Here is a 57,671-nt window from a genome sequence, read left to right as displayed (position 1 = left end):
AAGAATGATGTCGCGTAACGCGTCGAACTGTTCCTTATGACGGAAAAAGTAGGTTTCGCCGATGGTCAGTTCCGCCACCAGCGCATCCATTTCATGCTGCCCGTCCCGCAGCCGCTCCAGATAGGCGGCACAGCTGGTGCTGGCGGTTTCCATCATCCGGGCCGCCAGGATCTGGGCCAGATCCTGATTCTTGTCGCGATAGAACGCCATGCCGGTGGTGTCGATCACCAGGGTCTTCAGGGCCTGAAAGGCGGGATCGGCCAGAACCGTCTGCGCGGTCGCCCCACCGGCCGCCACCGAAGTCACGACGCAGCCTCGTCCAGCAGGGCCAAGCGGTCCTGGGCCTGGGCCTGGAACTCGGTCAGCCGACGCCGTTCCTCCTCCAGCAGCAGCCTGTCCCACGACAGCAGCCGCACCGCTTGGCCCTGCAGGTCCAGATGCTCGGAGACGCAGCCGTTGAAGCTATCCTGACCGGCGTCCCCCATGGGGGAAAACAACTCGGCGGAGCGCACGCCGTCCACATGCTCTACCAGCAGGCCGAGCCCGCGCCCGGCCCCGTCATCGCGCATGATCAGAATGGAGGCATCCAGGTCGTAACGACCGTCACCAAGGCCCAGCAGCCGGTCCAGACGCAGAACCGCGACCGCCCGCCCCCCCAGGTTGAGGACGCCATGGACCAGAGAGGGAAGCTGCGGCGGACGATCAAGCCAGGCAAGGGGCACCACTTCGCGGACACTGTGCACCGGCACCCCGAACACCTGCTCGCATAGGCGAAAGGTAATGATTCCGCTCAGGCTTGCGACATTCTGTCCGCTCACCGACGTCCCCCCAATAAGACGAGGTCAAATGATTCCGACCATTCCTGCCAGTCGGCGCATTCCTTCAAACCCCGCCCCGAGCAGGGCCACCACGCCAATCAGCATGACCAGCAGGAACGCCACCAGCGACAGGCGATTATCAATGAAGAAATGGATCAATGCCAGATGAACCCGCTCTCCCCAGGTGCGATCCCCGTAGAGCATGCGGTCCAACTGATCTTTCTTCGCCCGCAGGTGTTCATTGCTGTCAGGCTTGATCGCCTCTGCGTTTCGCGCCTGCCATTGGAACAGGCGTTCGGTCGCCTTGTCGCGGGCCAGCCGGGGCGGCACCACCTCGCCCGCCTTGGCGGCGATGGAGACGTGGCGATCGATGAATTCCTCGGTGAAATCCAGATGGGCCTGGGCCGCCGCCGACTTGGGCGCGTAGACGCAGACCGGCAGGCGGGCGGTGGCCGCCTCGATCACCATGTTGTCGCGGGGAATCTCGGTGCGGTAGACGGTGCCGCCCAGCCGCGAGCGAATCAGCTCGTTGATCTTGCGGGTGGTCTTGGTCTTGTCGTTGATGGTGAACAGCACGCCCTGCAGCAGCAGGTTCTTGTTCAACCCCTCCTGCACGTATTTGATCGAGGGCAGGGTACGGAGCAAACCGTCATTGGCATAGGGCGTGGCGGTCACCGGAATGATCACCGCATGGGCCGAAGCCAGGGCGTTGATGGGAAGGATGCCCAACGCGGGCGGGCAGTCGATCACCACATAGTCGCAGTCCAACTCGTTCTGCGCCAGGATGGTGGACAGGGTGCGCTGGGAGTTCTGCAACTCCGACAGCTTGATTTCGATTCCGGCCAGACTGTAGGTGGAGGGCAGGACGCGCACGCCCTCGAACACGGTGGGAACCATGACATCGGCCACGGCGGCGCCGCCGATGAACAGATCATAGATGCCCTGTTTTATCTTGGGATCAATTCCGAGACTCTTGGTGGAGTCACCCTGCGAGTCGAGATCGATCACCACCACCGACTTGCCAAAAGCCGCCAAGCACACAGCCAAGTTGGTGCTGGTGGTGGTCTTTGAAATACCACCCTTCTGATTGAATATGGCGACGATATACGGCTTCATATCCGAGTTTCGTCCATGCCGCCATCACGAGCGATATTCAAAATCATCCTGCCCATCTTTAAAGCACCCCCCGGAAGGGCGTAATTCCCGCGTCTTGCTCAGTCCTTCCGACACCCGTAGGGCGGAGTCTTGGTGGATCGTAGCGAACAGGTTAAGCATAGACCGACTCCCGTTGCAACAAAAGACGGGATCAAAGTCTTTCAAATCCAACTTCGGGCGGGCTCGGATTTCGGTTTCATTGACTCGGTTCCGGCGCCCTCAAAAACATGAATAACAACGGACTGTATCGCCACCGCCTCGTTTTGTCACAAACACGAACGGCTTTCCTCGGATTCGATCATGGCGATCCCGATCCAATCCTGGGCGGCAACATGGTCGCTGAGCAACTCCGCCTCGGTCCGCGGCCGGGTGACGTGCCCCAATAGCGCCGCCCAGAACTGGCGGCCACCATAATGGCGCCGCATCCAGGCATGTCCCTCGGCGGCAATCCGCGCGGCCAGGTCGGGACGGCGGTTGATGAAGTGAGCCATGTGAACCGCGTCCTCGGGATTGCTCCAGGGCAGGTAATGGCGCCAAGGCGTCAGAAAGGCGGCGGTGGCGGGATTATCCTGTTCAAGCAGCACCGCGCCGGCGGCGATGGCCTCCCACACCCGGCCGGTGACCAGATGCTCCTCGCGGGTATGGCGCGAGACATTGAGCACCGCCCGTGAACGGGTCAGCACCTCGGCATAGGCGGCGGTGTCCGGGGTTTCCAGGCGGCGGCGGTGACCGTAGAGGGCGGAGAATCCCACATCCTCGGTCATCAGCACCGCCAGCACCATATGGCGCATTTCCCAGGAGCAGCCGCCGACGAAGGTCAGCCCCAGGTCGCGTTCCCGCCGGTCCAAAAAGTGGCCGTGTAGGCTGGGAACCGGCAAGGGCAGCACCTTCTCGCATTGGCGCCCCGGCGCGGGCCGCAACAGAGGCGACAGCGGATCGAAGGTAATCATGGTATCGCAGGCGGGCAGCCAGGCATCCAGCAGCGGCAGCGTCGACAGATGGGCGTCACGGGCGACACAGGCAAGGCGAAAGCCCAGGCGCCGCTTGAGGTCGGCCAGGGTGGCGGGATTGAGCCCGCGCAGGATCAGCGGCGCGGCGCAGTCCACCACCACCACATCGGGGCGTTCCCGCTCCAGCCGGGCGATGAAGGCCTCCACTCGCCGCCGCACCTCGTCGTCACCGCCACGAAACAAGGTGGGGCGCAGCAAGGCGGTATCGAAATGGATATCCAGATGAACCCCCGCCACCGCCGCCGATCCGGCGAACTGCTCCGCCACGTCGTTGGGCAGGGAGGCATGGCCGATGGTGACCAGCAGCACCCGCAGGTCGGGCAAGACCTCGGGGCCAGGATGCGTGAGGCAGGCCAGCTCGTCCTCGTCCAGGGCGAAAGCCTGCTCGATGCGGCTGACCAGCGCGGCCTCGATGGCTGCGTCATAGGGGCGGACCGCGCCGTCGAAACGCCCCAGCACCGGGTCGTCGCCTTCCGACAGATCGTGCCACAGCGGCGCGAACCAGACGCGGGCGGCCTGGGGCCGCCCCACGGTCATGGCCATGACCCCCATCTCGAACAGCAGATCGGCGGGAACCTCGCGGCCTTCCAGCCAGCGATCGAGGAAGGCGCCCCCCCGCTCGTCGCCCCCCACCCGCACCAGATGGGAGACCAGATCGCGGTGCCTCGGCCCCCAGGCGCCGTCGGCGGCCAGCATCTCCTCCAATCCGCTCAGCAGCGCGGCTTCAACCTCGGGCGCTTCGCCCCCCAGCTCCAGGCGCAGGAACCAGGCCTCGCGCCGGATAGGGGGGGGGCCGTCCAGGGCCAGCAGAATGTCGCGGGCCTCGGGATCATGGCCGGTGAGAACCAGAACCTCGGCCAGACGCAACCGGAACGGCGCCAGCCCCGGCTCCAGCGACAGCACCAGGCGGCAAGCCTCGATCTCGGCATCGAAGCAGCCGCAATACCGCAACCGCTCGACAATGGGACGCCACAGCAGGCCCAGCGGCAGGGTGCCCCGCTCGCGCCACTGGTCGACCATGTCGAAGAGGTCGAGACAGAGCTGGGCGGGGATATTGTCCTCGATCCACCCCTGGGCGATGGCCGCCAGGGTGGCGGAATCGGGACGGGTTTGGCCGCTCGTCACCCGCTTGCTCCCTTCCTCCGCCTTGACCGGTTGCTTTGTATCGCAAGCATGCTCATGAAAAAAGGCCCGCATCCGTGGATGCGGGCCTCGCTTCGCGAAAACTCACCGAACTCAGGCCCTGAGCGCGCTCAGCACCTCGTCCAGCATCTTCTTGGCATCGCCGAACAGCATCCGGTTGTTCTCCTTGTAGAACAGCGGATTGTCGACACCGGCATAGCCCGAGGCCATGGAACGCTTCATGACGATGGAGGTCTTGGCCTTCCAGACTTCCAGCACCGGCATGCCGGCGATGGGGCTGGTGGGGTCCTCCTGGGCCGCCGGATTGACGATGTCATTGGCGCCGATGACCATGGTGACGTCGGTCTCGGGGAAATCGTCGTTGATCTCGTCCATCTCCATGACGATGTCATAGGGAACCTTGGCCTCGGCCAGCAGCACATTCATGTGGCCGGGCATGCGCCCCGCCACCGGATGGATGCCGAAGCGGACATTGACGCCCTTCTCGCGCAGATGCTTGGTGATCTCGTAGACGGTGTGCTGGGCCTGGGCCACCGCCATGCCATAGCCCGGCACGATGATGACGCATTTGGAGTCCTTCAGCAGTTCGGCGGTCTCCAGGGCGCTGATGGAGATCACCTCCCCCGCCGGTTGGCCGTCGCCCGCCGCCACCACCGTGCCGCCGCCGGTGCCGAAGCCGCCCGCGATGACGCTGATGAAGTTGCGGTTCATGGCCCGGCACATGATGTAGGACAGGATGGCGCCGCTCGATCCCACCAGCGCGCCGGTGACGATCAGCAGGTCGTTGGACAGCATGAAGCCGGTGGCCGCCGCCGCCCAGCCGGAATAGCTGTTCAGCATGGACACCACAACCGGCATGTCGGCGCCGCCGATGGCCATCACCATATGGACACCGAAGGCCAGGGCGATGGCGGTCATGACGATCAGGGCGAAGCCGCCGCCCCAGGCGCTTTCGGCGTTTAGGAAGCCGTTGCCGACCCAGATCACGATGATCAGGCCCGCCAGATTGAGCCAATGACGGCCGGGCAGCAGCAGCGGCTTGCCGCCGATCTTGCCCGACAGCTTGCCGAAGGCGATCAGCGAGCCCGAGAAAGTGACGGCGCCGATCAGGATGCCGATATAGATTTCCATCTCGTGGATGGACTTTTCCGGGCCGGTGAAGACCACGGAAGTGTCGGCATAGCTGGCGAAGCCCACCAGGCAGGCGGCAAGGCCCACCAGCGAGTGCATCAACGCCACCAGTTCCGGCATCTGGGTCATCTGCACGGTGCGGGCGGCATAGAGTCCAACACCGCCGCCGATGGTCATGGCGATGATGATCCACGGCACCCCGCCCCAGGTGACCTGGGGGCCGAACACGGTGGCGATGACGGCCAGCGCCATGCCGATCATGCCGAAATAGTTGCCGCGCCGCGAGGTCTCGGGGTTGGACAGGCCGCCGAGGCTGAGGATGAAGAGGATGGTGGCACCGATATAGGAAACGGTGGAAAGACTTGCGGACATGGTGCCTCTCCTTACTTGCGGAACATCGCCAGCATGCGGCGGGTGACGGCGAACCCGCCGAACATGTTGATGGAGGTGAGGATGATGCCGATCACCGCCAGCAGGCCGATCCAGATGTTCGGACGCGACACCCCTTCAGCCAGCGGCGGCGATATCTGCACCAGCGCACCGATGACGATGATGCTGGAGATGGCGTTGGTCACGCTCATCAGCGGCGTGTGCAGCGCCGGAGTGACGTTCCACACCACCATGTAGCCGATGAAGCAGGCCAGGACGAAAACGGTGAAATGGCCGAGGAAGGCCGCCGGGGCATGGGCGCCGACGAACCAGAAGGCCAGGGCGCCCAGGCCGAACACGATGCCCAGGGTCTTGAGCGACATGGGAGCCCCGGCGCCGTGGCCGTGGCCCGAGGACTTCTTCTCGGGCATGGCGGCAGCGGGCTTGGCGGCGGGCGGCGCGGGCAGCTTGAGCGGCGGCGGCGGCCAGGTGATCTCGCCATCCTTGACGACGGTGAGGCCACGGATGGCGTCGTCTTCCATGTTGACGTCGATGACCCCGTCCTTGGTCTTGCACAGTTCCTCGGTCAGGCGCAGCAGATTGGTGCCATAGAGCGTCGAGGACTGCCTGGCCAGACGCGACACCAGATCGGTATAGCCGACGATGGAGACGCCGTGGCGCACCACCACCTCGCCCGGCACGGTCAGCTCGCAATTGCCGCCCTGCTCGGCCGCCAGATCGACGATGACGCTGCCCGGCTTCATGCTCTGGACCATCTCGGCGGTGATCAGCTTGGGGGCGGGCTTGCCGGGAATCAGGGCGGTGGTGATGATGATGTCCACCTCGCGGGCCTGCTGGGCATACATCTCGCGCTGGGCCTGCTGGAAGCCCTCGCTCATGACCTTGGCGTAGCCGCCGCCACCCGAACCCTCTTCCTCGTACTCCACCTTGACGAAGTCGGCTCCCATGGACTTGACCTGATCGGCCACCTCGGCGCGGGTGTCGTTGGCGCGCACGATGGCGCCCAGGCTGACGGCGGTCCCCAGCGCGGCCAGACCGGCCACACCGGCACCGGCCACGAAGACCTTGGCGGGCGGAACCTTGCCGGCGGCGGTAATCTGACCGGCGAAGTAACGGCCGAACTGATGGGCCGCCTCGATCACGGCGCGATAACCGGCGATGCCCGCCATGGAGCTCAGCGCATCCATCTTCTGGGCGCGCGACAGCTGGCGCGGCAGGCAATCCATGGCCAGCGCCGTGACCTTGCGGGCTTTCAGTGCTTCCATCAGCTCGGGATTCTGGGCGGGCCAGATGAAGCTGATCAGGGTGGTGCCTTCCTTCATCAGCGCCACTTCGTCCAGGGTCGGCGCCCGGACCTTGAAGACGATGTCGGCGCCGTTCCACAGATCGGCGGCGGAAGCGGCGATGGAGGCACCCGCGGCCGTGTAGGACTCGTCGTCGAAGTTAGCCAGGGCGCCAGCGCCGCTTTCCACCACCACCGAGAAGCCGAGCTTCACCAGCTTCTCGACCACGTCGGGAACGGAGGCGACACGCTTTTCGTTAGCGAAGATTTCCTTTGGGATTCCAATGATCGACGACATGGTCTCTCCTGTGCTTCATCTCGACCCGGGCGGTTAAGCGAACGCAATTGCCTTGGCACGGCTTCAGGTCCGGGACAGACCCAACCGAGGATTCATCAATACGAATCGGGCAAGCCCCCAAGACGTTCCCTGTAAAAAGGTTTTCCCTTATTTTACTGGCAACAATGCCTTTCCGCCGCAGCTTTGCCAAGCGGGATATGGCCCATCACCGGGGCCTGGAACCGATTGAATCGTGCTGCGCCGCAACGTAAACCACGGATCGGGGCGGCCGACCAGGGGCTGTCGCCCCCTTATGCCGTCCGAGTGGGAGCGCCGGGCTGACTGCTCCCACCCCTCCGGGTGGTTGCGACAGAGCAGGCCCGGGATGCTAGTGTGATGTCATGACGATTTACCGCCTGACCGGCATCCTGGCCGCCGCCCTGCTCGCCCTCGCTGCTCCGGCAGACGCCGAGCCGGTGGGATTTCGCTACGAGATCATGTGGGGCGGCTTCCATGCCGGGGACCTGGCCATCACCCGCGACGACGGAACCGGGCTGGTGCGCACCGGCATGACCATCCGCACCGTCGGCCTGTTCGATCGCTTCCTACGCCTGCGCTTCACCGCCGAGGGCGGCAGCACGTCTGCCGCCGGGGCCTCGGCCCTGGTGTCGGAGCATTACCAGACCCGCTTCCGCAACCGTTACCGCGAGACCCTGCTGCGGGTGGCCTATGCCCCCGAGGCGCGGGTGGTCACCGACGAGGTGCTGGAGGAATTCGCGCCGCCACCCGAGGATGACAGCCCCAATCCGCCGGTGCCCGACCAATTGCGCCGGGGCGTCATGGACCCGCTGACCAACATGGCATTGGCCGGACAGCGGGCCAGGGAGGCCCTGAGCGGCGGCCCCGCCAGCTTTCGCACCACCAGCTATGACGGCCGCCGGGCCTATGACTTCGAGACCAAGGTGATCGGGCCGCGCCGCATCAATATGCATGGCCGCGACTACGACACCATCCATCTGACCATGACCCTGAAGCCGCTGGCCGGGTTCAAGCCCAAATTCGTCAAGCTGTGGGACGGAGCCGAATACGAGGTCGATATCGACCCCGCGACCCTGCTGCCGCTGCGCATCCGCACCGACAGCTTCACTGCCGCCACCGTTATCAACGCCCTGGAGCCCTGCACCGTCGCCGCCGCCCAGTGCGGGCCGGTGGCGACGGCGGCCAGTGACTGACTCCTACATCGCCTCCAACTCGTCGATGAAGCCGATCACCACGTTGAGGCCCTGGCGCCAGAAATCGGGATTGGCGGCGTCCAGGCCGAACGGGGCCAACAGTTCCTTGTGCCGCAAGGTGCCGCCCGCCTTCAGCATCTCCATGTACTTGGCCGGGAAGTCGGGCACCGTCCCCTTGGCGTAGACGGAATAGAGCGAGTTCACCAGGCAGTCGCCGAAGGCATAGGCGTAGACGTAGAACGGCGAATGGACGAAATGGGGGATATAGGTCCAGTAGTGCCGGTATTCGTCGGAAAAGCGCAAGGCAGGCCCGAGGCTTTCCGACTGCACCCGCATCCACAGCTCGCCGATATGCTCGGGGCTCAGTTCGCCCCGGCGGCGTTCGTCGTGCAGCCGGGATTCGAACTCGAAGAACGCCACCTGGCGCACCACGGTGTTCAGCATGTCCTCGACCTTGGAGGCCAGCATAATGCGGCGGTTGGCGGCCGAAGTCTCGCCCGCCAGCATGGCGCGGAAGGTCAGCATCTCGCCGAATACCGAGGCGGTCTCGGCCAGGGTCAGCGGCGTGTCGGCCATCAGCGGGCCCTGCACCCCGGCCAGCACCTGATGCACGCCATGGCCCAGTTCATGGGCGAGCGTCATGACGTCGCGGGTGCGGCCCTGGTAATTGACCAGCAGATAGGGATGGACCGAGGGCACGGTGGGATGGGCGAAGGCGCCGGGCGACTTGCCCGGGCGTACCGGCGCGTCGATCCAGTTGTTGTCGAAGAAGCGCTTGCCGATGGCCGCCAGATCGGGCGAGAAGGCACCATAGGCCCCCAGCACGGTGTCGCGGGCCTGGTCCCAGGTGAAGCGGCGATCCACATCGCCGGGCAGCGGCGCGTTGCGGTCCCAGTAGTCCAGTTGCTCAACCCCGAACCATTTGGCCTTCAGGGCGTAGTAGCGGTGCGACAGCGGCTCGAAGGCGCCTTTCACCGCCGCCACCAGGGCGTCGACCACATGGTCCTCCACCTGATTGGACAGGTTGCGGTAGGACTGCGGCCGCGGATATTTGCGCCACTTGTCGTCAATCTCCTTTTCCTTGGCCAGGGTATTGGTGATCAGGGCGAACAGGGGCGCGTTGTCGCCCAACACCTTGCCCAGCGACTTGGCCGCCGCCTGGCGCTTGGCCGGGTCGATGTCCGACAGCAGATTCAGCGCCTGGGCCGAGGTCAACTCCTCGCCGTCCAGCGGAAAGCGCAGCCGGGCCATGGTCTCGTCGAACAGGCGGTTCCACGCCGCCGTGCCGACCACATGCAGCTCGTGCAGCATCTTTTCCAGTTCGTCGGACAGCTGGTGCGGCCGGAAGACCCGCAGATCGCGCAGCCACGAGGCATAGCGCCCGGCCTCGGGCGTGGCCAGCAGCTCGGCCAGCCTTGCGTCGTCCAGGCGGTTGATCTCCAGGGTGAAGAACAGGGTATGGGTGGAAATCTCGGTCACCCGCTCCTGCATGCCCTGATAGAAGCGGCCGTGGTCGGGATTGGAGACATCGGCGGAATAGAGCAGTTGCGCGAAGGACATGGCGCGGTAGATCACCTCGCTGATCCGCTCGTATTCGGCGATGGCACCACCGAATTCCGCGCCCGACAGCCCCGCGAGCCTGCCCGCGAAGGCGCTCTCGAAGGCCTTGGCGGAATCGGCGACGGCGGCCAGATCAGCCTCCAGTTTCGGGCAATCGGGCGAGGCATAGAGATCGGACAGGTCCCATTCGGGCACGGCGCCGAGATCGGGGGCGACTACATGGTTCATTCGCTCTCTCCTTGTGCGATGAGCGAATATAGGTATGACTGGGCATGACGAACAGGGAGTTTCACGCATGCTCGATATTCGTGCCTGCGCCAGCCTGCCGGGCCTGTTCCTGGCCCAGGCGGCGCGCTTGGGCCCCAAGCCCGTCCTGTGGGCCAAGCGCGGCGGGGAATGGCACGCCCGGTCCTGGGCCGAGACCGAGGAACAGGTCTTGAGCCTGGCCGCCGGTCTGGCCGCCCTGGGGCTTGAACCGGGCGACCGGGTGGCGCTGATCTCCGAGAACCGGCCGGAATGGGCCATGGCCGACCTTGCCATCATGGCGGCGGGCGGCATCACCGTTCCCGCCTATACCACCAATACCGTGGCCGACCACCTGCACATCCTGGACAATTCCCAGGCGCGCTTCGTGATCGTCTCCACCCCCCAGCTGGCCGAACGCGCCCTGGCCGCCGCCGCCCGCGCCGATCGTCAGCCCGGCGTCATCGCCATGGAGCCGCCGCCCTTGGCCCAGTCCTCCGGCATCGACCTGCATTCCTGGGGCTCGATCCAGACCATGGGGCGGGAGTCCGGCCAGGTCGCGGCGATGCGCGCCACCGTGGCCGAATTGCGCCGCGACGCCACCGCCTGCCTGATCTATACCTCGGGCACCGGCGGCGTGCCCAAGGGGGTGATGCTGTCCCACGGCGCCATCTTGCACAACTGCCAGGGCGCCACCCGCGTATTGGAGGATCTGGGACTGGAGGAGAACGAGGTCTTCCTGTCCTTCCTGCCGCTGTCCCATGCCTATGAGCACACCGCCGGGCTGCATTTCCCCATCGCCATCGGCGCCGAGATCTACTACGCCGAGGGGCTGGAACATCTGGCCGCCAACATGGCCGAGGTCCACCCCACCATCATGACCGCGGTGCCCCGCCTCTACGAGAGCATGCGAACCCGCATCCTGAAGGGTCTGGCCAAGGCCCCCGCCCTGCGCCGCCGCCTGTTCGAGGCGACCCTGGCGCTGGGGGAACGCCGGATCGAGCGTGGGAGACTGGGACCGCTGGACACCCTGGCCGATGCGGTACTGGACCGGCTGGTCCGCGCCAAGATCCGCCAGCGCTTCGGCGGACGGCTCAAGGCCTTCGTCTCGGGCGGCGCGCCTCTACCCTACGAGGTGGGATTGTTCTTCACCGCCTTGGGCGTCCGCATCCTTCAGGGCTACGGCCAGACCGAGGCCGCCCCGGTGATCAGTTGCAACCATGCGTCCCGCATGCGGCTGGAAACCGTCGGCCACGCCCTGGAGGGCGTCGAGCTCCGTATCGCCGACGATGGCGAAATCCTGGTGCGCGGCGAATTGGTGATGCAAGGCTACTGGCGCGACCCCACCACCACCGCCCAGGTCATCGATGCCCAAGGTTGGCTGCATACCGGCGATATCGGCGAGATCGACCCCGATGGCGCCATCCGCATCACCGACCGGAAGAAGGATATCATCGTCAATTCCGGCGGTGACAATGTGGCGCCCCAGCGCATCGAGGGCTTCCTGACCCTGCAGCCGGAAATCGCCCAGGCCATGGTTCATGGCGACCGGCGCCCCCATCTGGTGGCGCTGATCGTCCCGGACCGTGATTGGATGGAAAGCTGGGCCCGCGAAAACAAGCGCGATGACCCCATCGCCCTGATGAACGACCCCGACTTCCGCCACGCAGTCTCCATGGCGGTGGACCGGGTCAACACCCAAGTATCTGCCATAGAAAAAATCAGGCGATTTATCCTGGTCGCCGACCCATTCAGCGTTGAAAATGAGATGCTGACACCAACAATGAAGATTCGCCGCCACCGCATCAAGGAAAAATTCGGATCTACACTTGAAAGTCTATATGACGAAAGGAAGTAGGCACATCTCTCTGATACACGACATTATGTAAATGCCTTATAAATGAACCTTCCGTCACCAGGATGTCATATTTTTCATAGGGGCATGTTCGTCATCGCATTGCAATTTGGCAGCGGAATGCTCTAAATTCCCCCGGCATATACGTACGGGCCTTTGCCGCCCGGCATCGGTACGCGTCGTTTTGGTCCTGTAGGGTGTTGCGGACGGTCATGGCTGAACTTGCCCCCAGATTTCCCACTACTCCTGCCCAGGCCATCGATCTGTCACGCGTCAAGGCGCTGGTATGCGAGCCCAGCGGGTTGCTGCGACAGGGCATCCGCCTGGCGCTCAACAATATCGGCATCCGCACCATCTCCGAGGCCAACACCTTCCTGGCCGCGCACAAGGCCTGCGAGGAAGGCGACCACGACTTCCTGATCGTCAACCAGGAGATCGAGGCCAACGACGCCAGCTATCTCCTGCGCCAAATGCGGGCGGGCAATCTGGGCCGCGACCCCTTCATCGTCACGGTGATGCTGCTGGCATCGCGCGATGAACCGAAAGTGCGGGCGGCCATGGACAGTGGTCCCGACGACCTGCTGCTGATTCCCTTCGCCCCCGACCAGCTGATGAACCGCCTGAAAGTGCTGGTGGAGCGCCGCAAGCCCTTCGTGGTTACCCATGATTATATCGGGCCCGACCGCCGCGCCGCGCCGCGCCCCGGCGCCACCTCGGCCACCCAGTTCCACGTCCCCAATCCCATGCGGGCCAGGGGCCAGGGCGTGACGCCGGAACGCTACCTCAAGGCCAAGCAGGATTCCCTTGCCGCCATTGCCGTGGAGCGGATCAAACGGCTGGCGGCGACCATCGAGTGGGAATGCAACGCCCTGACCATCTGCCATCGGGAAAGCCGGGCCACGCCTGAAACCAATTTTCGCAGCCTGGTCAAACTTGACTCCGTCGCCGACGAAATGTCGACGCGGGTCCAGAAGACCCTTGGACATACCACCGACACCATCGACGGTTTCCTTCTCGATGTCCGCAAGCTGAAGAACAACCCGAGTATTATGACTTATTCAGACGTGGAATCCCTTTCGATGATCGGCCGAAAAATAGCGAGCACATATACTTCGCGATAGCCATGTATAGCATCAGTATTGGGTATTTTTTTATGGGCGTTGTGGTTCCCCGGAACCACTTCTGATAGAATGCCTCCAAAGTACATGACGGATGGGGGCCACGACCATGCTCATTGATCCCTCCGATCTCCTGGCATTCCAGGACCCTGAAGAAGTCTGCTCCAAATCGCCGTTTCGCGTCCTGGTGGTCGAGGATGACCTTGTCCACTTCACCTATTGCGAACATGTCCTGCGCAATATTTACGGCGACAAGCTGATCTTGCAGCGGGTGACCGATTGCCTTGGCGCCATCGAGGCCCTCAACGCCAACGAATACGAGATTTGCCTGCTGGATTATCTGGTCAAGGACGGCAGCGCCAAGGATGTTCTGGGCCGGGTCGATTTCACCCAGGTCATCACCCCGGTGATCGTGGTCAGCGCCTTTGACGACCGGGAATTCGTGCTGGAAGCCCTGCGCCACGGCGCCGACGACTATGTGATCAAGGGCCGCTTCAGCGAGGGCGACCTGCATCAGGCCATCCAGTACGCCATCTATCGCAAGTACAAGGAGCTGAAGCTGCGGCGCCGGGCGCTGTACGACCCGCTCACCGGATTGGCCAACCGCTCGCTGCTGTACGACCGTCTGGACGAGGCCCACCGCTACGCCAGTCGCCACAAGGAAAAATTCGCCGTCCTGGTGGTGGACCTGGACAAGCTGAAGCTGGTCAATGACAGCATGGGCCACGAGGCGGGCGACCGCCTGATCCAGATTTCCGCCAATGCCCTGGTCAGTTCACTGCGGGCCAGCGATACCATCGCCCGGGTTGGCGGCGATGAATTCGTCGCCATCTTGAAGAATGTCCGCGACAAGCAGGGACTCGCCCGTCTGTGCGCCAATCTGCTGAAGGCGGTGGAAACCCGCACCTCCGCCGAGGGCGGCTTCACCGCCCAGATCAGTTGCAGCATCGGGGTTGCCGTCTATCCCGACGACACCGTTTCGCTGGCCGAGATGCTGCGTCTCGCCGATACCGCCATGTACGCCGTCAAGGCCAATGGGGGCGGTTCGTTCAAATTCGTGTGACGGCGGACTATTCCGCCGCTTCCACCCGATCGCGGCCCTGGGCCTTGGCGCGATAGAGGGCCGCATCGGCACGGCCCAGGCAGGCTTCCAACCCCTCGCCTTCCTTGACCTTGCATTCGGCGACGCCGATGCTGGTGGTCAGGTGCAACGGATCGCCGCCACTGAGCGGAATCTCCATTTCCGCCAGATGGGCCCGCACCCGGCCCGCCACCACCTCGGCCGATGCCAGACCGGTCTCGGGCAGGGCGATGGCGAATTCCTCGCCACCCAACCGCCCGATGATGTCCTGGTCGCGCAAGACGTCGCGACACAGGATGACAAAGGCCTTCAGCGCCTCGTCGCCCGCGGCATGGCCGCGATCATCGTTGATCCGCTTGAAATGGTCGATATCGAGCATCAGCACCGACAGCGGGCGGCCATAGCGGGTGGCGCGCTGGATTTCCGAGCCGACCATCTGCATGAAGTGGCGGCGGTTCAGGGCCTCGGTCAGGAAGTCGATGGTGGCCAGTTGCACCAGTTCCTTCTGGACGCAGGCCCGTTCCAGCGCCTGGCCCACCCGACGGGCCAGCTCGCGCACCAGTTCCCGCTCGGAAACGGCGAAGGCCTGGCTGCCTTCGGCCGGTCGGCTTTCGGGCCAGCAGATCTCCATGCGTCCAGCGGGCCGCGACCCGGCGAAGACCTGGGCCTCTAGCCGCCAGGGAGTCTCGACGAAATCCGGGGTCTCGACGAAACCGCCGGGCAGAAGTCCATTATGGCAGGTCAGGCGCACCCCGATGGTTTCCGGTCGCAGCCAGGCGCTGGGAATGATCCCCACCACTTCCTCCATGGCCACTTTCAGCGGCAGTTCATGGGATTCCAGGGCGCGCGATACGCCGTACAGGCAGTTGATCTGGCGCATGCGCCGCTCGAGCTGGCGATTGGCCTCCAAGGCCTCGTCACGGGCCTCGCGCACCAGGATTTCGGCGCGCTTGCGCTGGATGGAATAGCGCAGCGACCGCGACAGCGAGGGCGCGTCGATGCGGGCCTTCAGCATGTAGTCCTGGGCGCCCTGTTCCAGCGACTGCAAGGCCTGGGCGTCGTCATCGTGATTGGTCAGCACCACCACCGCCAACTCGGGCGCGGCGCCACAGAACCGCTTCACGGTTTCATCGCCAACGGAATCGGGCAGGGTCAGGTCCAGGAACACCACATCGAAGCGGGTCTTGGCGATGGCCTCCAGCGCCGCGGCCAGACTGGCCGCGTGCTCCACCTTGACGTCGGGCAATTTCTCGAGCTCGGCCAGGGTCAACAAGGCCTGGGTCGGGCTGTCCTCGACCAGAAGGGCGTGCTGCTTATTCGGCACGGACGTTTTCTCTCCCCGGATAATATCAGGTCCATACTGTAGCGCAGATGGGCGGATGCAAGCACCCTCCGTTTGCCATAAGATCGCCTGAATTCGAGAAGAAAGTCAGACCCATCCCAATGGGAGAGCATCCATGCATCGCGTTCGCCTTGGCCTCGTCGTCCTTGCCACCGCCGCCACCCTGTCGGCCTGCCAGCGGGTGGACAACACCCCCGGTTCGCCCACCGTCTATGTGGACCCCGCCACGTCCGGCCCGGTCAAGGGGGTGGGCATCGAAAGCCAGGACATCGTGTCCATGACCGACCAGATGATGCGCGACATGCTGAGCCAGCCCCGGCTGGCCAATGCCGCCACGCCGCCCAGCATCATCATCGATTCGGAATATTTCCACAATGAAAGCTCGTCTCGGCTGAACAAGAACTCCATCACCGATCGGCTGCGTGTCGGACTCAACCGCGCCGCCGCCGGTCGGATGCAGTTCGTCGGCCGCCATTACGCCGACATGGTGGCCAAGGAACGCGATCTGAAACGCCAGGGCACCGTCGACCGCGCCACCCTGCCCGCCACCCAGGCCCAGAAGGGCGGCGACTATCGCCTGGGCGGCCGCATCACCTCGTTGGACTCCCGCGACCCCAAGACCGGCATGATGCAGCGCTACAACCAGATCGTCTTCGAGATGGTCGACCTGGAAACCGCCGAGATCGTCTGGAGCGGCATCTACGAATTCGCCAAGGCCGCCCAGGACGACATCATCTATCGCTGACCAGGAAGGAAACGCGGCCATGGCCGTCGCGGGCGTATCACGATTGACCACCAGCCTTGTGCTGGCGGCGCTGTGCGTCGGCTGCGTCACGGCGCGCGAGCGGGAGTCCAGTCCCGAAACCGCGACCTTGCACGCCTATCTCGCCGACAAGCCGCCCGAGCTGCATCGCCATTTCGCCGTCGCCCTGGCCCAGGGCCAACGCAACCGTGTGCTCAACGACATGCGTCTGGGGCTGGCGACTTTCGCCATGGGCCGCGACGCCCTGGCCGCCGAGCTGTTCGACGACGCCCTGGGCGGTATCGAGGCGGTCTATGCCGATACCGAGGAAGCCCGCTCCGCCCGCCGGTTGATGGTCAAGGAACAGGTCAAGGACTTCAAGGGCGAGCCCTATGAGCGGGTGATGGCCTATTACTATCGCGGCCTGTTGTATCTGCGGGCAGGCGATTACGAGAATGCCCGGGCCAGCTTCAAGGGCGGCATGCTGCAGGACGCCTTCGCCGAGGAGGAGCAGTACCGGGCCGATTTCGCCCTGATGCCCTTCCTCCAGGGCTGGGCCGCCCATTGTTGGGGCAACGACTCGCTGGCCGCCGAGGATTTCAAGGAATTCCGCGCCATCAACGCCGATGCCCCCCTGCCCCGCGACAAGGACAATGTGCTGGTGCTGGTGGAAACCGGCTCGGCCCCGGTCAAGGTTTCCGACGGGCCGCGCCTGCGGATCAAGCGCAGCGGCTCCACCGAGACCGCCCGCATCGGCTGGGCCGATCCCGACCATCCCAAGGACCACCCCCAGGACAGGGCCGTGCTGCTGGAGGATCTCTACCGCCAGGCCTCGACCCGGGGCGGGCGGCAGTTCGACGCCATCCTGGAAGGCAAGGCGGAATACAAATCCGCCGCCGACACCGTGAGCAATGTCGCCCTGGTGGGCGCGGTCCTGGCGGCCAAGGTGGCCACGGAAAGCGGCCCCCGCACGCCCCACTATTCCCGCGACCGCAACAAGCGCCAGCGCCAGTACGACCAGGACCGCGACGTGCAGCAAGGCGCCGCCCTGGTGGCGGGCGGACTGGCCGTCGTCGGGCTGCTGTCCAAATGGGTCGCCAGCTCCATCGAGGCCGATGCCGATATCCGCGCCTGGGACAATCTGTCCGACCGCATCCAGGGATTGACCCTGTCGCTTCCCGCCTCGGTCACCAGCCTGACGGTGGAGTTCCAGGTTCCCGGCGGCTCGTCCCTCGGCACCCGCGAGGTCGCCATCCAGCGGGCGGGTCGCTGTGGGCTGGCCTGGGTCCGCGATGGATCAGCCATCCCCAAGAATCCCCGCGCCCCCAGCAGCGTGCCACCCGAGATCATGGCCAGCCCGGTGGTGATCCCGCCCCGACCGGCTGGTCCTCCGGCCCCCGTCATCACCGCCCCGCCCGCCTCGCTGGCGGAGTCCAAGGAGTCATCCCCATGAAACGGCTGTTCGCCCCCGCTCTCGGTCTGCTGCTGCTCGGCGGCTGTTCCGGCATCGAACCGGCCCCCCATTGCGACATGGGCCGGGTGTCGAGCCAGCGCGATCTGGTTCCCGGCCCCGCCATGGTGCCGGACGAAAAGTCGCCGTTGAAGGAAATGCCGCTGAATTCGGTCAACATCACCGACCCGGCCATCATCAACAAGCTGTATGTCCGCTCCATCTCGGCGCGGCGCACGGCCACCGGCACGGTGGAGGTGATGGCCCAGGTGGTCAACTGCACCGACTTCCCCCTGAACGCCGAGGCCCGCACCCAGTTCACCGACGCCAGCGGCGCGCCCGCCGAGATCGTCAGCGCCTGGCAACGCGTCCACCTGTCGCCGCGCACCATCGGCAACTATCGGGAATTGTCGCTGGGCGACAAGACGGTGGACGGCTATCTGATCGAGATGAGGGAAACAAAATGACCCATCCCGCCCTTGTCCTGCTGCTGGCCTGCGCCCTGGCGCTGCCCGCCGCCGCCCAGGCCCAGACCGTCGGACCCAAGCCGCCGCCCTATCAGCCGCCGCCCAAGGCCCAGCCGCGTCCTGAAACCCCGGCCCGCGACGAGGCCCCGGCGCCGCGCATGGACACCACCGTCAATGCCGCCAGTTTCGCGCCGCGCGACGATGTGGTGGGCCGCTTCGCCGATGCCTATGTCCGGGGAGGACGCCCGCGGCTGGCCTTCTACTGGAACCGCTTGCTGTCCGACACCTTGGCCCAATGGTATTCCGACAGCCGCACCGTCACCGCCGAACGCAGTTCCGGCAGCACCGAGGGTGACCTGTCGCTCAACCGCTCGGGCAACCGCCAGATCGCCACCGAGACCCAGCGCCGGACCGGCGGCGAACAAGGCCGCCCGCCCCGTCCCGAAACCTGGGAATGGGAGTTCCAGGACGGCTTCCTCGGCGCCTTCCTCAAGGCCGACGCCCAGGTGGTGGACCGCACCGCCATCTTGCGCATCATGGGCGCCGGGGCCGAGGACATGGACCCTCGCACCGTCGAGGTCATGGCGCTGCAGAACATGGCCGACCTGATGATCGAGGTGCTGGTGGCCGAATCCGTCCGCTCGAACACCGGCTACGAGTTGCGCGCGCGGGTGCTGGACATGAAGACCGGCCGCCTGCTGGCCATGGTCAACAGCCGCGCCTTGCGCGAGTGGCAGCCCAGTCTCAAGGCCGAGGCCACCTCCCGTGGCTTCGAGCTGCCCGACGAGGATGACGAGCGCTTCGGCCCCGAACGGAGCGACCAGCGCTACAAGGCCACCGCCACCGGCTTCGAGAGAAAGCGCAAGCCGCCCAAGCTGTCGCTAATCGCCCATAATCTTGCGACCAATGTCATGGACGCGCTGATGCCGCGCCTGGAAGCCGCCGCCGATGCCGCCGCCCAGCCGCCCATGGCCAAGGCCGAGCCCGCCGCCGCGCCGCCGTCCAACGCCCCCATGCCGCTGGTGCGTCAGCCGGATGTTTCCAAGACGGTACCGGCCCCGCCCAAGCCCAAGGCCCCCGTCAATGACAGCGCCGTTCCACTGCCCGATGTGGACACCAAGCCGCTGCCGCCGCCCGCCAAGGCGGCGACGGTTGAACCTTCATCCCCTCCCGCCGGGGACGAACCGCCCATGCCCAAGGCCACCCGGCAATAGCGGGGGCATGCTGCTCGACTTTTGGCCCGAAGCAGCGAGCCATACAATTGCTCTATCCCCCTCCCTCGGCTTTGCCGGGGGAGGGTCGGGGTGGGGGCTGACGGCAACGGAAATGCAGGCGGATGCGAGCCCCCCTCCCGGCCTCCCCCCACCAAGGCGGGGGGAGGAGCGGCTCCGATTCCACGTTCGCCGTTTTAACGTTTCATGTCGTCCCAAACGTCAGCGAGGAATCTCCCCCTGAACCGACAGCGCCGAGTCTGAAAAGCCGTGCCTGGACGAGATCTCTTCTCCCGATGGTCGTCGGGATGACAGGGATGATCAGTCCTTGGCGTGAACGAAGCGCAGGCGGACCTCGAGGCCCGGATGGGCGTCGCCCAGCATCAGGCGGGCGCCGTGCAGCCGGGCCACCGCCTTGACCAGCGACAGGCCCAGACCATTGCCCGGGGTGGTGCGGGTGGCATCCAGGCGAACGAAGCGGTCCAGCACCCTGTCACGTGACTCCTCGGGAATGCCGGGGCCGGAATCCGTCACCACCAGATCCACCATGCCGGGTTCCAACAGTGACGACACCGCCAGGGTGACGCTGCCATGGGCCGGGGTATACTTGACGGCATTGTCCACCAGATTGGCGATGGCCTGGAACAGCAGGTGGCGGTCGCCCTTCACCGTCAGCCCGGGCTCGACGCCGCAAGTCAGGGTGACCTCCTTTTCCTCGGCCAGGGGCTCGTAGAGTTCCGCCGCGTCCGACGCCAGTTGCGACAGGTCCACCGGCTGAAAGCTTTCCAGCCGCGCCGAGGATTCGGCATGGGAGATGGTCAGGATGGCGCTGAAAGTGGCCAGCAGATTGTCGGCCTCGGCCAGGGTTTCCTCCAGGGTCCGATGATATTTCTCGCAGTCGGGCGGTCCCAGCAGCACCAGATCGATGCGTGAGCGCAGGCGGTTGAGCGGCGTGCGCAGGTCATGGGCGATATTGTCCGAAACGGTGCGAATGCCTTCCAGCAGCCGTTCCAACTCGTCCATCATCTCGTTGAAGCTTTCGGCCAGGGAGTCGAACTCGTCGTCGGTTCCCGACAGCACCATGCGCTGGCTCATATCGCCACCGAAGATGCTCTTGGCGGTACGGCTCATCTGATCGACCCGCTGCAGCATGTGACGGCTGGTGAAATAGCCGCCGACCACGCCTAGCAGGATGGTCAGGGCCAGGCCCCAACCCAACGCGCGGTTGATGGCCGACTTGACCCTGCGGGCATCGGCCAGGGACCGCCCCACCAGCAAACGATAGCCGTCGGCCAGTTCGTAGACCTGGGCCATCACCTCGGCCCCCGGTCCCAGCCCGCCGGTGGGCATGATGTGGAAACGGGCCCAGCCCACTTGGCTTCCCACTTCGGGCGGCCAGGCCCGCAGATTGCCCGCCAGGACATGGCCGTCGAGGCCCATCAGGAGATAGGTGGCGCGGGCGTCCAGATCCTGACGCACCCGATGGCCGATGATTTCCGACAGCCCGACCAGGTCGCGGTCGCGATAGACCTCGGACAGGCCGGTGGCCTCGGCCTCCACCGTTTCCTGCACCTGCCACTCGATGAACATGGTGGTGCTCCACGACACCAGCACCAGCAGCGCCACCGCCGAAACCGTGAAGATGCCCAGATAGCTGAGCGCCAGCCGGAAGGTGGTGGTGCCGAGCAGGCTGGCGTTAGCGGGCCGCACGAAGGGTATATCCCGCGCCGCGCACCGTCTGGATCAGCGGCGGGTCGAAGTCCTTGTCCACCTTCTGGCGCAGGCGCGAGATATGAACGTCGATCAGGTTGGTCTGGGGATCGAAATGATACTCCCAGACATTTTCCAACAGCATGGTCCGGGTCACCACCTGACCGGCATGGCGCATCAGGTATTCCAGAAGGCGGAATTCACGGGGCTGCAGGTCCACGACATGACCGCCGCGGGTCACCGACCGGGCCAGCAGATCCATTTCCAGATCCTCGACCTTGAGCCGGGTTTCCGGCTGAACCGCCGAAACCCGGCGCGAAAGAGCCTCGATCCGGGCCAGCAACTCGGCGAAGGCATAGGGCTTCACCAGATAGTCGTCGCCCCCCGCCTTCAGCCCGCGAACCCGGTCGTCCACCTTGCCCAGGGCCGAGAGCACCAGCACCGGCGTGGTATTCCCTGCGGCGCGGATGGCCTGGATGATGGCCAGCCCGTCCAGCCCCGGCAGCATGCGGTCGATGATCATGGCGTCCCAGCGTTCCGAGGTGGCGAGGAACAGCCCATCGGTGCCGGTGGCGGCATGGTCGATCACATGGCCTGCCTCGCGCAGGCCCTTGACCATGTAGGCGGCGGCTTCGCTATCGTCTTCAATCAGCAGGATGCGCATAGAAACCTTGTCTCTTGATGTCCCGGACCATATCAACGGAAAAGCCCCCGCGCCAGGGGGGGGAGACGCGGGGGCCTTTTTTCCGGTGTTCGTCCGCGAGGGGGATCGCGTCCGTCGTGGGGGTCATTCCTGCCCGAGGGGGGAGCGGACAGGCTACCGTGCGGCGGGGAGTTCAAATCCGCCTGGACCGGAGAGACTTCGACAGGGAGCGCAACCTTGCTGCCGATGTGCCGTCTCCAACCCTATGACCAGACAATGCCCGAAACGAGGTTACGGCAGCATTTCGCGGCGATTAATCTTTGGTAATGAAGCTTTGTCCGCATCGGGGCGGGGCAGCCATGCCCGAAACCGCTACCAACCTCACTCCCCTTCTTGATACTATCCGATCCGCCTAAGCCCAAGGCCTTAATCGTCCGCCGGACCCGATGCACCATGATGCCAGCCTCTCCCGATCCCACCGCGCCCTGGATCATTGCCGTCGATGACGACGCCACCACCCGCACCATCATCGCAAGCATCCTGCAGCGGCACGGCTATAACGTGATCGCCTGCTGCGGGGGGGCCGAGATGCGCGCGGCCATGGCGCGGGTCTCGCCCCATGTGGTGCTGCTGGATATCAACATGCCGGGCGAGGATGGGCTGTGCCTTGCCGAGGATGTGCGCGGACGCTTCGGCTTTTCCGTGTCCATCATCATGCTGACCGGCAGCAGCGACGAGTCCGATCGGGCCATGGCCTATGAGATCGGTGCCGACGCCTATCTGACCAAACCCTGTGATCGAGACGATCTGTTGCGCATGGTCGGCCACTACGCCGCCAGCCACGTCGCCGCGCAATAGGGTCAGGACCCGCCTGGGGCGGGCTCGGCCAGAGCCTTGTCGAGGGCGGCCCGCAGACGGGCGGCATCGGGAGCGGTGGTACTGGCGAACCAGTCCACCAGGCGGCCATCACGCCCCACCAGCAGTTTGTGGAAATTCCAGCGCGGCAGCCCCAGCGGGCCGGTCTGGTCGGCGGCCCAGCGATACAGCGGATGGGCCGCCGATCCGGTGACGACCTGCTTTTCCAGCAGCGGAAAATCGACGCCGTAATTGATCCGGCAGAAGGATTCGACCTCTGCATTGGCTCCTGGTTCCTGGGCACCGAAGTCGTTGGACGGCACCCCCAAGACCACCAGCCCCCGGCCGCGATAGTCGCGCCACAGGGACTCCAGCCCTTCGTACTGGGGGGTGAAACCGCATTGCGAGGCGGTGTTCACCACCAGCACCACCTGCCCCTTGAACTGAGCCGGATCGTGACTGCCGCCGCCGATGGCCGGCAGCGGCACCGACGACCAGTCCAGCCGTCCGGCCTTGCCCGCCTGGGCACTGGTGGAAAGCCCGATCACCGCCAGAACCGAGGCGATCAGCGATGCCACGGGATTATGGGACATGATTCGATGCATGACGCCCTCCTGTCACCGCTATGTTGGCAGTGACAGGGACGAGATCAAGCCTTGGCGCGGGGCAAGGTAAAGCAGAAGCGGCTGCCGCCGTCCGGGACATCCTCGATCCAGATGCGGCCGCCGTGGTTCTCAACGATCTTGCGGCAAACGGCAAGGCCGATTCCGGTCCCTTCATAGGCATCCTGGGCAACCAGGCGCTGGAAGATCATGAAGGCCCGGTCATGGTCCTGCGGCCGGATGCCGATGCCGTTGTCGGTCACGGAAATGGTCCATTCCTGCTGGTCGCCCCGGCAGCCGATCCGCACCACCGGCCGACGGTCGGGTGAACGGTACTTGATGGCATTGCCGATCAAGTTCTGGAACAGGCGCGTCAGTTCCATGCCGTCCCCTGTCACCGACGGCAAGGGATCAACCAGCTCAATGGTGGCCTCCGTCTCGGCCACGGCGACCTTGAGATTGCCCAGCGCCTCGTCCGCCGCCGCCGCCAGGTCCACGGGCTCCATGGGATTGGCGCGTCGCCCGGTGCGGGAATAGTCCAGCAGATCCAGGATCAGGCGGTCCATGCGGCGCGCCCCGCCAACGGCGAAATCGAAGAACGATTTCAGTTCCTCGGTCATGGCGTTACCCAGCCGCCGCTCGATCAGGGTGAGGTAGCTGCTGACCATGCGCAAGGGCTGGCGCAGATCGTGGGACGCCACATAGGCGAACTGCTCCAGCTCGGCATTGACCGCCTGCAAGCGCGCGGCCTGCTGGCTCAGTTCGCGGTTGGCCTCGGAAATGCGGCTTTCGGCTTCCTTGCGATAGGTGATGTCTTCCTTGATTCCGACGTAATGCACCAACTGGTGCTCATCATTGAAAATGGGGGAAATGGCCAGCACTTCCCAATGGGTCTCGCCGTTCTTCTTGCGGTTCTTGACCTCGCCACGCCATTGCCGGCCATCGGATATGGTCTTCCACATGTCTTCATAGACTTCCGGCGACGTCTCGCCGGAAGCGACCAGGGACGCATATCGGCCGATGACTTCGGTGGAGCCATAGCCGGTGACCGCGGTGAAATGGGCGTTCACATACTCCATCAAGCCATCGGGATCGGTGATCACCACCGAGACTGGCGATTGCTCCACCACCGTGGACAGCATCTTGAGACGCAAGGTCGCCGCCGCCTCGAAGGTGATATCGGTGCCGCTGCCGCGATAGCCGAGGAAACCCCCGTCATCGCCGAAACGCGGAGAACCACTGACGCTGACCCATTTGGCCTCGCCATTGTCGAGACGGAGCCAATAGCGGAAATCGCGGAAGCTGCGATGGGCGGACAGATCCTCGATATGGGCCTGCCAGACCCGGGGATCGATTTCGTAGCGCTCGGAGGCCACGTCCCAGCGCCGCCGCCCCAGCAGATGGTCGTAGCCGGAGCACAGGATGGTCCTGAAGGACGGCGAGAACCAGTTGAAGCGATGCTGGTCGTCGGTTTCCCACACCCAGTCGGTGGTCCCCTCCACCAGGGTGCGGAACCGCTCCTCGCTCTCGCGCAAACGGCGTTCGGCGGCGCGGCGCTCCGTGACATCCACCGCCACGCCGAGATAGCCGGTGATCTCGTTGGCGGCCGAACGCACCGGCGTCACCACCAGCGACACGATGATCAGTTCGCCATCCTTGCGCCGATAGGTCCATTCCCGCTTCTCGCTGCCGCAGCGTTCGGCGATGGCGACAAAGGTCTGGAAGCCCTCCACCGGCTGGTTCAGTTCCAGGGAGAGCTCGGCGGATCGTTCGCTCACTTCCTCGGCAAGGTGGAAGCTGGCGGGAGTGAGCCTGCCCACCATCTCTTCGGCGGCGTAGCCCAGCATCTTCTCGGCACCACGATTGAACACGGTGATCACGCCCCGGGAATCGGTCGCGATGATCGCCACTTCGGACGCCGCCGAGAGCACCCCTTGATATCGAAGATTCAAGCCCTGGATCATCTGTTCGTCCAGCTTGCGCTGGGTGATGTCCTCCTTGATGCCGACATAATGGGAAATGACGCCGTCAGCCCCGAGGATCGGAAATATCCGGGCATGTTCCCAGTACAGATCACCGTTCTTGCGCCGATTATGGAACGTGCCGGACCATGGCCGCCCGGCGGTCAATTCCGCCCAGATGGCCCTGTATTCCTCTTCCGTGGTATCGCCCGACTTCAGGATACGGGGGTTCTGGCCGATCACCTCGTCGCGGGAATAGCCGGTGACGCGGCTGAAAGCCTCGTTCACATAGTCGATGGAGCCATCGGGCATGGTAATGACGATGGAGGCCGGGCTCTGTTCCACCGCCATGGCCAGCCTTTGGCGCTCGCGCTCCAGACGGATGCGATCGGTCACATCGTGGACCAGGGACAGCAACACCATCCGCCCCTCATGGACCACCGGACCCGAATGCACCTCGACATCGCGGATTTCGCCACTGGCCAGACGATGGTGGAAAAAGAAATGGTTGCGGCTCTCGGAACGGGCCCGCGCCATCTCGGCCGCCACCTCTGCCGGGTCGGCGGTGTTGATATCGGTGATCCGCATGCCGACCAGTTGGTCCAGGCTCCAGCCATAGAAAGCCGCCGCCGCCGGATTGGCGTCGACAATGACGCCATCCTCCGGGTCGATCAGCAGCATGGCGACCTTGGAGCCGGTGAACAGTCCGCGATGACGGTCATCACTGTTCCGCTTCGCGACAATCGGAAGTGGCATCAACCGGCGCAGCCAATGAAACATGCCCATGGCCCTAGGTCCTGTACTCATAAACCTCGCGAGAGGCGCTGCTGGAGAAAATGGCGGAATGGCAGGAGAAACGCGATGGGCATAGTGGGGCTATGGACGAGCGTTTCGACGCACCAGCCCGCCATTTTCTCCGCAGCCCGAAGGGACGCGGGCCTTTTAGCGGCCGGGTTCGTTGCTCGTCGCTTGTGGACGGCCGGTCCACGGCGCGCCAAGCGCCTGCCCGGCCACCAAAATCCCTCGCACTGCGGGCTTCGCCCGCCCCTCGCATTGCTCGGGGCCGCCCTGCGGGCGTCGTTTGCCCCTGCGGGGCGGCACCGCATCCGTGACGTTTATGGGTACAGGACCTAGAAGCCATTCCCGGCTTCCGCGGCCAAATTCGTCCAGGTTCCCCCGAACCGGAAACAAGAATTCATAACCGAACCTTCCCCCAATCCGACGCGGTGAGTGTGTGCGTCTTCCCAGACTCTCGCCCACAGACTAGAACCACGCGTCTCCACCACTACCCCTTTTGACTTAGGATATACTACTTCAGAAGTATAAATATCAATTCCGGCGCGATTAAACAGAATGTAAATATACATGTTCATGATGGAGGGGCCGAGGTCAAGACCCACATCGTCTCCCACCCCTCTCCTCCCGCCCATTGACCCGGAACAGCGATGGGCATAGCCTCCGAAGCCGGTTTCCAGGAGCGGCTCGCATGACGTCCGCCTTGGGTTCCCGCCCGTGATCGGATCGAAGACCTAACGGCATGGCCTATCTGCTCGTCGCCATCGGAAGCGCCATCGGGGGAACGCTGCGCTTCTGGCTGTCGGAAGCCATTTCAGCATCGGTCGGTCAAACATTTCCGTGGGGAACCCTGGTGGTCAATGTCAGCGGATCCTTGGTGATCGGTCTGTTCGGGACGGTGACGGACCCCGATGGCCGCCTGCTGGTTTCCGCCGAGACGCGCCAGTTCGTCATGCTCGGTCTTTGCGGCGGCTACACCACCTTTTCCTCGTTCAGTCTTCAGACCCTGGTCCTGGCCCAGGACGGCGAGTGGATCCAGGCCGGAGCCAATATCGTGCTGTCGGTGGTCCTGTGCCTGCTGGGGGTCTGGCTGGGCCATGTCTGTGGGCTCGCCCTCAACCGTTAGCGAGAAAACCATGAAGGATCTGTCCGACGCCACATTGCTGCGCATCTTCATCGGCGAGCAGTCCCGCCACGGCCACCAGCCACTTTACGAGGCACTGGTGTTGAAGGCTCGCGAGGCCGGGCTGGCGGGCGCCACGGTCCTGCGCGGCCCCATGGGATTCGGCGCCTCGGGCCGGGTCCACACCGCCAAGATTCTGGATCTGTCCCATGATCTGCCCATCGTGGTCGAGATCATCGACAGCCCCGAGGCCATCGATGCGTTCCTGCCGACACTGCGCGCCATGATCGGCGACGGGCTCGCCACCCTGGAGACGGTGCGGGTGGTGCGGGGAAACAGACCCTAACCCAGATGCCGTTCCGCCTGGTCGGCGTTCTCGAAAATATGCGGCGCCAGGCCGCGCCTGGCCAGGGCGTCGCCCAGCTTCATGCGCAGGAAGGCGCTGGTGGTATAGCGGGTGACGCTGGTGTAGAAGCGCCCGACCACGTCGCGGACCATGTCCAGGTATTCGGCCTCCACCTCGGGGGCCAGGACGAATTCGTCATAATTGACCACCGCCATGACCTTGTGGCCCAGCGGCCGCAGGCGGGCCTCCACCTGGCGGCGGATGGCTTCCACATCCCGCGAGGTCCGCACCGTCAGGCGCTCGAAATTGATGAAGAAGATGCCGCGCTCCAGATCGAGGGTGAAGCGGCTGTCCATGGGCACGCTGAGCAGGTCGTCCCGCAGCCCCATGGGCTCGGGACGGAAGATGCGCTCGTCCATGGTGGCCAGTTGGGGGCTGATGGCGGGACGGAACGCCATATGGGGGAAGATATCGCGTTCCGGCTCGATGCCGGGCGCAACTTCCACCAGTTCCAGCCCGCCCCCAGTCAGGCGAAAAACACATCGTTCGGTGATGAACAGCACCGGCCGGCCGGCCTTGGCGGCCAGTGGCCCGGAAAAGGTCCGGTGCTGCACCTGCTCGACGAATTTGACGGCGCTGCCCTCGGCGACGATGGCGAGCCTGCCATTGGCCACCGCCACCTGCAGGTCACCCGCCGTGAAGGTGCCCACGAACACCACCTTCTTGGCGTTCTGGCTGATATTGATGAAACCGCCCGCCCCCGCCAGCCGGGGACCGAATTTGCTGACATTCAGATTGCCTTCGGCATCCGCCTGGGCAAGGCCAAGAAAAGCGATGTCGAGGCCACCGCCATCATAGAAATCAAACTGGTAGGGCTGGTCGATAATGGCCTGGGCGTTGACCGCCGCCCCGAAATTCAGTCCGCCCGCCGGAATGCCGCCGACCACGCCGGGTTCGGCGGTCAGGGTCAGCAGGTCGATCACCTTCTCCTCCGCCGCCACAGCCGCCACGCCTTCCGGCATGCCGATCCCCAGATTGACGGTGGCATTGACCTCAAGCTCCATGGCGGCGCGGCGCGCGATGATCTTGCGCTCGCTCATCTCCATGGCCGGGACCGAGGTCATGGGCACCCGCAATTCGGAACTGAAGGCGGCGCTGTAGGGCTCGGCGAAGGTCTGCCAGTGATGCTCGGGCCTGGCCACCACCACGCAGTCCACCAGGATACCGGGGATATTGACCTGACGCGGATTGAGGCTGCCGCGCTCGGCCAGACGTTCGACCTGGACGATGACCACCCCGCCGGAATTGCGCGCCGCCATGGCGATGGCCAGCGCCTCCAGGGTCAGGGCCTCCCGCTCCATGGTGATGTTGCCGTCGGGATCGGCGGTGGTGCCGCGCACGATGGCCACATTGATGGGAAAGGTCTTGTAGAACAGATACTCCTCGCCATCGATTTCCATCACCCGCACCAGATCCTCGGTGGTGCGGTCGTTGATCTTGCCGCCGCCGAAGCGCGGATCGACGAAGGTTCCCAGCCCCACCCGCGACAGATGGCCCGGCTTGTGGGCGGCGATATCGCGGAAGAGATGGGTGATCACGCCTTGCGGCAGATTGTAGGCGTCGATCTTGCCGTCCACCGCCAGTTTCTGAACCTTGGGCACCAGTCCCCAATGGCCGCCGATCACCCGCCGCAGCAGGCCTTCGTGGCCCAGATGGTTCAGCCCGCGCTCCTTGCCGTCGCCCTGCCCCGCCGCATAGACCAGGGTCAGGTCACGCGGTTCGCCGCTTTCCAGGAACCGCTCCTCGAGCGCGGTGGCGATGCCCTCGGCGAAACCGATACCGACGAAACCGCCAGTGGCCACGGTATCGCCATCGCGGATCAGCCTCACGGCGGCCTCGGCCGGGACCACCTTGCCGCGTGCCTGATTGCGCCCCGGCCCCAACAATGGGTGGTTGATAAGCGGCATGAACTGCATCCTCCCAGGATTGACCGACGGTCTTCGCCGTCTCTCCGGCCATGTGTGCCCCGGCCAGAAACCGCATTTTCCGGTCAAAGTATCGTCAGAGGATATACTAGTATCCCCTCAAAGCACCAGGAGTCCGGGTGTGCCCGCGAGCGAGCCGCCTCCACGCCCCTGACACAGGACATAGACCCTTTGGGAGGGGCAGTAATCAGCCCAATGCCGGTTCTTGCAGCTCCGCCACATCCAAAATAGTGACAAGTTGTGACATCCCGACACGGACAGACCCACCAAAGCCACCAGACTGTCGTGGGACTAATGCATTCGCATCTTCGTTACACTTTGAACTACACATTGACATTTGACTACTTGCCGCCCGATCAACTAACCTGAGGATAAGGGAAGCCATCTAGGATCGTGAGTGTTGGAGAAGCTTAAGGCACGCTTTGGGCTCGACCTGTGGGTCACGACGGCCAACAGGCGGGATGCCGTCTATGTACTCGCGGCATCGGTCGCCCTTAATCTGCTGGCGCTGGCGCTACCGCTGGCGCTGTTGCAGGTCTATGACCGCATCATTCCCAACAGCTCGGGCGGCACCCTGATGCTGATGATCTCTGGCGTCATCCTGGTGGTGGCCATGGAGGCGGTGATCCGCGTGGCCCGCGCCGATATCATCAGCTGGATGGGATCGCAGATCGAGCACAATGCCGGATGCCGCGCCTTCGGGCGCCTGATGGGAGCGCCCGCCGACCAGTTGGAGCAGACCGGCGCCGGTGATCTGATCGAGCGCTTCTCCGGCCTGCCCATGGTCCGCGAAGTGTTCACCGAGCACTGGACCCTGGTGGCCTGCGACCTGCCTTTCGTGCTGATCTTCCTGGTGACCTTCTGGTATCTGGCGGGTGCCCTGGTGCTGGCCCCCCTGGCCATGGTGGCGCTGATCGTCCTGGTGGCGCTGAGCGGTTCGGCCAAGGCCGAGAAGAATACGGAGGATTTCAACACCATCCGCGACCGGCGCCAGAATTTCACCATCGAGGCGATCCAGGGGATTCACGCCATCAAGTCCATGGCCATGGAGACCCAGATGATCCAGCGCCTTGCCCGCCTGCAGGACGCGGTGGCCAAGGCGTCGCACAAGGTGGTGCTGAGCAATGCCGGGGTGCTGTCCAACGGCGCCACCTTCACCCAGATTTCCACCCTGGTCGTGGTGGTGATCGGCGCCATGCTGGTGGTGGATAACAGTCTGACCGTCGGCGGTCTGTCCGCCTGCACCCTGCTGATGGGGCGCATATTGCAGCCGGTGCAGAAGGTGGTGGCCATGTGGGGCCGCTTCCAATCCGCCGACATGATGCGCGAACGGTTCCAGGGGCTGTTCGATCTGCCCTCCGAGCATAGCGAACTGGCCAGGCCCGCCCAGATCAGCCGGGGTTCGGTGGAATTCCGCGACGTCACCTTCGCCTATGGTAAACACGCGCCCATCTTCGAGCATGTCTCGCTGAGCATCGAGCACGGCGAGCGCATCGCCATTTCAGGCGATAACGGCAGCGGCAAATCGACCCTGCTGCGCCTGATGTATGGCAGCTCCATCGCCAGCTCGGGCGAAATCCTTCTCGACGGCATGCCGGTGGCCGACTGCTATCGCAATGCCCAGGAATCGGGGGGCGTCGCCTTCGTGCCCCAACGCGGCGAACTGTTCCGCGGCACGATCCTGGAAAACCTCACCATGTTCAAGCCGAGCCTTCGGCGGGTGGCGCTTCGCATCGCCAGCGACCTTGGCCTGGACGAAGTGGTATACCGCCTGCCCCAGGGCTACAACACAAGGGTGGGCGAAGGCTCGGCCGAGGCCCTGCCGCGCGGCGTCACCCAGCGTATCGCCGTGGTGCGCGCCCTGACCCGCCAGCCCCGCATCCTGCTGTTCGACGAGGCCAACGCCGCCATGGACAGCCAGGGCGATGAGCGTCTGCGCCAGTATTTCGAGGCCCTGGACCGCGACACCACCCTGATCATGGTCACGTTGCGCCCGTCGCTGCAAAAGCTGGCGGATCGCCTGTTCAAGATCGAGGACACCGCCGTCAACCCGGTGCGGTTCCGCCTTGACGCACCGCAGCCGCCCAGCCAGCCGCCGCCGGTCCTGACCACCGTCCCCAACACCGGAGCGGCCATCGCGTCTCCCGCCGCCAAGATCGGACACGCGTCGTGAACCCGCAACACGAACTCGCCGTCGCCGCCGCGACCGCCCCCACCACCTCGATCCCGCCGCCCGGCGGCCGGATCACCTGGGGACAGCACGTCTCGGAGGTGGAGCTGACCGAAGAGTTGGCCGCCAGCGGGCGGCTGGGCGGGTTCCATGCCGTCACCGATGTTGCCGCCTGCATCCTGCCGCTGCTGACCGCCCTGAACTGGACCGGCAATGTGGTGCACATCGCCGAATCCCTGCCCCATTTCGCCGAGAAGCTCGACCTGACCGACGTGCTCAACGTCATGGCCAATCTGGGCTTTACCAGCCGCTCGCTGACCATCCGCCCGTGCGAGCTGGATTTGCGGCTGCTGCCCTGCCTGTTCGTGCCCGATGGCGACGGCATGGCCATGGTGCTGGTCGAGCCGGCCCGCGACGGCGTGGTGCGGGCCTTTGATTCGGCTACCCGCACCTATGTCAATGTCATGACCCCGCAAGAGTCCGGCTCGGTCTGGCTGTTCAAGCCGCTGGACGAGACCACGCGGCTGCAGCAGGAAGAGGCGCCCCGCGACTATGTGGGCACCATCACCAAGCGCTTCTTCCCCATGATCGGCCGCATGATGGTCGCCAGCATGATCTCCAACGTACTGATCCTGGCCACCCCCATCTTCATCATGTCGGTCTACGACCAGTATCTGCCATCGGGATCGTGGGGTCTGCTGGTGGCGTTGCTGGGGGGCGTCGGCCTGGCGCTGGCGGGCGACCATGCCATCCGCAGCCTGCGCTCGCGCATGATCGCCTATGTGGGCGCACGGCTGGACCATCTGCTGGGCATCGCGGTGTTCCGCCGCCTGATGATGCTGGCGCCGTCCTATACCGAGCAGGCCAATTCCAACAGCCAGATCGCGCGCATGCGCGATTTCGAGATGATCCGCGAGTTTTTTACCGGTCCGTTGGCCACCTCGCTGGCGGAAGCGCCTTTCGTGTTCATCTTCCTCATATTGATGGCGGTGCTGGGCGGGCCCCTGGTTTTCGTTCCCATCGGCGCCGTGTTGCTGTTCCTCCTGCTGGCCTGGGTGGTCCGCCCTCTGGTGGTGGATCGCGCCAACGCCCTGGCCCGCGCCTCGTCCAAGCGTCAGGAATTCCTGGTGGAATCCCTGTCCAATCCCCGCATCATCAAGGAGGCGGGTGCCTCCGACGTGTGGTACGACCGCTACCGCAACCTGTCGGCCGACGCGGTGCTGAAGGCCCATTCCTCGGCGCGGACCAATGCCGCCGTGGCGGCCGTGTCGCAGGGGCTGGTGACCGCCGCCGGCGTCACCACCCTGGCCTGGGGTGTCGAGCGGGTACTGGGCGGCACCATGACCGTTGGCCAGTTGATGGCCTCCATGATGGTGGTGTGGTGGGTCCTTCGCCCCTTGCAGACCGGTTTCTCGCTGGCCACCCAGATCGAGCGGGTGCAGTCCTCCATCGCCCAGATCAACCGACTGATGCAGTTGCGGCCCGAACGGGTCGCCGCCGCCTCCATCCAGTCGCCGCCCGCACTCAAGGGACGGCTCAGTTTCAATAACGTCTCGCTGCGCTATTCGCCCGAAGCCGATCCGGCCCTGCTAGGCGTTTCGTTCCAGGCCGATCCCGGTGATGTGGTCGCGGTGGTCGGCCCCAATGGTTCGGGCAAGTCCTCGGTGCTGAAGCTGGCTCTCGGCATGTACCGCCCCCAGACCGGTGCGGTGCTGATCGACGACATCGACATCCGCCAGTTGGACCCGCTGGAACTGCGGCGTATCGTCGCTTATGTGCCCCAGCGGGCCGAGCTGTTCTTCGGCACCATCACCCAGAATCTGCGGCTGGTCAGCCCCACCGCCAGCGACGACGAAATCCGCTGGGCCTGCGACGAGGCCGGTGTGCTCGAGGATATCCTGGAACTGCCGGACGGTTTCAACACAAGGGTGGGCGATGCCCGTACCGACCGCCTGCCGACCTCGTTGCGCCAGCGCCTGTCGCTGGCCCGGGCCTATCTGAAGCGTGCCCCCATCACCCTGTTCGACGAGCCGGCGGCGACGTTGGACTTCGTCTCCGACCGCCAATTCATGAAGACGCTGGAACGCATGCGCGGCCACAGCACCGTGCTGCTGGTCACCCACCGTCCCAGTCATCTCAAGCTGGCCGACAAGATCGTCGTGCTGATTCAGGGCCAGGTCCGCATGGCCGGACCTGCGTCCCAGGTCGCCGGACGGCTGCCGCCAGGGCTTTTCTAGGACCCAGGTTTTTTCTGACAAGGAAGAGAGACCATGGCGCAAGAAGCGCTGCTGAACAACACCAGACCCGAGCGGGGATCGCGCCAGATCAGGCACCTCGCCCAGTACGCCATCGTCGAGGAGGGCGGGACCTCCGCGGTCTCGCGCGCCATGGTGATACTGGTCTCGCTGGTTCTGCTGGCGTTCATCCTGTGGGCCAGCTTCCTGAAGATCGACGAAGTGGCGGTGACCTTCGGCTCGGCGGTGCCGTCGCGCTCGGTGCAGGTGGTGCAGCATCTGGAAGGCGGCATCGTCCGCGACATCCTGGTGGAGGACCGCGCCATGGTCAGCCAGGGGCAGGTGCTGCTGCGCCTCGACCCGGTCCAGGCCCAGGCCGAGTTGGAGCAGGCGGTCAGCCGTCGCGCCGCGCTGAGTGTGCGGGCCGAGCGCATCCGCGCCTTCACCGAGGGCCGCGAGGCCAATTTCACCAAGACCGCCACCAAGTTCCAGGGCCTGGCCTCGGACCAGAGCGACATCCTGCGCGCCAATACTGAACGCTGGATGTCCCAGCACGCCGTCATCGACGAGCAGATCCAGCAAAAGCGCGAGGAAATCAAGGCGGTCCGCCAGCAGCAGCATGCGGTGCGCGAGCAGTTGAAGCTGCTGGGAGAGGAAGAGGTGATCCGCGAGGACGCCTTCAAGGAAGGCGTCTCCAGCAAGATCAGCGTCTTCGCCGCCCGGCGCCAGCGCGCCGCCATGGAATCCGAGCTGTCGCGCATGCAGGGCCAGGAGCAGACCGCCCGCAAGGCGCTGGACGAGCTGGAAAAGCGGGCCATCGACCTGGACGCCAATCTGCGCCAGGACGCCTTCAACGACCTAGGCACCGTCACCGCCGAACTGTCGCAGGTGGAGGAAGCCATCCTCCGCCTTGAGGACCGGGTCAAGCGGCTGGAAATCACCGCCCCGGTCAAGGGCTATGTCCAGAATCTCAAGGCCAAGACCGTGGGCGCCGTGATCCCGGCGGGCGGCATGGTCATGGAGATCGTGCCGGTGGACGGCGAATTGCAGGTGGAAACCAAGATCAGCACCCGCGATGTCGGCCATCTGCGAGAAGGCCAGCAGGTCATTCTCAAGGTCGCCACCTATGACTTTGTCCGTTACGGAACCGTCAAGGGTCTGCTGAAGCAGATTTCGGCGACCACTTACATCGACGAAAAGGATGCCTCTCCGTACTACAAGGGATGGATCGTGCTGGAAAAGCCCTATGTGGGCTCCCAATCCGGCGAAAATCCGATTCTTCCCGGCATGACGGTGCAGGCCGATATCATCACCGGCGACAAGACGTTGCTTCAGTATCTGCTGAAGCCGATCCATGTGTCGCTTGCGCAGGCTTTCCGGGAACGCTGAGGGGGTTTCCGCGTTTCCGATAGATTGGGGAGAGTGTCATGAGCCAGGACGATCAGGGCCAGCCGAATACACCCGAGACCTCGAATGAGGTTGGGGGCGCCGACAGCGCCAATGTCACCACGCTGAACGCCCTTCACATGGACGGCAAGGGCCAGGAAGGTCTTGACGACGCCACCGAGAACGAACTGGCGGATACCTCCGAGGCCGAGGGCGACGACGTCGCCGGTTTCGCCAATGTCCAGAGCGCCGGACGCACCACTTTCGAGAAGATGGTGGGTGGCGGCATCAACGAAGGCCCCGCCACCCCCGCCGCCGACAACATCCAGCAGGATGTGGCCCCCGCCTCGGAGCCGGACAATCAGGTCGATGCCCGGTTCGAGAACCCGCATCCGCAGCAGCAGCCCGAGGCCCAGGTCCAGGAATTCGCCGTCGACGCCCCGACCCCGCCGCCCATCCAGGTGGAGCGGCCCCAGGATCGCGTCGAAGACCCCCGCCCCGATCCGCGGCCCGAGGGAATTGATGAGCCCGAGGCCCCCGAGGAGGCTCCGGCGGCCGCGCAGCAGGTGGCGGCCCCTGTCGTGACCGAGGCCCCGCCGGTGGAAGTGCCCGAAGATGTCGTGGTCAATCCCTTGGCGACGGCCCAGACGCCCACCCTCGATTTCGGCATCAGCGACGGCATCGAGGATCTGAACGGCACCACCCCCAGCGACCGCAAGATGAAGCTGGATATCGACCCCAAGCTGCAGGACAGCGATGGCGGTTCCGAATCCCTGACCATCACCATCAAGGGCGTGCCCGACGGCTTCACCTTCTCCGATGCCTCGGGAACCCCGCTGGGAACCCAGAGCGGCGATAGCTGGACTTTCGACTGGCCCACCAATGCCCCCGATCTCTATCTGGTTCGGCCCGAGCACTATTCCGGTGACCTGACCTTCGAAGTCACCGCCACCGCCCGTGAATCCAACGGTGATACCTCGTCCATCACCAAGACCCTGCCGGTGCATGTGGAAGCGGTGGCCGACCAGCCGCCGCTCGCCGTCACCCATGTGGCCGACATGGAGAACAGCTGGATTTCACTGGGTGGCCATATCACCACCCAGTTGGTGGACGCCGATGGTTCCGAGACCCTGGCGGTCTACATCACCCCCAAGCCCGGCGCCTCGTGGGGCGGCCACGACATGCCGGTGGGCACCCAGCTCAACCACGGCACCCTGCTGACCTCCGACCTGACCCTGGAAGACGGCACGATGATCAAGGCCGGGTCGTGGAAGGTCGATCCCGCCGATCTGGCCGATCTCAAGGTCCGGCCGCCGAATAATGTTTCCGACGACTTCACCTTCGAGGTGCGTTCCGCCACCACCGAGGGCATGAACGGCGATGTGGCCGTCAACGGCCCGCTGGACCTGCGTGTCGATGTGGGCATCGTCGACCCCAGCGTCGCCGGGTCCGGAACCGGCAACGAGGACACCTGGATCAGGCTGGACCTCTCGGCCAATGTCAATTCCTCCGATGGCACCGAGACCCTGACGGTGTGGCTGGAGAATCTGCCCGCCGACGCCGAGCTGCGCTATGCCACCACCGCCAACGGCCATACCGCGGGAGAGATCCTGGTGCCCTCCGGCGGTCGCTATAACGTCACCGATTCCTTGCAGAACCTGGATGTGCGCTGGAAGACCGTCCACAAGGACGATGACATTTCCTTCAAGCTGCGCGCCGTGGCCGAGGATTTTGATGCCCGCAACAGCGGCGACACTCCCGACCGCAACACCGCGCTGGGCGACGCCACCGCCCCCGACACCAGCCAGGCCCTGGCCGATGTCACCGTGGTGGTCAAGGCGGTGGCCGACCAGCCGAGCCTGACCGCCACCGGCGTGGGCGTCGAGGACAAGTACATTTCCCTCAACATTAGCAGCGCCCTGGTGGACGCCGCCGATGGTTCCGAGAACCTGACCGTCTACCTGACCGCTCCGGCGGGCGTGGTGGTCAATGTCTATGACGCCGCCACCGGCACCTATGTGGCGGCAACCCCCGTCACCGACGCCATCAGTCTGTCCAATTCCACCCTGGGCACCGCCACCATCCCGGCGGGTTCCTACGCCGTCACCGCCGCCCAGGCGGCCCATTATGTCCGCCTGACCGGCTATACCGCGCAGAGCGATGGCACCAACCATGACGGCGCCGCCGACCTGCAGGTCTCGGTGACCTCTGTCGCCACCGAGCGCGGACCGGAAGTCACCGCCGATTCCTCCGAGGTGTTCGACCGCCAGTCCTGGCGGTCGGTGACGGTGGACGTGCCGGTGTTCGGCGACGCCGACACCCCCACCACCGCCGTGGTGGACGCCCGTCAGGTCATCAACGAGGACGCCACCTACAATCTGCACACCGCCATCGGCGGCGGCCATTTTGCGGTGGAGACCACCAATGGCGTCGACAGCGCCGATGGCTCGCAGAGCATCATCGCGCTGCATGTGAAGCCCATCGAGGCCGGATCGCGCCTGTTCATCAATGGTGTCGAGCAAACCCTGCCCGCCGCCGACGCCAATGGCGACCGCTATTGGACGCTCGACCCCGCCGACGTGTCGTCGGGCAGGGTCACGGTGGCCGGTCCCGCCGACTGGGGCAGCCTGAATGACGCGCTGGACAAGCATTTCGATGTCCGTAGCGTGACCCGCGAGGCTGATTACGCCGCCAATACCTCGGGCCTGTTCGACGGCCTCACCCGCACCCCCACCGCCACCAGCGACTGGGACCGCCTGACGCTCGGCATCAATCCGGTGGCCGATACCCCCATCAATCTGGTCGCCAACGGCATCGCGGTGGAAGACAAATACGCCGCCTTGAACATATCGGCCGCCTCCTCCGACGTGGATGGCTCCGAGACCGTCGCCTACTACATCCAGCCCACCGCCACCTCCCCGGTGGGCATGGTGGTCAAGATCGCCGACGCCAATGGCAACCTGACCGATGCCACCCGGGTGGATGCCGACTTCACCCTGACCGACGGCACCGTCGTCAAGGCGGGGTCGTATATGGTGACCGGCGCCCAAGCGGCCCAGCATGTGCGGGTCTATGGCCTGGACGCCCAGAGCGACGGCGCCAATCATAACGGCAATGGCGATTTCAACCTGGGCGTCACCGCCGTCACCAGCGACGGCACGACCACGGCAGGCGCTTCGGTCAATGTGGCGGTTACCGTGTTCGGCGACGCCGACACCCCCACCACCGCCGTGGTGGACGACCGTCAGGTCATCAACGAGGACGCCACCTACAATCTGCACACCGCCATCGGCGGCGGCCATTTCGCGGTGGAAACCACCAATGGCGTCGACAGCGCCGATGGCTCGCAGAGCATCATCGCCCTGCATGTGAAGCCCATCGAGGCCGGATCGCGCCTGTTCATCAATGGTGTCGAGCAAACCCTGCCCGCCGCCGACGCCAATGGCGACCGCTATTGGACGCTCGACCCCGCCGACGTGTCGTCGGGCAGGGTCACGGTGGCCGGTCCCGCCGACTGGGGCAGCCTGAATGACGCGCTGGACAAGCATTTCGATGTCCGTAGCGTGACCCGCGAGGCTGATTACGCCGCCAATACCTCGGGCCTGTTCGACGGCCTCACCCGCACCCCCACCGCCACCAGCGACTGGGACCGCCTGACGCTCGGCATCAATCCGGTGGCCGATACCCCCATCAATCTGGTCGCCAACGGCATCGCGGTGGAAGACAAATACGCCGCCTTGAACATATCGGCCGCCTCCTCCGACGTGGATGGCTCCGAGACCGTCGCCTACTACATCCAGCCCACCGCCACCTCCCCGGTGGGCATGGTGGTCAAGATCGCCGACGCCAATGGCAACCTGACCGATGCCACCCGGGTGGATGCCGACTTCACCCTGACCGACGGCACCGTCGTCAAGGCGGGGTCGTATATGGTGACCGGCGCCCAAGCGGCCCAGCATGTGCGGGTCTATGGCCTGGACGCCCAGAGCGACGGCGCCAATCATAACGGCAATGGCGATTTCAACCTGGGCGTCACCGCCGTCACCAGCGACGGCACGACCACGGCAGGCGCTTCGGTCAATGTGGCGGTTACCGTGTTCGGCGACGCCGACACCCCCACCACCGCCGTGGTGGACGACCGTCAGGTCATCAACGAGGACGCCACCTACAATCTGCACACCGCCATCGGCGGCGGCCATTTCGCGGTGGAAACCACCAATGGCGTCGACAGCGCCGATGGCTCGCAGAGCATCATCGCCCTGCATGTGAAGCCCATCGAGGCCGGATCGCGCCTGTTCATCAATGGTGTCGAGCAGGCCCTGCCCGCCGATGGCTATTGGACCATCGATCCCGCCGATCTGGCCGCCGACAAGGTCACCGTGGCCGGTCCGGCCAATTGGGGCGACTGGTCGCTGGACAAGCATTTCGATGTCCGCAGCGTGACGCGCGAGGCCGATCATGGCGCCAATACCTCGGGCCTGTTCGACGGGCTGAGCCGCACCGCCACCGCCACCAGCGACTGGGACCGCCTGACGCTCGGCATCAATCCGGTGGCCGACGCCCCGACCCTCTCCGCCTCGGGCATTGGCGTCGAGGACAAATACGCGGTGCTGAACATCACCACCGGTCTGGTGGATAGCGATGGCTCGGAACAACTGAGCATCTATGTCTCCGGCCTGACCGGCGGCCGCACGCTCAGCGCCGGAACCCTGCTGACCGATCCGATCACCCTGGCCAACGGCACGGTGATCCCGGCCGGGTCCTATCAGCTGACCTCGGCCCAGTTGTCGGGTCTGAAGGTCCAGAACCTGCCGCTCCACAGCGACGATGACTTCACCCTTACCGTGACCTCGGTGGCCACGGAAAAGGCCGCCGATGGGACCTATACCGGCCCGGTGGCGGTGACCACCGTCACCCCGAGCGTGGTGGTCTATGGCGACGCCGACAAGCCGGTCTCGCCGGTGATCGAACCGGCCCAGACCATCAACGAGGATGATTACTACAATCTGCGGACCGTGATCGATCCGCAGACCTTCGCGGTCAATGGCCAGTTGGTGGATACGGTTCGCGAGTCCCTGACCAATTTCCGCATCAAGCCGATCGAGGCGGGATCGCGTCTGGCCATCAGCACCGATGCCACCATCACCAGCGGCGAAATCCAGGCCCTGCCCGCCAGCGGCTATTGGACAGTTTCCGCCGCCGATCTGTTCGGGGGCAAGGTCTATGTGGGTGGCGCCGCCAACTGGTCGAGCCTGAGCAGCCAGTTGCATTTCGACATCCAGGTCAGCACCCGCGAGGCCGATTACAATGCCGGCAACAGCCCCACCGGCCTGTCCGACGCCGGACTGACCCGTTCGCGCGAAGCCTGGTCTGATTGGGATCGCCTGACGCTCCAGGTCAATCCGGTGGCCGACGCCACCACCGTCGGCGCCAGCAATACCGGCAACGAGGACACCGCCATCGGGGTCACGCCCACCTTCACCCTGGTGGATACCGATGGCTCCGAGCATCTGACCGGCCCGGTCTTGTTCATCTCGTCCGATCCCGACATGATCTCGGGCACCCTCCGCGTCAACGGCACCGTGATCTCCGGCGTGGATCAGGGGGATGGAACGACGCTGTGGACCATCCCGGAATCCGCCGTGGTCTCGCAGGGCGGTTCCACCAGCGTCTTCACCCTGAGCGGCGTCACCTTCACGCCATCGACCCATAACGCCAACGACATGACCTATACCATCAAGGTCACCACGACGGACACCGACGCGGGCATCACCCATCAGACCACCGCCACCGGAGCGGTGATCAATGTCACCGCCGTGGCCGACCAGCCCACCATCAGCGTCGGCTCCGCCGATGTGAACAGCGTGGTGCATCTGACCGAGGACACCGCCCTCAATCTGGGGCTGGTGACCAATCTGGTGGACGGCCCCAACGCCAATCCGGTGGGCGGGGCCTACAACCCCGATCCCGAGCATTTCTCCTCCATCACGCTGGAGCAGATTCCCACCGGCTGGACCCTGCTGAAGGACAATCACGACGGCAGCTACACCCAGATCAGCATTAGCAACGGCGTCGCCGACCTGACCAATCTGCCCCTGGCCGATGTCATGCTGAAGCCGCCGACCAATCTGGATCTGGCCAGCGCCAGCAATTACAGCTTCCTGTTCAAGTCCATCTCGGCGGAAAGCGAGAACAGCTCGACCGCCACCAATTCGGTCAGCTTCAAGGTGGTGATCGACGCGGTGGCCGACACGCCGACGCTCCAGGTCACCCATGTGCGCACCAACGAGGATGTGCGGGTGGCGCTGGACATCCGCCCGGCGGTGACCGACACCGACGGCTCGGAAAGCATTTCCGATATCTTCATCAGCGGCGCCCCGGCCGGAACGCTGTTCTATACCGGCGCCACCGGCACCACCACGGTGGGAACCCTGGGCAAGCTGGTGAACGGCGCCTTCGTCGAGGACGCCACCGGCACGGTCTGGCGCTTCGCCAAGGCCGACCTGACCAACCTTTATCTCCAGCCCCGCCCGGACTCCAACCAGGATTTCGACCTGTCGGTGGTGGCACGCTCGACCGAAGCCAATCTCGGCAACAACAACGACACTGCCGATTCCATTGCCCAGACCCTGAAGGTCATCGTCAAGGGCATCTCGGACGGCGTCACCTTCCCCGACGCTCTCCATGACGGCAATGTCCTGGTCGCCACCGGGGTCGAGGACAATCTGGTCAACCCGCATTTCGAGCAGTACAACATCGTCGATGTGGATGCGGCGGGAAGCGTGCACGGACCGGAGACGCTCTCCATCGTCATCAAGGAAATTCCCGCCAACGTCACCATGTCCATGACGTCGGGCAACGAGAAATACGCCAAGTATCTGGGCACCGATGCCAACGGCAATGAACAGTGGTCCATCGACCCCAATCATCTGGCCGATGTCCGCTTCGGGGTGCCCGCCAATTTCTCGGGGACCATCACCGGCACCGTCAAGCTGGACCTGATCACCACCGAGAATGACGGCGATTCCCTGATCGCCTCCCATGATCTCAGGATCGTGGTCACCCAGGACGCCGACGCGCCCAGCATCTCGGTGTCGTCCGCCATCGCCGAGGATGGCTGGGACGCCAATGGCATTCCCATGACAGTCACCGTCAATCCCGGCGAGACCGTGTCGGGTGGCATCGAGGAAATCAGCAATGTCACCCTGGTGTTCAATACCGCCGATCTGGCGGCTTTCCCGCCGCTGACGGTGCGGTGGAACAACACCGATTACGCCATCGCCGACCTGCCCACCGACGCCAGCGGCAACCATGTCCTGGACGTGACCAGCGGCTACAACACCGCCACCAATCAGGTCTCCGGCCTCTCCATCAAGGGATTGCCCGAGGACTGGTCCAAGGATGTGCCGTTCAAGGTCAGCGGCACTTCGTCGGAATACAATGCCGACGGCACCATCTTCGATTCCGAGACCCGGACGGTCAATGGGTCCGTCCAAATCTCGGCGGTGGTCGATACCCCGGCCACCTTCACCGTGACCGACACCGATGCCCTGACCGCGGGCAACCAGGCCAGCGGCCAGGTGGGCAGCCAGATCGATCTGGGCCTGTCCCTCACCCTGGGGGATCTGGATGGGTCCGAACCGTCGTCCATGTATTTCGTCATCGCGGGCGTGCCCAACGGCGTCATCCTGACCGATACCAACAACAGCGTGGTCAATGCGGGTAACGGCTATTGGATCGTGCCCTATACCGCCGGGTCGGCGGGCTGGCACCTCTATGCCTCCTCCCAGCTTCGCACCGGCGAGGCCGACCTGACCATCCGCGCCGTGTTGAAGGACAATGATCCCGATGGCGGCACCGTCACCGACACTTTCGACCAGACCCTGCACCTGAAGATCACCGATGCCGACGGCCATTACGGCAACGGCTACAACTGGTGGTCCGATCCCAATATTCCGGTGCTCAATCCGCCCAGCATCAACGCGACGCCGAAGCCAGGCACCGAGGATGTCAATTTCAGCCTGGACAATGTCAGCGCCTCGCCCGCCGCCACCAATGGCGGCACGGTGACCGCCATCGTGGTGGGAACCCAGCAGGCGGGGGTGTCCATCTCCAGTTCCGCCGGTTGGGACAATCCCTTCACCGGCGAACATGTGATCAAGCCCGCCGATATCGGCACCCTGACCGTCAATCCGCCCGACGACTTCGCGGGCGACGTCAAGGTCAACCTGAAGGCGGTGGCCACCGATGGCGACCTGACCGCCACCACCTCCACCCCCAATGGCGGACTGGTGGTCGCGACCCTGGACCCCGACACCGACGGGGCCAGCGTCTCCATCACCGCCGCCAACTCCACCGAGGATTTCGCGGGTATTCCCTTCACCCTGGACTTCCAGGAGCGGGACAATGATTTCTCGGAAATCATCGCCAATGGCGGCGTGATCACCATCACCCTGCCCAGTGGTTCGCAACTGTTGCTCAACGGCGTCGCCCAGACCGGCACCAATGGCACCTATAGCCTGAATGTCAGCGACTTTGGCGTCAGCGACTTCAATGCCAGCGGCCATATCGCCCTGAACGGCCTGTCGGTGGTGCCGCCCGCCCATTATCACGGCTCGCTGACCATTTCGGCCTCCATCACGGTGACCGAGGCCGGCGACACGTTGAGCCTGCATGGCGACGACGCCAGCGCCATCAATGTGCTGACTACCGGCTCCAAGACCATCACCCTCACCGCTGTGGCGGATGATCCGACCATCACCGCCGCCAATGTCTCGGGCAACGAGGACAGCTGGATCACCTTCAACGTGTCCATCGATGCCCCCGACGTGGTCGGCGGCGGCACCTATTCCTCGGAATACCTGTCGATCAAGCTGAGCGGCATGCCCGCCAACGCGGTGATCGACGGCGCCCTGAAGAACAGCGACGGCAGTTGGACCGTCAAGGACGCCAATGTCTCGCTGGTGCAGGTCAACGGCGCCTGGAAGGTCCAGCTTTCCAACGTCAAGATCCTGCCACCCCAGGACGATTCCGGCACCTATACCCTGACCGTCGACGCCTATACCCTGGAGCCCAGCAACAAGAGCATCGCCCATTCCTCGGGCAGCTTCACGGTGACGGTCGCGGGCGTGGCCGATACCCCCACCGTCGACCCGGTGGCGGTCAACAACGGGTCGGAAGATGTGGCCCTGCCCATCACCCTGAACGCCCAGTTGATCGACCTGTCGGAAACCCTGTCGGTGACCATCACCGGCGTGCCCACCGGCGCCAGCTTCGTCGATGCGGCGGGCAATGCCATCGGCACCGATCTCGGCGGCGGCTCGTGGAAGCTGGAAGACGGTGACCTGTTCACCCGCGCGGGGAATGCGGTGACCGCCAAGCCCCTGTTCTTCCTCGGCAAGCTGCACGAATCGGGAAGCTGGGCCATGACCGCCACCGCCACCAGCGTCGACGGCCTGACCACGGCGACCAGCTATACCCAGGCCTTCTCCATCACCCTGGCGGGCGTGGCGGATACGCCGACTCTGACCCTGACCGACCTGACCTCGGCGGCCGATGGCTATTTCGCCTCGGGCAACGAGGACAGCAAGATCGCCATCAACATCGCTGCGGCGACCCCGGATAGTGACAGCGAAACGGTGGAGGTGCTGATTTCCGGCGCTCCGGCCGGGTCGGTGCTCTATAACGGCGCCACCGCCATCAATGTGTCCGGCGATGGCTTCTGGCATGTTCCGTCCAACCTGCTGGACGCCAATCTGAAGATCCAGCCGCCCAGCAACTGGAATGGCGACATCACCTTGACGGTGAAGGCGCATACCACCGAAGGCGCCACCAACGGCTATAGCGCCGAACAGAGCTTGGTGGTGCATGTCAACGCCATCAACGATGCCCCCGACATGGTGCTCAGCGGCGCCAGCGGCCAGTCCGAGGTGGGCGCCATCACCAGTCCGATCTATGTGATCCCGGAAGGCACCAACAACTACATCAACATCAACGATAATGCCGATGGCGTCGCCAATCCCGACCTGACCCGCATGGATATCTCCATCACGACCGGAGCCCTGACCGGCGACGGTATCAGCATGGTCGGCCTGCAGCCCCGCCTGGACATCAATGGCGACCTGGCGGTGGACTTCAACGGCCACACCTTCGGCATCAATTTCAACCAGGGCACCCATACCCTGTCGCTGACCGGCACCGCCGATGCCAATACTTACGAGGCCCTGGCCGAACAGCTGATCCTGACCAACCCGTCAGGCGCCATGGCGCCCGGCGTCCGCACCCTGGAAATCAAGGTCTATGACGCCGCCGGTGCCACCGACACGGTTCAGACCACCGCCACCATCGGTGATGTGGCGCAGAATCAGGGCGTCACCCTGGCGGGCGACACTTTGGGCACCGTCCAGTGGAGCGCCACCGGCGCCACCACCCTGCTGGGCAGCGGCGGCAACGACATTCTGCTGGTGGCGGGCGGCGACGCGGTCTCGTCCATCAATGGCGGCGCCGGGATCGACCAGTTGTGGATGCAGACCACCGCCCATGGCCATGGCGACTGGCTGTATGCCATGGATGCCAATAACGACATCATCGCCACTTCGGCATCCCATCCCGATACCGGCGAGTTCATCGTGCACCTGAGCCAGGGCAGCGCCACCATCGACAACACCAATCACGAAGTGGTGTTCAACAACGCCGCCGGAACCATCACCTTCGGCGACACGGCACAGCAGATCGCCTTCGCTCAGATCGAAAAACTGACGAGCTGAGGCGGCAAACGAAAAGCCCCCCTTCCCTCGCGGGAAAGAGCCGTTGGGACTAGGTGTGTTTGAGGGAAGCCCCGTATCAGGCATAGCGCCGGATGCGGGGCTTTTCATTTGCCGAAGATTTTTTCCGTCATGGCCGGGCTTGACCCGGCCATCCACGCCGTTGGTTGCAGACACCCAGGGTTGGCCGCATCATACGAGCATGCAGGGCGGCTGGGTCTACATCATGACGAACCGACCAAATGGCACGCTGTACGTCGGTGTGACCAGCGATTTGGCGCGTCGAGCCTGGGAGCACCGGGAGGGGGTCGCCGACGGCTTCACCAAGCGGTACGGGCTGAAGCAGTTGGTCTATGCGGAACGATACGAGGATATCCGCACCGCCATTCAGCGGGAGAAAAACCTCAAACATTGGCCGAGGGCATGGAAGGTCAAGCTGATCCTGACCGATAATCCGAACTGGGACGATCTGTACGAGCGGCTGGCGTAGCCGTGGATGGCCGGGTCAAGCCCGGCCATGACGAAACACACTTAGTCCCAACGGCTCTCTCGCGGGAAGGGGGGCTTTTTCATTCAGGGCATCAGGGCTTGGACTTGGTCGGATTGGCACTGCGCCAGCCGTCGACCTTGTCCAGATGGGCCCGCACCTGCTCGCGGCTGAAGCGGATGGTGGTGAAGAATCCGCTGTTGCGGGTGAAGGTGATGCCGAGGCCATCCTCGGCCTCGGCCCCAGCACGCATCACATCCTCGGGAATCTGGGCGGTCATCTCCTCGCGGTGGTCGCATCCCATGCCCATGAAGCGCGAGCACTCGCCCACATCGCGGAAGGTCAGCCCCAGGGCCAAACGCTTGCCGGTGGCGGCATCCTTGGCCGAGACCCAAGAGCTGCGGCCGGTGCCGGTTCCGGTCCACCGCATGCGCGCATCCACCCAGTGGATCGCCTTGCCGGTGGCCTTATCCACCTCCGAGCGCAGTCGCTCGCCGTCGCCATCGGCGTGACAGGCGCCATCACGCTGCTCCGACGGTCCGGTAAACACCATCCGGCCGGTGGTCAGGCTGTCCCGCATCTGGACGCCGCCCAGATCACAGGTGCCGCAGCCCCCCAGCGCCAGGGCCAGCCCCAGCACGCCCGCCCAGCGAAGCCCGATCATTTCCTGCCTCCGTCATCACGGCCGCACGCATAGCGGAAGGTGTAGCGTTCGTCGCCAGTGGTGGCCGACGGCTGCACCGGGCGATAGCCCAGTCCCAGGCAACGCCAGTCCATGACGCTTTCGGCGGCGCGACGAGCCAGGGCCCGGTTGAGCCGGGGCATGTCCGGGCTGGGCGTTCCAGACCACAGCGCATCCTCGTAGACCACCATGTCGACATCGTCGTTATCGACCCGGATCCAGGAAACGGTGATGTCGTGCCCGTCGATGCGGACCTGCTTGAGGCTGGATTGACGGAAAGTGGTCTCGACGGCGGTGCAGCCCGAAAGCAGCGCCACGGCCACCACCAGAGCGACCTTAGGAGTGTATGTCATAATAGGCCCTCAGCCCGCTGCTCTGGTTCTGGAAATCGCCGGGGCCGGGAACGGCGCCTCCGGCCGGAATGGGAGCGGCCGTACCATCGGGATTGGTCCGCAATTCCTCCTTTTCCGGCTCGATGCTGCCGCCCAGGGCCTTGAACAGGCCCACCGCCGCCGACAGCCGCCCGTAACGGGTCTGGATCTTGATATCCTCGGCATTGTACTGGGTACGCTCGGTTTCCAGCACGGTCAGATAGTCGACGATACCGATGGAAAAAGCGCCCTGGCTGAGGGTGAAGGCCTTGCGGGCCGACCCGACCATCAGCCCCTGGGCCTCGTCGCGCTCCTTGGAGTAGCGGATATTGGCCAGGGAATCCTCGACATCGCGCAGGCTGGCAATGATGGACTGGCGATAAAGTTCCACCAACTCGTTCCAGCGGGCCTCGTAATAGGCGATTTCGCTGTTGGACTTGCCGTTGTCGAAGATGGTCTGGGCCAGCTTGCCCGCCAATGTCCAGATGATGCTGCCCGGGGAAATCAGATTGTGCAGGTCGGAACTGGCCCAGCCGCGTTCACCGGTCAGGGTGAAGGACGGGAACATCTTGGCCCGCGCCAGGTTGATATTGGCATTGGCCGCCACCAGATTGGCCTCGGCCCGGCGGATATCGGGACGGGTCAGCAGCAGTTCCGAGGGCAGGCCTTCCGAAACCTCGGGGATCATCACATCGTCCAGGCTGCGCCCCTCCAGCTTCAGTTCGGTGGCCGACTTGCCCACCAGATAGGCCAGACGGTTGAGCTGCTGCTCGCGGGTCAGTTCGATGACCGGCAGGATCGCCTCGGCGTTATGCAGCGCGGTGGCCTGCTGGTAGACCTCCAACTCGCTGCCCTCGCCGATGCGCTGGCGATGCTCGACCTTGGACAGGACCCGCTTCATGTTCTCGATATTGCGCTTTGCAACAACGGCGCGCTCGCAGGACTGCAGATACTGGAAATAGGTGCCGACCACATCGGCCACCAGGGTCACCACCACCGTCTCGCGCTCGAACACGCTGGACTGGGCGGTGGCCAGCGCCGCCGACATGGCGGAGCGGTTCTTGCCCCACAGGTCGATTTCGTAGCTGACCTCGATGCTGGCCTGATAGAGCTGCTGGACGACGGTGGCCGACTGGGCGAAGGAATTGGAGCTCTTCTTGCCCGTCTCCATCTTGCTCGAGCCCTGGACCGTGGGCAGCAAAGCGCCCGCCTCGATCCCCGCCTTGGCCTCGGCCTGGGCGATGCGCTGCTTGGCGGCGCGGACATCGTGGTTGCTGGCCAGCGCGTCTTCCACCAGGGCGTTCAACTCCGCCGAGCCGAATTGGGTCCACCAGCGAGATTTGGGCCTCGCCAGGACCTGGCGCTCGTTGGATGAGGCCCTGAAGTCCACGGGAACCGGCTGCTCCGGCCGCACATAGTCGGGGCCGACAGTGCATGCCGACAGCAGGGCCGCCATGGCAGCCGCCATGGCATGTCCAGACTTGATCCGTATCACGAAGCTCCCCCCTGGGTCATTCCCGACCGCCCATGCTGGATAAGCAGCCGCAATTCCTCAAATATCCGCCCTTGATGATGACGGATCATAGTTCAAAGAAACAACGGTGAAAGTGATAATTTGTGCGCTATTGGTCATGGTCAAGTGTAGTCCCGCATGACATTCCCCTCGCCCCCGCATTCGGGGCATGCGCCAAACGAGTGATCAACCGACTTCGCACCCGTGACACTTCGTCATTTTTCGGCTAGGTTTGACAAGAGCAAGGGCCTCGGGTTAATTCGCCATCCATGTCCGTTCCCGCCGAGATCACCGACTTCCTGGGCATCCTCGACGAAAGCCCCGTGGGGGTTTCCGTGTCGCGCCGCCGCGACGGCGTCGTCGTGTTCGTCAACCGTCGTTTCTGCGAAATCACCGGCATCCCGCGTGAACAGTGCATCGGCGCTCCGGCGCGCCGCCACTTCGCCGACGAGCACCAGCGCCACGATGTGGTCCGCCAGTTACGGGAAGCCGGCGAGATCGACGCCGCCGACGTGGAATTCCGCCGGGCCGACGGCTCGCCCTTCTGGTCGGTTCTGACCATCCGTCCCGCCATCCTGAACGGCGAGGACGTCAACCTTGCCTGGATCTATGACGTCAGCAAGCGCAAGCAGGCCGAGCGCACCTTGCGCGACAGCAAGGCCCTGTTCCGCACCATGCTGGATTCCTCGGTGGATGGCATTTCCCTGTTGGACGAGACCGGCACGGTGCTGGCGCTGAATGCCGCCGCTGCCGCCATTATCGGCGACGGCCATGAGAATCTGGTGGGACGCTCGATCTGGGACTGCCTGCCCGGCCCGGTGGCCGAGCGGTTGCGGCGTGGTGCCGCCCGCGTGCTGGAACGGGGCGAGACCGTGGAGGGCCATGACGCCGTCGCCGATCGCCTGTTCGATGTCCATATGCATCCGGTGGCGGATTCCGATGGCTGCATCCGGCGTATTGCCCTGTTCAGCCGCGACGTCACCCAGAGCCACCAGCGCCGCATGCAGTTGCGCAAGCTGGAAACCGCGCTGGAACAGGCTCCCGTGGCGGTGATGATCACCGATGCCAAGGGCAACATCGAATATGTCAACCGTGCCTTCGTGCTGGTGTCGGGCTATTCCGAGGACGAGGTGCTGGGGCGCAACCCGCGCCTGCTCAAATCGGGCGAGACCCCCAACACGGTCTATCGCGACATGTGGCACCGGCTGGGCCACGGCTCGACCTGGCAAGGCGAGTTGTGCAACCGCGCCAAGGATGGCACCTTGTTCTGGGAATACGCCACCTTGTCGCCCATCCGCGACGACGAAGGCGAGATCACCCATTTCCTGGCGGTGAAGGAAAACATCACCCAGCGCAAGGAAACCGAACTGCGGCTGGTCCATCAGGCCACCCACGACACCCTGACCGGGTTGCCCAACCGTCTGCTGCTGGAAGACCGGGTCCTGCACGCCATCGAGCTGGCGCGGCGCGAGCGTCGCCAGATCGGTCTGATGTTCCTGGATCTTGACCGCTTCAAGATCATCAATGACAGCCTGGGCCATGTGGCGGGCGACCAGTTGCTGAAGGTTGTGGCCGATCGCCTGCGCCAAACCCTGCGGCGCAGCGACACGGTGGCGAGGCTGGGCGGCGACGAATTCGTGGTGGTTCTGACCCATTTCCAGAGCACCAGCGAACTGGCGGAGGTGGCTGAAAAGATCGCCGCCGCCCTGGAAGAGCCGGTGGAGTTGTCGGGCCATGTGGTGCATGTGGGCGCCAGCATCGGCATCGCGCTGTATCCCGAGGATGGCGATGACTTCACCTCCCTGATGAAGGACGCCGATGCCGCCATGTATCGGGCCAAGCAGAAAGGCCGCAACACCTTCTGCTTCTACGATTCCGACATGAATGATCAGGCGCTGGACCGCCTGAAGCTGGAAGAGGCCCTGCGCCGCGCCCTGGTCCGCTCGGAATTCCAGCTTTACTACCAGCCGCAGATCGACCTGCAGACCGGACTGATGACCGGGGTCGAGGCCTTGATCCGCTGGAACTGCCCCGAACGCGGCTTGGTCTCGCCCACCGTGTTCATCCCGGTGGCCGAGGAAACCAACCTGATTTCCATGATCGGTTGGTGGGTGCTGGAGGAAGCTTGTCGCCAGCAGGCATCGTGGCGCGCCGCCGGGATTCCCCCCATCAAGGTGGCGGTCAATGTCTCGGGCCGCCAGTTCCTCAACACCGCCCTGGTGGAGTGCATCTCGGACCTGTTGCGCCAATACGAGGTGGAACCGTCGCTGCTGGAAATCGAACTGACCGAAAGCACGGTCATGGCCGAGCCGGAAAAGGCCATCGAACAGCTGACCCGCCTGCGCGAAATCGGCATCCAGGTGTCGGTGGATGATTTCGGCACCGGCTATTCCAGCCTCAGTTATCTCAAGCGTCTGCCGCTCTCCACCATCAAGGTGGACCGCTCCTTCGTGCGCGACGTCAACAGCCAGAGCGACAACGCCGCCATCGTTTCGGCCATCCTCGGCCTCGCCGACGCGCTGGACATGTCCATCGTCGCCGAGGGCGTCGAAACCGAGGGCGAGGAAACCCATCTGCGAGACGCTGGCTGCATCAAGGTGCAGGGCTTCCGCTATGCCCAGCCCATGCCGGCCGAGAAGCTGCGCGACTGGATGATCAGCTACCGGAGCTAAAACAAATCGCCCTGGGCCGGGGGCGGCGTCTCGGCGGTCAATTCCAGCGCCATCTCCGATGGAAGCAACCCCCGCGAGGCCGCCGCCGCTGGAGTCTTCGGATCAAGCCAGTCCCGCGCCGCATCCTCCCCGAGCAGTACCGGCATCCGGTCATTCAGCGGGAATATCTGTTCGGAAGCGGCGCAAGTGACGATGACGAAGCGCTCGCCGTCGAACAAACCCGCCAGGGCGAGGATATGGCCGTCGACCGGCGACAGCCGGGTCTTGATCCGGTGCTTGCCCTCGACCCGCCACTCCCACCACCAACTGGCGGGAACCAGGACGCGCCCACCCGCCAGCAGTGGCCGGAAGGTGGGACGGCTGGCCAGGGTCTCGGCCCGGGCGTTGATCAGGGGCCGTGTCTCCCACTCCACCGGCAGGCCCCAGCGGGCCAGGCGCGCGCCGCGCGGGCCGATCACCAGGGCCATGTCGGTGGGGCGGGTCTCGCCCGGCCGGGCCAGGATGGGCGGCTCCGACAGATGGAATCGCGTCCTCACCTCGCGGGCGGGGTGGTTCAGCTCGAAGCGGGAGCACATGGGGCGAAGCGTCCGATGATCAGGAACTCCACATTGCCCTCCGGCCCCTTGATGGGGCTTTCGGTGATGCCGTCCACAATCCAGCCCGGCAGCGAGGACAGCCAGGCCTGGATGCGCTCGCAGACCTCGGCATGCAGTTCGGGCTCGCGCACCACGCCGCCTTTGCCCACCCTGCCCTTGCCCACCTCAAATTGCGGCTTGATCAGCGCCACCAGCCGCCCGCCGGGACGGACCAGCGCCAGGGCGGCGGGCAGCACCGTCTCCAGCCCGATGAAGCTGGCGTCGCACACAACAAGGTCCAGCGGCTCGGGAAGCTGTTCGGAGGTCAGATGGCGGGCATTGGTCTTTTCCATCACCACCACCCGGGCGTCGATGCGCAGCTTCCACGCCAGTTGCCCATGGCCCACATCCACCGCGTAGACCTTGGCCGCGCCCCGGCTGAGCAGCACATCGGTAAAGCCACCGGTGGACGCCCCCACATCCACCGCCACCCAGCCCGACGGGTCGATGGCGAAATCGTCCAGCGCCTTGACCAGTTTCAGGCCGCCGCGCGATACCCAGGGATGGTCCTGGCCCTTCAAGTCCAGGGCGCAATCCGCCGCCAGGGCGGTGCCGGGCTTGTCGACGCGGCGATCGCCGGAATAGACCAACCCCGCCATGACCAAGGCCTGGGCGCGCGAGCGGCTTTCGGCCAGCCCCCTATCCACCAGCAATTGATCCACCCGAAGCTTGGCCACCATTCTCGAATTATCCGTTTGCGAAATCAGGGATGGAAATTGCGCCGACGTTCCCCGACAATAAACAAAATTTTAAAACCATGGGACGTCCGACACTTCAATGACCACATTGCTGTTCACGCACCCGGTCTGCCTTCAGCACGATACCGGCGATTATCATCCCGAATGCGCCGATCGGATCAAGGCCGTGCTGGCCGCCCTCGAGGCCGAGGAGTTCTCGACGCTGCCGCGCGAGGAAGCGCCGCATGCCACCATGGAACAGTTGATGCGGGCTCACCCGCTCAGCCATATCGACTATGTGCTGGATTCGGTCCCCAACAGCGACAGCCACCACCACCTCGACCCCGACACCATTCTGTCGCGCTATTCCGGCGAGGCCGCCTTGCGCGCCGCCGGGGGGGCCGTAGCGGCGGTGGACGCCGTGGCCAAGGGCCTGGCCCGCAACGCTTTTTGCGCCGTCCGCCCCCCCGGGCACCATGCCGAGCGCGACGCCGCCATGGGCTTCTGCTTTTTCAACAATGCCGCCGTCGCCGCCCTGCACGCCCGCGACGCCCACGGCTTCAAGCGGGTGGCGGTGGTGGATTTCGACGTCCATCACGGCAACGGCACCCAGCACATCCTGTGGGACGAGGCCGGCACCTTCTATGCCTCCACCCACCAGGAGCACGCCTTTCCCAATACCGGCTTCCCCGAGGAAACCGGCGGCGACGGCATCATGGTCAATGTGCCGCTGCCGCCCGGCACCGGCTCGGCGGACTACCGGGTCGCCTTCAGCGACATCCTCTTGCCCAAGCTACGGGCCTTCCAGCCCGACTTCCTGATCATCTCGGCGGGGTTCGACGCCCATGCCGCCGACCCTCTGGCCCATTTGCGCCTGACCACCGCCGATTTCGGCTGGATCACCCGCCAGTTATTGGATGTCGCCTCGGAATTCGCGGGAAATCGGGTGGTCTCGGTTCTGGAGGGCGGCTACGACCTCCGCGCCCTGGCGGTCAGCGTGCGCGAGCATGTGCGCGCCCTGATGGGACTTTAGGCGGAACCAGCCCTATGTACAGTGGATGGGTGCTTGCCATTGCGGCGACGCATCCGTAAACTTCCGCGCTTCGTCGGAGTCCGACATCACGACCAGGACCAAAATGGCAGACCTGCCGCCCGATATCGCCGCCTTGAGCTTCGAGGACGCCATGGCCGAACTGGACCGCATCGTGCGCCAGCTCGAGGATGGAAGGGGCAAGCTGGACGATGCCATCGCCGCCTATGAGCGCGGCGCGCAGTTGAAGCTTCACTGCGCCGCCAAACTTGAGGAGGCCCGGGCCAGGGTCGATCGAATCGTGTCGGGACCGGAGGGAAGCGTGGCGCTGGCCACCGCCGATGATATCGCGTGATCCACAACCGAGTGAAATCCTTGACCAATTCTCCGCTCTCTCCCCGCCTCGCCGACGCCCTGACCGTCATCAGCCGCTCCGTCAATGCCGAGCTTGATCGCCTGCTGCCGGTGCCCGAGAGCGCCGATGCCCGCGTCCATGAAGCCATGCGCTATGCCACCCTGGATGGCGGCAAGCGGCTGCGCCCCTTCCTGGTGATGCAGTCGGCCAGCCTGTTCAACGTGGCCGAGACCGCCGCCATCCGCGTCGCCTGCGCCATCGAGATGGTGCACTGCTATTCGCTGGTCCATGATGACCTGCCCTGCATGGATGATGACGATCTGCGTCGTGGCCGTCCCACCTGCCATAAGAAGTTCGACGAGGCCACCGCCCTGTTGGCGGGCGATGCCTTGCTGACCAAGGCCTTCGAGGTCCTGGCCAATCCCGCGACCCATTCCGACCCCGCCGTGCGCTGTGATCTGGTGGCCGACCTCGCCCATGCCTCCGGCGGCCAGGGCATGGTGGGCGGCCAGATGATCGACCTCCAGGCCCACACCCTGGACCTGGACGTGGCCGGCATCACCCGGTTGCAGCAGTTGAAGACCGGACGGCTGTTCTCGTTCTCCTGCGAGGCTGGCGCCGTGCTGGGCAAGGCCCATGGCGAGCTTCGCCTGGCTCTGCGCAACTATGCCCACGACCTTGGGCTGGCCTTCCAGATCGCCGACGACATTCTTGACGTGGAAGGCGATGCCGCTGAGGTCGGCAAGGCTGTCCAAAAGGATGCCGACGCCGGCAAGGCAACCTTTGTCTCCTTGTTGGGGCTGGACCGTGCCAAGGCCCAGGCCGCCATGCTGGCCGACCAGGCTTGCCGTCATCTCGACCCATTCGGCGATAAGGCCGATCTGATGCGCGACGTCGCCCGTTACGTCGTTCAGCGCCGTTCGTAAGGTACCAAATTCCAATGACTCGCCCACCGCCCAAGCCCAAGGCCCCCCTGCTGGACCGCATTTCCAATCCGGCAGATTTCCGCAGTTTCTCTGTCGAGGAACTGGAGCAACTGACCCACGAAGTGCGTCAGGCCATGATCCAATCGGTGTCTTTTACCGGTGGCCATCTCGGCGCCGGTCTCGGTGTCGCCGAACTGACGGTGGCGCTGCACTACGTCTTCGACACCCCGAGGGACAAGCTGATCTGGGACGTGGGCCATCAGGCCTATCCCCACAAGATCCTGACCGGCCGCAAGGACCGCATGATGACTATGCGCCAGGGCGGCGGCCTGTCCGGCTTTACCCGCCGTTCGGAAAGCCAGTACGACCCCTTCGGCGCCGGTCACTCCTCCACCTCCATCTCGGCGGCGCTGGGCATGGCGGCGGGCCGCGACCTCAAGGACGACAATTTCAACGTCATCGCCGTGATCGGCGACGGCGCCATGAGCGCCGGCCAGGCCTATGAGGCCATGAACAATGCCGGGGCGCTGGGGTCGCGCCTGGTGGTGATCCTCAACGACAACGACATGTCCATCGCGCCGCCGGTAGGCGCCATGAGCGCCTATCTGTCGCGGCTGCTGTCGTCGCCGTCCTATCACTCGCTGCGCCATTTCGCCAAGGATCTGGCCCATCTGCTGCCGCCGCCGCTGGAGCGCGCGGTGGGCCGGGCCGAGGAATACGCCCGTGGCATGGTCTCGGGCGGCGGCACCTTGTTCGAGGAGATGGGCTTCTATTACGTCGGTCCCATCGATGGCCATAATTTCGACCATCTGCTGCCGGTGTTGAAAAATGTCCGCGAATCCGAGGATACCAAGCCGGTCCTGATCCACGTCATCACCAAGAAGGGCAAGGGCTATCCCCCCGCCGAGGCTGCCGCCGACAAGTATCACGGCGTCGGTCGCTTCGATGTGCTGACCGGCCAGTTGGACAAGCCCAAGGCCAACGCCCCCAGCTACACATCGGTATTCTCCAAGGCCCTGCTGGCCGAGGCGGAAAAGGACGACCGCATCGTGGCGGTTACCGCCGCCATGCCCGCCGGAACCGGCCTGGACAAGTTCGGCGATCGCTTCCCCGCCCGCTGCTTCGACGTGGGCATCGCCGAGCAGCACGCGGTGACTTTCTCGGCCGGTCTGGCCTGCGAGGGCTTCAAACCGTTCTGCGCCATCTATTCCTCGTTCCTGCAGCGCGCCTATGATCAGGTCCAGCACGACGTGGTGCTGCAGAGGCTTCCCGTGCGCTTCGCCATCGACCGCGCCGGTCTGGTGGGCGCCGATGGCGCCACCCATGCCGGCGCCTATGACATGGCCTTCCTGGGCTGCCTGCCGGACATCGTCATCATGTGCCCGTCGGACGAAGCCGAACTGATGCATGCGGTGGCCACCGCCGTCAGCATCAACGACCGCCCTTCTGCCTTCCGCTATCCCCGTGGCGAGGGCGTCGGCGTTGAACTGCCCGAGCGCGGCACCATCATGCCCATCGGCAAGGGCCGCATCGTCCGCGAGGGTTCGCGCATCGCCATCCTGTCGCTCGGCACCCGTCTGGCCGAGTGCCTGAAGGCGGCCGAGGAACTGGCGGCGCGTGGTCTGGCGCCCACCGTGGCCGATGCCCGCTTCATGAAGCCGCTGGACGAGGAGCTGATCCTGCGCCTTGCCCGTGACCATGAGGTCCTGGTCACCGTCGAGGAGGGCTCGGTCGGCGGCTTCGGCAGCCATGTCCTGACCCTGCTGGCCGCCCGGGGCGCCCTGGACAACGGCCTCAAGGTGCGGCCGCTGATGCTGCCCGACTATTTCGTCGAGCACGACGCCCCCAATACCCAGTACGAGACGATCGGTCTCAACGCCTCGGGAATTCTCGCCAGTGCCCTTGAGGCCCTGGGCGAAGCGAAAGCCGCCATTCCCGCCTGACCCAACCGAAGACGGGCCGCATCCCAAGGATGCGGCCCGTATCGTTTGGAAATAAGCGCATAGGGAATAACACCAAGATCAGTGTTCTTCTGACTGAAAAGCAGAAAAACGCTGCTTTTCCCACTGTGCATCCATTGAAATATTGTGGATCAGTGTTATCATATATGAGCGTTCTAGGATTGGAGGTTGAGGCGTCATGGAGCTTGAAAAACTGGGCACCTCCGGAAACCTCTTCATTCTGACGGTTTGAGAGTTGTTCCGGGCGTGAATTGCGGTTGATCGGCGTTTCCGGGTCTGTTT

40 protein-coding genes (1 of these 40 running past the window's edge) are annotated in these 57,671 nt (G+C 64.7%); 21 read left to right on the top strand and 19 right to left on the bottom strand.

Annotation, left to right across the window (positions count from 1 at the left end):
* The 6 genes from A6A04_RS03980 to A6A04_RS03955 form a co-directional block, all read right to left on the bottom strand.
* Positions 1-306: the start of a CheR family methyltransferase gene (locus tag A6A04_RS03980; RefSeq protein ID WP_068490142.1), read on the bottom strand. It extends 1,167 nt beyond the left edge of the window; the window shows 306 of its 1,473 coding nt (coding positions 1-306); it begins with the start codon at positions 304-306; its stop codon lies beyond the left edge, outside the window.
* On the bottom strand, positions 303-818 hold the full coding sequence (locus A6A04_RS03975) for a chemotaxis protein CheW (RefSeq protein ID WP_068490141.1): 516 nt from the start codon (positions 816-818) through the stop codon (positions 303-305). The genes A6A04_RS03980 and A6A04_RS03975 overlap by 4 nt, the downstream gene beginning before the upstream one ends.
* A 24-nt stretch (positions 819-842) precedes the next feature.
* Positions 843-1,934: a ParA family protein gene (locus A6A04_RS03970; protein ID WP_068490140.1), complete on the bottom strand. Its 1,092-nt coding sequence runs from the start codon at positions 1,932-1,934 to the stop codon at positions 843-845.
* A gap of 305 nt (positions 1,935-2,239) precedes the next feature.
* Positions 2,240-4,108 (bottom strand): glycosyltransferase family protein, encoded by a 1,869-nt coding sequence (locus A6A04_RS03965; protein ID WP_156612462.1) that lies wholly within the window; start codon positions 4,106-4,108, stop codon positions 2,240-2,242.
* Positions 4,109-4,219: 111 nt separating this feature from the next.
* Complete coding sequence (gene pntB, locus A6A04_RS03960; RefSeq protein ID WP_068490138.1) at positions 4,220-5,629, bottom strand: Re/Si-specific NAD(P)(+) transhydrogenase subunit beta; 1,410 nt, start codon at positions 5,627-5,629, stop codon at positions 4,220-4,222.
* Positions 5,630-5,640: 11 nt separating this feature from the next.
* Positions 5,641-7,227, bottom strand: coding sequence for a Re/Si-specific NAD(P)(+) transhydrogenase subunit alpha (locus tag A6A04_RS03955; RefSeq protein ID WP_068490137.1), 1,587 nt, complete (start codon positions 7,225-7,227; stop codon positions 5,641-5,643).
* Between the two features lie 380 nt (positions 7,228-7,607).
* Here A6A04_RS03955 and A6A04_RS03950 point away from each other — a divergent pair, with 380 nt between their 5' ends.
* Complete coding sequence (locus tag A6A04_RS03950; RefSeq protein WP_068490136.1) at positions 7,608-8,438, top strand: DUF3108 domain-containing protein; 831 nt, start codon at positions 7,608-7,610, stop codon at positions 8,436-8,438.
* 3 nt (positions 8,439-8,441) lie between these two features.
* Here A6A04_RS03950 and A6A04_RS03945 read toward each other — a convergent pair whose 3' ends face one another.
* The gene (locus A6A04_RS03945) at positions 8,442-10,226 is read right to left on the bottom strand and encodes a M3 family oligoendopeptidase (RefSeq protein WP_068490135.1); all 1,785 of its coding nucleotides are present in this window, start codon (positions 10,224-10,226) and stop codon (positions 8,442-8,444) included.
* 67 nt (positions 10,227-10,293) lie between these two features.
* Between A6A04_RS03945 and A6A04_RS03940 the strand changes: the two genes are divergently transcribed.
* From A6A04_RS03940 to A6A04_RS03930, 3 genes are all read left to right on the top strand, one after another.
* On the top strand, positions 10,294-12,099 hold the full coding sequence (locus A6A04_RS03940) for an AMP-dependent synthetase/ligase (RefSeq protein ID WP_068490134.1): 1,806 nt from the start codon (positions 10,294-10,296) through the stop codon (positions 12,097-12,099).
* Between the two features lie 209 nt (positions 12,100-12,308).
* On the top strand, positions 12,309-13,217 hold the full coding sequence (locus tag A6A04_RS03935; RefSeq protein ID WP_068490132.1) for a response regulator transcription factor family protein: 909 nt from the start codon (positions 12,309-12,311) through the stop codon (positions 13,215-13,217).
* A 106-nt stretch (positions 13,218-13,323) separates the two neighbouring features.
* On the top strand, positions 13,324-14,277 hold the full coding sequence (locus tag A6A04_RS03930; protein ID WP_068490130.1) for a two-component system response regulator: 954 nt from the start codon (positions 13,324-13,326) through the stop codon (positions 14,275-14,277).
* A 7-nt stretch (positions 14,278-14,284) separates the two neighbouring features.
* Here the strand turns inward: A6A04_RS03930 and A6A04_RS03925 are convergent, their stop codons facing one another.
* Positions 14,285-15,619: a sensor domain-containing diguanylate cyclase gene (locus A6A04_RS03925; protein ID WP_068490128.1), complete on the bottom strand. Its 1,335-nt coding sequence runs from the start codon at positions 15,617-15,619 to the stop codon at positions 14,285-14,287.
* A 133-nt stretch (positions 15,620-15,752) separates the two neighbouring features.
* Between A6A04_RS03925 and A6A04_RS03920 the strand changes: the two genes are divergently transcribed.
* Genes A6A04_RS03920 through A6A04_RS03905 form a run of 4 tightly spaced genes read left to right on the top strand, consistent with a single transcriptional unit; the run spans position 15,753 to position 19,510 of the window.
* Positions 15,753-16,382: a penicillin-binding protein activator LpoB gene (locus A6A04_RS03920; protein WP_068490126.1), complete on the top strand. Its 630-nt coding sequence runs from the start codon at positions 15,753-15,755 to the stop codon at positions 16,380-16,382.
* Positions 16,383-16,401: 19 nt separating this feature from the next.
* The gene (locus A6A04_RS03915) at positions 16,402-17,832 is read left to right on the top strand and encodes a hypothetical protein (protein ID WP_068490125.1); all 1,431 of its coding nucleotides are present in this window, start codon (positions 16,402-16,404) and stop codon (positions 17,830-17,832) included.
* Entirely contained in the window at positions 17,829-18,296 is a 468-nt protein-coding gene (locus tag A6A04_RS03910; protein ID WP_068490123.1) for a putative periplasmic lipoprotein, read from the top strand. Before A6A04_RS03915 ends, A6A04_RS03910 begins: the two co-directional genes overlap by 4 nt.
* Positions 18,293-19,510 (top strand): hypothetical protein, encoded by a 1,218-nt coding sequence (locus A6A04_RS03905; RefSeq protein WP_068490121.1) that lies wholly within the window; start codon positions 18,293-18,295, stop codon positions 19,508-19,510. The genes A6A04_RS03910 and A6A04_RS03905 overlap by 4 nt, the downstream gene beginning before the upstream one ends.
* A gap of 318 nt (positions 19,511-19,828) precedes the next feature.
* Here A6A04_RS03905 and A6A04_RS03900 read toward each other — a convergent pair whose 3' ends face one another.
* Together A6A04_RS03900 and A6A04_RS03895 are read right to left on the bottom strand one after the other, a co-directional pair.
* Entirely contained in the window at positions 19,829-21,217 is a 1,389-nt protein-coding gene (locus tag A6A04_RS03900; RefSeq protein WP_068490120.1) for a sensor histidine kinase, read from the bottom strand.
* A complete protein-coding gene (locus A6A04_RS03895; protein ID WP_068490117.1) occupies positions 21,204-21,881 on the bottom strand; it encodes a response regulator transcription factor in 678 nt (225 codons plus the stop codon). Before A6A04_RS03895 ends, A6A04_RS03900 begins: the two co-directional genes overlap by 14 nt.
* Positions 21,882-22,313: 432 nt before the next feature.
* On the opposite strand from A6A04_RS03895, the gene A6A04_RS03890 reads away from it, so the two are divergent.
* Entirely contained in the window at positions 22,314-22,718 is a 405-nt protein-coding gene (locus A6A04_RS03890) for a response regulator transcription factor (protein WP_068490115.1), read from the top strand.
* Positions 22,719-22,720: 2 nt separating this feature from the next.
* On the opposite strand, the gene A6A04_RS03885 is transcribed toward A6A04_RS03890, so the two are convergent.
* Both A6A04_RS03885 and A6A04_RS03880 read right to left on the bottom strand, forming a co-directional pair.
* Entirely contained in the window at positions 22,721-23,320 is a 600-nt protein-coding gene (locus tag A6A04_RS03885; protein ID WP_068490113.1) for a glutathione peroxidase, read from the bottom strand.
* Positions 23,321-23,364: 44 nt separating this feature from the next.
* A complete protein-coding gene (locus A6A04_RS03880) occupies positions 23,365-26,064 on the bottom strand; it encodes a PAS domain S-box protein (RefSeq protein WP_068490112.1) in 2,700 nt (899 codons plus the stop codon).
* 751 nt (positions 26,065-26,815) lie between these two features.
* On the opposite strand from A6A04_RS03880, the gene crcB reads away from it, so the two are divergent.
* Positions 26,816-27,199 (top strand): fluoride efflux transporter CrcB, encoded by a 384-nt coding sequence (gene crcB / locus A6A04_RS03875; protein ID WP_068490110.1) that lies wholly within the window; start codon positions 26,816-26,818, stop codon positions 27,197-27,199.
* Between the two features lie 10 nt (positions 27,200-27,209).
* Positions 27,210-27,542, top strand: a complete 333-nt coding sequence (locus A6A04_RS03870; RefSeq protein WP_068490108.1) for a DUF190 domain-containing protein — start codon at positions 27,210-27,212, stop codon at positions 27,540-27,542.
* On the opposite strand, the gene A6A04_RS03865 is transcribed toward A6A04_RS03870, so the two are convergent.
* Positions 27,539-29,509, bottom strand: a complete 1,971-nt coding sequence (locus tag A6A04_RS03865; protein WP_068490216.1) for an acyl CoA:acetate/3-ketoacid CoA transferase — start codon at positions 29,507-29,509, stop codon at positions 27,539-27,541. The two genes, A6A04_RS03870 and A6A04_RS03865, sit on opposite strands and share 4 nt — an antisense overlap.
* Positions 29,510-29,924: 415 nt before the next feature.
* On the opposite strand from A6A04_RS03865, the gene A6A04_RS03860 reads away from it, so the two are divergent.
* From A6A04_RS03860 to A6A04_RS03840, 5 genes are all read left to right on the top strand, one after another.
* Entirely contained in the window at positions 29,925-31,700 is a 1,776-nt protein-coding gene (locus A6A04_RS03860) for a peptidase domain-containing ABC transporter (RefSeq protein WP_082914670.1), read from the top strand.
* Complete coding sequence (locus A6A04_RS03855) at positions 31,697-33,934, top strand: peptidase domain-containing ABC transporter (RefSeq protein WP_082914669.1); 2,238 nt, start codon at positions 31,697-31,699, stop codon at positions 33,932-33,934. The genes A6A04_RS03860 and A6A04_RS03855 overlap by 4 nt, the downstream gene beginning before the upstream one ends.
* A gap of 33 nt (positions 33,935-33,967) precedes the next feature.
* Positions 33,968-35,320, top strand: coding sequence for an HlyD family type I secretion periplasmic adaptor subunit (locus tag A6A04_RS03850; protein ID WP_068490105.1), 1,353 nt, complete (start codon positions 33,968-33,970; stop codon positions 35,318-35,320).
* A gap of 38 nt (positions 35,321-35,358) precedes the next feature.
* On the top strand, positions 35,359-46,083 hold the full coding sequence (locus A6A04_RS03845; protein ID WP_068490103.1) for a hypothetical protein: 10,725 nt from the start codon (positions 35,359-35,361) through the stop codon (positions 46,081-46,083).
* Positions 46,084-46,282: 199 nt separating this feature from the next.
* Positions 46,283-46,570, top strand: a complete 288-nt coding sequence (locus tag A6A04_RS03840) for a GIY-YIG nuclease family protein (RefSeq protein WP_068490102.1) — start codon at positions 46,283-46,285, stop codon at positions 46,568-46,570.
* Between the two features lie 91 nt (positions 46,571-46,661).
* On the opposite strand, the gene A6A04_RS03835 is transcribed toward A6A04_RS03840, so the two are convergent.
* From A6A04_RS03835 to A6A04_RS03825, 3 genes are read right to left on the bottom strand one after another with little or no spacing between them, the layout of a single operon-like run.
* Positions 46,662-47,231: a hypothetical protein gene (locus tag A6A04_RS03835; protein ID WP_068490100.1), complete on the bottom strand. Its 570-nt coding sequence runs from the start codon at positions 47,229-47,231 to the stop codon at positions 46,662-46,664.
* Positions 47,228-47,602 (bottom strand): hypothetical protein, encoded by a 375-nt coding sequence (locus tag A6A04_RS03830; RefSeq protein ID WP_156612461.1) that lies wholly within the window; start codon positions 47,600-47,602, stop codon positions 47,228-47,230. Before A6A04_RS03830 ends, A6A04_RS03835 begins: the two co-directional genes overlap by 4 nt.
* A complete protein-coding gene (locus A6A04_RS03825; RefSeq protein WP_156612460.1) occupies positions 47,586-49,115 on the bottom strand; it encodes an efflux transporter outer membrane subunit in 1,530 nt (509 codons plus the stop codon). The genes A6A04_RS03830 and A6A04_RS03825 overlap by 17 nt, the downstream gene beginning before the upstream one ends.
* A gap of 287 nt (positions 49,116-49,402) precedes the next feature.
* On the opposite strand from A6A04_RS03825, the gene A6A04_RS03820 reads away from it, so the two are divergent.
* Positions 49,403-51,805 (top strand): sensor domain-containing protein, encoded by a 2,403-nt coding sequence (locus A6A04_RS03820; protein ID WP_068490095.1) that lies wholly within the window; start codon positions 49,403-49,405, stop codon positions 51,803-51,805.
* On the opposite strand, the gene A6A04_RS03815 is transcribed toward A6A04_RS03820, so the two are convergent.
* Entirely contained in the window at positions 51,802-52,380 is a 579-nt protein-coding gene (locus A6A04_RS03815) for an SOS response-associated peptidase (RefSeq protein ID WP_068490093.1), read from the bottom strand. The two genes, A6A04_RS03820 and A6A04_RS03815, sit on opposite strands and share 4 nt — an antisense overlap.
* Positions 52,359-53,120, bottom strand: a complete 762-nt coding sequence (locus A6A04_RS03810) for a TlyA family RNA methyltransferase (protein ID WP_068490091.1) — start codon at positions 53,118-53,120, stop codon at positions 52,359-52,361. The genes A6A04_RS03815 and A6A04_RS03810 overlap by 22 nt, the downstream gene beginning before the upstream one ends.
* Positions 53,121-53,217: 97 nt before the next feature.
* Here A6A04_RS03810 and A6A04_RS03805 point away from each other — a divergent pair, with 97 nt between their 5' ends.
* The 4 genes from A6A04_RS03805 to dxs all read left to right on the top strand — a co-directional run bounded on the left by A6A04_RS03805 (position 53,218) and on the right by dxs (position 57,371).
* Positions 53,218-54,150 (top strand): histone deacetylase family protein, encoded by a 933-nt coding sequence (locus A6A04_RS03805; RefSeq protein ID WP_068490089.1) that lies wholly within the window; start codon positions 53,218-53,220, stop codon positions 54,148-54,150.
* 103 nt (positions 54,151-54,253) lie between these two features.
* A complete protein-coding gene (locus tag A6A04_RS03800) occupies positions 54,254-54,502 on the top strand; it encodes an exodeoxyribonuclease VII small subunit (RefSeq protein ID WP_068490087.1) in 249 nt (82 codons plus the stop codon).
* Complete coding sequence (locus A6A04_RS03795; RefSeq protein ID WP_407670238.1) at positions 54,499-55,428, top strand: polyprenyl synthetase family protein; 930 nt, start codon at positions 54,499-54,501, stop codon at positions 55,426-55,428. Before A6A04_RS03800 ends, A6A04_RS03795 begins: the two co-directional genes overlap by 4 nt.
* Before the next feature lie 14 nt (positions 55,429-55,442).
* Positions 55,443-57,371: a 1-deoxy-D-xylulose-5-phosphate synthase gene (dxs, locus tag A6A04_RS03790; protein WP_068490085.1), complete on the top strand. Its 1,929-nt coding sequence runs from the start codon at positions 55,443-55,445 to the stop codon at positions 57,369-57,371.
* Positions 57,372-57,449: 78 nt separating this feature from the next.
* Here dxs and A6A04_RS22830 read toward each other — a convergent pair.
* A partial coding sequence (locus A6A04_RS22830; protein ID WP_216636077.1) for a hypothetical protein occupies positions 57,450-57,671 on the bottom strand: 222 nt, incomplete at its 5' end.

The sequence above is a fragment of the Paramagnetospirillum marisnigri genome, from assembly GCF_001650715.1.
Taxonomy (GTDB): domain Bacteria; phylum Pseudomonadota; class Alphaproteobacteria; order Rhodospirillales; family Magnetospirillaceae; genus Phaeospirillum; species Phaeospirillum marisnigri.
Note: the sequence above shows the minus strand (reverse complement) of the source record. Positions and strands in the feature narration are given on the sequence as shown.

Excerpts from the sequence above, each read along its gene's own strand:
- A6A04_RS03970 (WP_068490140.1), bottom strand. The coding sequence starts at position 1,934 with ATGAAGCCGTATATCGTCGCCATATTCAATCAGAAGGGTGGTATTTCA.
- pntB (WP_068490138.1), bottom strand. The coding sequence starts at position 5,629 with ATGTCCGCAAGTCTTTCCACCGTTTCCTATATCGGTGCCACCATCCTC.
- A6A04_RS03955 (WP_068490137.1), bottom strand. The coding sequence starts at position 7,227 with ATGTCGTCGATCATTGGAATCCCAAAGGAAATCTTCGCTAACGAAAAG.
- A6A04_RS03950 (WP_068490136.1), top strand. The coding sequence starts at position 7,608 with ATGACGATTTACCGCCTGACCGGCATCCTGGCCGCCGCCCTGCTCGCC.
- A6A04_RS03945 (WP_068490135.1), bottom strand. The coding sequence starts at position 10,226 with ATGAACCATGTAGTCGCCCCCGATCTCGGCGCCGTGCCCGAATGGGAC.
- A6A04_RS03940 (WP_068490134.1), top strand. The coding sequence starts at position 10,294 with ATGCTCGATATTCGTGCCTGCGCCAGCCTGCCGGGCCTGTTCCTGGCC.
- A6A04_RS03935 (WP_068490132.1), top strand. The coding sequence starts at position 12,309 with ATGGCTGAACTTGCCCCCAGATTTCCCACTACTCCTGCCCAGGCCATC.
- A6A04_RS03930 (WP_068490130.1), top strand. The coding sequence starts at position 13,324 with ATGCTCATTGATCCCTCCGATCTCCTGGCATTCCAGGACCCTGAAGAA.
- A6A04_RS03920 (WP_068490126.1), top strand. The coding sequence starts at position 15,753 with ATGCATCGCGTTCGCCTTGGCCTCGTCGTCCTTGCCACCGCCGCCACC.
- A6A04_RS03915 (WP_068490125.1), top strand. The coding sequence starts at position 16,402 with ATGGCCGTCGCGGGCGTATCACGATTGACCACCAGCCTTGTGCTGGCG.
- A6A04_RS03910 (WP_068490123.1), top strand. The coding sequence starts at position 17,829 with ATGAAACGGCTGTTCGCCCCCGCTCTCGGTCTGCTGCTGCTCGGCGGC.
- A6A04_RS03905 (WP_068490121.1), top strand. The coding sequence starts at position 18,293 with ATGACCCATCCCGCCCTTGTCCTGCTGCTGGCCTGCGCCCTGGCGCTG.
- A6A04_RS03895 (WP_068490117.1), bottom strand. The coding sequence starts at position 21,881 with ATGCGCATCCTGCTGATTGAAGACGATAGCGAAGCCGCCGCCTACATG.
- A6A04_RS03890 (WP_068490115.1), top strand. The coding sequence starts at position 22,314 with ATGATGCCAGCCTCTCCCGATCCCACCGCGCCCTGGATCATTGCCGTC.
- A6A04_RS03885 (WP_068490113.1), bottom strand. The coding sequence starts at position 23,320 with ATGCATCGAATCATGTCCCATAATCCCGTGGCATCGCTGATCGCCTCG.
- A6A04_RS03880 (WP_068490112.1), bottom strand. The coding sequence starts at position 26,064 with ATGGGCATGTTTCATTGGCTGCGCCGGTTGATGCCACTTCCGATTGTC.
- crcB (WP_068490110.1), top strand. The coding sequence starts at position 26,816 with ATGGCCTATCTGCTCGTCGCCATCGGAAGCGCCATCGGGGGAACGCTG.
- A6A04_RS03870 (WP_068490108.1), top strand. The coding sequence starts at position 27,210 with ATGAAGGATCTGTCCGACGCCACATTGCTGCGCATCTTCATCGGCGAG.
- A6A04_RS03865 (WP_068490216.1), bottom strand. The coding sequence starts at position 29,509 with ATGCCGCTTATCAACCACCCATTGTTGGGGCCGGGGCGCAATCAGGCA.
- A6A04_RS03850 (WP_068490105.1), top strand. The coding sequence starts at position 33,968 with ATGGCGCAAGAAGCGCTGCTGAACAACACCAGACCCGAGCGGGGATCG.
- A6A04_RS03845 (WP_068490103.1), top strand. The coding sequence starts at position 35,359 with ATGAGCCAGGACGATCAGGGCCAGCCGAATACACCCGAGACCTCGAAT.
- A6A04_RS03840 (WP_068490102.1), top strand. The coding sequence starts at position 46,283 with ATGCAGGGCGGCTGGGTCTACATCATGACGAACCGACCAAATGGCACG.
- A6A04_RS03835 (WP_068490100.1), bottom strand. The coding sequence starts at position 47,231 with ATGATCGGGCTTCGCTGGGCGGGCGTGCTGGGGCTGGCCCTGGCGCTG.
- A6A04_RS03830 (WP_156612461.1), bottom strand. The coding sequence starts at position 47,602 with ATGACATACACTCCTAAGGTCGCTCTGGTGGTGGCCGTGGCGCTGCTT.
- A6A04_RS03820 (WP_068490095.1), top strand. The coding sequence starts at position 49,403 with ATGTCCGTTCCCGCCGAGATCACCGACTTCCTGGGCATCCTCGACGAA.
- A6A04_RS03815 (WP_068490093.1), bottom strand. The coding sequence starts at position 52,380 with ATGTGCTCCCGCTTCGAGCTGAACCACCCCGCCCGCGAGGTGAGGACG.
- A6A04_RS03810 (WP_068490091.1), bottom strand. The coding sequence starts at position 53,120 with ATGGTGGCCAAGCTTCGGGTGGATCAATTGCTGGTGGATAGGGGGCTG.
- A6A04_RS03805 (WP_068490089.1), top strand. The coding sequence starts at position 53,218 with ATGACCACATTGCTGTTCACGCACCCGGTCTGCCTTCAGCACGATACC.
- A6A04_RS03800 (WP_068490087.1), top strand. The coding sequence starts at position 54,254 with ATGGCAGACCTGCCGCCCGATATCGCCGCCTTGAGCTTCGAGGACGCC.
- dxs (WP_068490085.1), top strand. The coding sequence starts at position 55,443 with ATGACTCGCCCACCGCCCAAGCCCAAGGCCCCCCTGCTGGACCGCATT.